Raw genomic sequence first — 56,272 nt, forward strand, 5'->3', positions numbered from 1 at the left:
AAGCCGGGGTCGGCCGAGGTGGGATACGACCGGGTCCCGACGCGGGCCGCGCACTCCCTGCGCGCCTTCCTGCGGCTGGTGGACACCGAGCTGCCGCAGGTGACGCAGCCGGTGCTGCTGCTGCACAGCCCGCAGGACCACGTCGTCCCGCCGGCCGACTCGGCGCGGATCCTGGCCCGGGTGTCCTCGACGGACGTCACCGAGACCCTGCTGGAACAGAGCTACCACGTCGCGACGTTGGACCATGACGCGGAGCGGATCTTCGCGGACAGCTATGCGTTCGTCGGACGGCTCGCACAGAGCGTCGGCAGGGAGGGGGCGGCCAGCGGTGGCTGAGCACGAGGAGCCGTCCGGGGGCGTACCCCCGCTGGACGAGGAGGCGGCGTGGGCCGCGATCGTCGCCGGGTACGGGCAGGAGCCGCCGGACCCGCCGGGGGCCAGACCGTTCCGGCCGATCGAGAACCTGATGCTGCCCGAGGAGGACGTGAAGCCGGAGCCGCCGGAGGCCCCCGAGGCCCCCGCGACACCGGCCGCGCCGGCGGCTCCGGCCGCGCCCGCCCTGGGCAGCTCGGTGGTGTTCGCCCCGGGCGTGGGCGCGGACGGGCCCGTGGCGGGCCCGCGCGACCACTCCCTGGCGGAGCCGAAGGACGACGACCTGACCGCGTCCGACGAGGGCCACTTCGTCCCGCCGGAGCCGGAGCTGCCGCCGGCCGACACGACGGCGAAGTTCGCGTGGCTCGCGGTGGTCGGCGGGCCGGTGCTGCTGTTGCTGGCGGTGCTGTTGCAGTGGGACATGACCTGGTGGCTGACCACCCTGGGCATCGGCGGCTTCCTGGGCGGCTTCGCCACCCTGGTGGCGCGCATGGACCACGGCGACGACGAGGACGACGACCCGGGCCGCGGCGCGGTCGTCTAGGTCGTCACTCCGGCCCGGCACGCGCCGGGCCGGGGCCCGGCCCCGCCGGTCGGGGCCCGGAGCTCGGGCCCGCCACCGGGCTGCGCCGTGTGCTCCGCCCGCGGGCCCGTCGGCGGGTTCCGCGGCGCGGCCCGTCCTCCCGCCCCGCCCGGGTCTACCGGGGCGCGGGCGCGCCGGCGGGCCGCGCCGGGGTGCGTCAGGCTGCGGGGAGGCGGAGGGTCGCCAGCACCGGGAGGTGGTCGGTGGCGGCGCGCAGGTCCGCCGGGTCGACGCCCGCGAGCCCCGCGGGGACACCGCAGGCCAGGACCTCCACCCCCGCCGAGGCGAAGACGGCGTCGATGCGCCGGTCCGGCGCCCGCGCCGGGAAGGTGTCCGCGCCGCCCCAGGGGGCGACCGTCCAGCAGTCCCGCAGGGTCGAGGAGAGCAGCCCGAACGCCGCTCCCCCGGGCGTCTCGTTCACATCGGCCGCAGCGACGGCGTACGGCACGTCCAGCGCGGCGATCCGCTCCAGCAGCAGCCCGGCGTGCGCGATCCGTTCCGCCCGGTCCAGCGACAGGTGGGCGCTGACCACCCCGACCCGCGCCGCCCCGAAGCGGACGACGGCCGTCGCGAAGCCGCGCCGGTGCAGCCCGGGCCGCAGCGGCAGCAGGACGTCCTCGGCGCGCTCCACGAAGGCCCGTAGCGAGCACAGCAGCAGCGGCCCGGCCGCCGTCGCTCCCCCGCCCAGCACCACCAGGTCCGTCTTGGCCGCCAGCCGGGCGGCGTGCTTGCGCCAGCGGAAGAAGCGCGGCGCCTCCTGGACGAGGACCAGGTCGGGGGCGCACGCGCGGATCACCCGGGCCAGCGCCTCCTCGTCGTCGCGCAGCGAGCGGATGTTGTAGCTGAGGACCCGGATCACGGCTGAACCGTCCGGCTCCGTGCGGGAGTTCGGCAGTATGCGCATGCCCCGCAACCTATGCGTCCGCCCGCCGCTCCCCCAGGGGGCGCGACGGGCGGACGCGGGCGAGGAGGGGGATCAGCCCTGGCGGGCCAGGTCGGCCGCGCCGACGAGCCCGGCCTCTCCGCCGAGCCGCGCCGCCAGCACCTGCGCGTGCGGGCGCCAGGCGCCGCCGATCAGCCAGCGCTTGAAGGACTTGCGGATCGGGTCCAGGACCAGGTCTCCCTCGTCGGAGACGCCGCCGCCGACGATGAACGCGGACGGGTCGAAGAGGGAGGCCAGGTCGGCGAGGCCGGCGCCGGCCCAGCGGGCCAGCTCGCGGAAGGAGTCGACGGCCACCGGGTCGCCGGCCCGCGCGGCCTGGCTGATGTGGCGGCCCTCGATGCCCTCGGGGGTGCCGTCGCCGAGGCCGAGGAGGACCGTCGCGTTCTCGGGGGTGGCGTTCGCGCGCTGCTTCGCGTAGCGGACGAGGGCGCGGCCGGAGGCGTACTGCTCCCAGCAGCCCTGGCTGCCGCAGCCGCACAGGAGGCCGTCGGGGACGACCCGGATGTGGCCGAACTCGGCGGCCACGCCGAAGCGGCCGCGGCGGAGCTTGTTGCCGATGATGATGCCGCCGCCGAGGCCGGTGCCGAGGGTGATGCAGATGACGTCCTCGTGGCCCTGGCCCGCGCCGAAGCGGTACTCGCCCCAGGCCGCGCAGTTCGCGTCGTTCTCGACGACGACGGGCAGGCCGATGCGCTGCTCGACCTTGTCCTTGAGCGGCTCGTGCCGCCAGTTGATGTTCGGTGCGAAGAGCACCGTCGCGCGCTTGTCGTCCACGTAGCCGGCGGCGCCGATGCCGACGGCGTCGATGGTGTGGTTGCTGCTGACCTCGGAGACGGCGGCGCAGATCGCCTCCGTCACGCCGTCCGCGGTCGGCGGGGTGGGCACCTTGTACGTCTCAAGGATGGTGCCCTCTTCGTCGACCACGCCGGCCGCGATCTTCGTGCCGCCGATGTCGACGCCGATGGTGAGTCCCATTAGTCCCTCGGTTTCCGGTCAAGCCCCGCCACGGCCCACCGTACCCGAGGCGGACGGAGGATCAGTCGAGATCGATCCGCTCGCCCGCGCCCGGTCCCTCGTCGTCCGGGCCGTCGCCGCGCCGGTCGGCGCCGGGCCCGGAGGCGCGGGGCGCGGGGGGTCGCTCCCGGGTCCAGCGGCGTTCGTGGCCCTCGACGGCGGAGCGGTAGGCGGCCAGCAACTCGGAGCCGGCGGCCGCGAGGTGGCCGAAGACCTCCGGGTTGCGCTCGACGACCGGCCGGGCGGCGTGCTTCGCCTGGTTGACGAACTGGCGCACCGTGTCCTGGGCCGTGGCTCCCAGGAGCGGGTTGTCCAGGGAGGAGACCTTGTCGGCGACGGCCTCGAAGAGCTTGAACAGCTCCTCGGCGGCGGTCCCCGTGCCGGCTCCCGTGTCCTGTCGTCCGGCCCGGCGGCGTGCCTTCTCGGCGTCGAGGTCCTCGGCGCAGGCCCGCGCCCAGGCGTCTTCGTCGGCCGCGGGGCCGGTGGGGCGGTCGGTGGCCTCGCTCATCGCGGATTCTCCTTGCGGGCGTTCGGTAAGGCCGTATTTCGACCTTACCCGAACGGCGGTACGGGCTTCAGCGGGCCTGGGGCCAGAGCCCGGGGTCGGGGGTGAAGCGTACGCGCAGCGCGTCGTCGGCGAGGGCGGCGCCGGAGACGGCGCAGCGGCGCAGCGCGGAGGGCAGGGAGACGGTCCTGCGGTACGGGCCGACCGTGAGCAGGAGCTCGTCGCCGCGTCGTACGAGGTCCAGCTCGCTCTTGCGGGCGCCGGGCAGCGGGATCGCCCAGACCAGGACCCCGTCCTCGGCGAGCCGGTCCTCGACCGCCCAGTGCGGGCGGGGCGCGGCCGTGCGCGGGAGGAGGTCGCCGGCCTCGGCGAGGGCGACGGCGTCCGCGTGGTCGCGGGGGGCGCGGCCCAGGTGCGGCAGCCGGGTCACGGGCAGGGCGTCGCCCGGGTGCTCGGCCCAGCGGGCGAGGGTGGCGTCCTGCTCGGCGGCGATGCCGGCCGCCCAGGGGTCGGTGGAGTCGGCGGGGGCGAGGCGGTTGGCGACGATCCCTTCGACGCCGAGCCCGTACAGGGCGAACCCGAGCCGGCCGAGGCGCAGGGACCGCTCGGCGGCCGGCCCCGGTTCGACGACGATCCGCACGCGGGTGGAGTCGGCCTCGACGACGGCCCGGACGGCGTCCAGCTCCTCGTCCCAGCGGGCGGCGGTCTCGTAGAGCCACTGCGCGGGCATCGGGACCCCGGCGAGTTGGGCGAGTACGGGTCTCAGGGCGCGGGCCGCCTGCCGCTCGGAGGGCAGCAGCCGGGCCAGGTGGCGGCGCAGCTGCGCGGGGAGGGCGAGGGTGGTCAGCGCCCGGTGCAGCGGGGGCGCGTCCACGACCACGAGGTCGGTGTCGGGGGCGGCGGCGGCCCGGCGCAGGGCGCGGAGCAGGGAGAACTCCTCGGCTCCGGGCAGTTCGGTCAGTTCCTCGGCGCCGAGGGGCTGTCCGCCGAGCAGGGCGAGGAGGGCGGATCCGCGTTCCTGGAGGGCGGCGAGTTCGGCGCGGAACTCCGCGCCGGAGTCGACGCGTGCCAGGCGCAGGCCCGGGGTGGGGGCGAGCTCCGGGAGCTCGTCGGCGGACAGCAGCAGCACCCGGCGCCCCGCGCGGGCCGCCGCGAGGGCGGTGGCGGCGGCGACGGTGGTCCGTCCCGCCCCTCCGGGGCCGGTGATCAGCAGGGTCTGCGGCATGCGGTGGCGCTTCCTCCTCGGCGCGGCCCCGCCGACCGCGTCCGCCGGCCGGGAGGGCTCGACGGAGGGCGCCCCGCGGGGTCGGCCGGGATCCGGCCGGACCCCATTCTGACCCGGGCCGACGCGCCGCCGGCCCGGGCGCGCGCGGACGGCACCGGATTCGCCCCGGAGACGACCGGACCCCGGACGCGACCGGATCGGGCGGGATCCGGGGAGGGCGGCCGGGGTCGGCGGAGGCGGTGGGGCTCAGGCGTTTTCGACGCGCTTCTTCAGGCCCGCCAGCGCGCGGTCGATGATGACCTTCTCGGCCTTGCGCTTGATCATGCCCAGCATCGGGATCTTGACGTCCACGGTCAGCTGGTAGGTGACCTCGGTGCGGCCGCCGTCCAGCGGGGCCAGCCGGTAGGAGCCGTCGAGCTGGCGCAGCATCTGGGACTTGTCCAGCGTCCAGCTGACCTCGTCCGTGCCCTTCCAGCTGTAGGCGAGGGTGTGGTCGTCCTTGATCGCGCCGGCGTCCAGGAGCAGGCGCACCTTCTCGGCGCGGCCCGCGGCGTCGGTGGAGAGCACCTCGGCCTCCTTCACCTCGCCGGTCCACTCGGGGTAGCGGGCGAAGTCGGCGATCACGGCCATGACCTCGGCCGGCGCGGCCTCGATCGTGATGCTCGAGCTGGTGTGTTCCGCCATCGCGGTCGCTCCTCCGGGGGGATTTCGACAAGGGTGCGGGCGGCCTCCGGCCGCCGCGTGAAGGCTACCGTGCGTGCGGCCTCGGCCACCGCCGCACCTCCCGCCGGGGCCGCGGGGGCTGCCGGCGGCGCCCCGGCGGGCGCCGCCCCGTTCACCACTCCAGCGCCCAGGGGCGTCCCGTCGAGGCGAAGTGGCCGACGTTCACGCACTCCGTGCCGCCGATCCTGACCCGTCGGGCGAGCGGCTGGTGGACGTGGCCGAACAGGGCGTAGCGCGGCCGGGTGCGGCGGATGGCCGCGAGCAGGGCCTCGCTGCCGCGCTCGAAGCGGCGCGCGACCGTGTCGTAGCAGAGTTCGGGGACCTCGGGCGGGATGTGGGAGCACAGGACGTCGACCTCGCCGAGGGCCTCCACCTTGGCGGCGTACTCCTCCTCGTCCACCTCGTAGGGGGTGCGCATGGGCGAGGGCAGGCCGCCGCCGACGAAGCCGAAGACCCGGCCGCCGATCTCCACGCGCTGCCCGTCGAGGACGGTGGTGCCCGGTGCGGCGTACTCCTGCCACAGGGCAGGCATGTCGACGTTGCCGTAGGTGGCGTACGTGGGAGTGGGGAAGGCCGCGAACATCTGCGCGTACTGGCGGCGTACGGCCTCCTCGATCAGCCGCTCCCTGTCCAGCCCGTCCCACAGGCGGCGGCCGAATTCGCGTGCTTCCCCGAAGCGCCGGGCGGTGCGCAGTTCGACGATCCGGTCGGCGTTCTCGACGCCGAAGAGGTCGGGGAAGATGCCGCGCGAGTGGTCGGCGTAGTCGAGGAAGAGCACCAGGTCACCGAGGCAGATCAGCGCGTCGGCGCCGTCCCCGGCGCGGGCGAGCGCCTCGGTGTTGCCGTGTACGTCGCTGACGACGTGGATCCTCGTACGCATCCTGCTGGCACCCATGTCCGCAACCCTAGGGGGGTACGGCCAGGACGGGTAGAGGACCGGTGGAGGGGTCGCGGGGCGAGCCGCGCGCACCGCTGAGAGGTGGCCGGACCTGCGGTTACTTCCGAGTCGCGCAGCGGGTCGACTACTGTCGGCACGTTCGTTCCGGGTTCCGGGGCAGCCTGACAATGTCTGACGATGTACAGAATGTGACGCACGGAACATCTGGCCGGTTCCCTCTATCCGGAACCCACTACCGGTGGGTAACGTCCGGTCGGTCCACACGGTGGCGATGGCGCCCAGAGGAGCTTCAGTCTTGCGCGAGTTCAGCCTTCCGGCCCTGTACGAGGTCCCTTCGGACGGGAACCTGACGGATCTCATCCGCCGCAACGCCGCCCAGCATCCCGACACCGCCGTCATCGCCCGCAAGGTCGACGGCCGGTGGCAGGACGTGACGGCGACGCAGTTCCTCGCCGAGGTGCGCGCCACCGCCAAGGGCCTGATCGCCTCCGGCGTCCGGCCGGGCGACCGGGTCGCCCTGATCTCCCGCACCCGCTACGAGTGGGTGCTGTTCGACTTCGCGATCTGGAGCGCGGGCGCGGTCACCGTCCCCGTCTACGAGACCAGCTCCCCCGAGCAGATCCAGTGGATCCTCGGCGACTCCGGCGCCGTCGCGGTCGTCGTGGAGAGCCCCGCGCACGCCGAGGCCGTGGCCTCCCTGCGCGACCGCCTGCCGGAGCTGCGCGAGGTCTGGGAGATCGACCGGGACGCGGTGGGCACCCTCCAGGCCGCCGGCCTCTCCGTCTCCGACGAGGAGGTGGACGCGCGCAGCGCCCTCGCGGGCGCCGACGACCCGGCCACCATCGTCTACACCTCGGGCACCACCGGCCGCCCCAAGGGCTGCGTGCTGACCCACCGCAACTTCTTCGCCGAGTGCGGCAACGTCGTGGAGCGCCTCAGCCCCCTGTTCCGCACCGGCGAGTGCTCCGTCCTGCTGTTCCTCCCGGCCGCGCACGTCTTCGGCCGTCTGGTGGAGGTGGCGGCGGTGCTGGCGCCGATCCGGCTGGGCTGCGTACCGGACATCAAGAACCTCACCGACGAGCTCCAGTCCTTCCGGCCCACGCTGATCCTCGGCGTGCCGCGCGTCTTCGAGAAGGTCTACAACTCGGCGCGCGCCAAGGCCCAGGCCGACGGCAAGGGCAGGATCTTCGACGCGGCGGCCGAGACGGCCATCGCGTACAGCCGGGCGCTCGACGCCCCCGGCGGCCCCTCCTTCGGTCTGCGACTGAAGCACAAGCTGTTCTCCAGGCTCGTCTACAAGAAGCTGCACGCGGTCCTCGGCGGACGCGGCGAGTACGCCATCTCCGGCGGCGCCCCGCTCGGCGAGCGGCTCGGCCACTTCTTCCGCGGCATCGGCTTCACGGTGCTGGAGGGCTACGGCCTCACCGAGTCCTGCGCGGCCACGGCCTTCAACCCGTGGGACAAGCAGAAGATCGGCACGGTCGGCCAGCCGCTGCCCGGCTCCGTGGTGCGCATCGCCGACGACGGCGAGGTGCTGCTGCACGGCGAGCACATCTTCAAGGAGTACTGGAAGAACGAGTCGGCCACGGCCGAGGCGCTGACCGACGGCTGGTTCCACACCGGTGACGTCGGCACCCTCGACGAGGACGGCTTCCTCGCGATCACCGGCCGCAAGAAGGAACTGATCGTCACGGCGGGCGGCAAGAACGTCGCCCCGGCGGTGATCGAGGACCGCATCCGCGCCCACGCGCTGGTCGGCGAGTGCATGGTGGTCGGCGACGGGCGCCCGTTCGTGGCGGCGCTGGTCACCATCGACGAGGAGTTCCTCGGCCGGTGGGCCGCGGACAACGGCAAGCCGGCCGGGGTGACGGCGGCGGAGCTGCGCGAGGACGCGGATCTGATCGCGGCCGTCCAGAAGGCCGTCGACGACGGCAACGCGGCGGTCTCGAAGGCGGAATCGGTGCGGAAGTTCCGCATTCTGGCCTCCCAGTTCACGGAGGAGTCCGGGCACATCACGCCCTCGCTGAAGCTCAAGCGGAACGTGGTGGCGAAGGACTTCGCGGACGAGATCGAGGCCCTGTACCGGGGCTAGGCCCTGTCGTCAAACTCCCGCCTGCCCCGCGACGCCTGGCACGCACTCTCGCCGCACCGGGCGGAAGACCGAGTACGTCCAGTACAAGGGCTTCCGCCCGGCACGCCGAGAGCACGCACCAGCCGCCGCGGGGCCGCCCTACGGGCGACGACGAGAGTTTGACGACAGGCCCTAGGCCGCACGTCGGGAGCCGTCCGGGCGGGAGCCGTCCGGGCGGGACGTCAGCGCGGGTCCTCGGCGAGGATCCGCGCCATGTTCCGTTCGGCGAGGGCCGTGATCGTCACGAACGGGTTCACGCCGAGCGAGCCGGGCACCAGGGAGCCGTCGACCACGTACAGCCCCGCGTAGCCCTTGGCCCGGCCGTAGAGGTCGGTGGCCTCTCCGAGGACGCAGCCGCCCAGCGGGTGGTAGGTGAAGTCGTCGGCGAAGGGCCGGTTGCCGCCGAACAGGTCGTAGCGGTAGATCGTGACGTTGCGCCGGTTGATCCGGTCGAAGAGGTTCCTGGCCGCCTGTACGGCCGGGGCGTTCTGGTCCCGGGTCCAGCGCAGGCGGGCGGAGTCGGTGGCGGCGTCGTAGGTGAAGTGGCCGCGCTCCGGGTTCCTGGTGATCGCCAGGTACAGCGAGATCCAGTGCTCGAAGCCCATCGGCAGCGGGGCGATCTCGGCGAACACCGGGTTGGCGGCGTTGTCCCAGTCGTCGATGCCGAGCGCCGGCATGGTGGCCTGGTGCGCGCCCACGGTGTCCCAGAGGTGGTTGGCACGGGCGGTCATGACGTTTCCGTTGGGGCCCCAGCCCCGGCCGACCTGCTCGCTCAGCTCCGGCAGGGTGCCGGTCTCGCGGGCGCGCAGCAGGATCTCCGAGGTGCCGAGGCTGCCCGCGCCCAGGAAGAGCTGCCGGCAGCCCAGTTCCCTGACCTGGGTGACCTTGCCGGTCAGGTCGCTCGTGCGGACCGTGACCACGTACCCGCCCGCCGGGTCGGGGCGTACGCCGACCACCCGCTGCATGGTCTCGATGGTGACGTTCCCGGTGCCGAGGGCGGCGGCGAGGTAGGTCTTGTCGAGGCTCCTCTTGCCGTGGTTGTTGCCGTAGATGACCTCGCCGGCGAGCGCGGACCGCGGGACGGAGCCGGCGGCCTCGCGCTTCATGTAGTCGAAGTCGTAGACGTTGGGCACGAAGGCGGTCCGCAGGCCGGTGTTGTGGGCGTGCCGGCGGGAGGTCCGGGCGAAGCGGTACCACTGCGTGGACTCGAACCAGGCCGGGTCGATGTCGTTGACGCCGAGCATGGCGCGGGCCCGCGGGAAGTAGGTGCCGTACATCTCCTCGGCGTCGACGCGGGGCAGCACCTCGGCGAAGTACGAGCGGCGCGGGGTCGGGGCCATGCCGCCGTTGACCAGGGAGCCGCCGCCGACACCCCGGCCCACGTACACGGACATGTCCCCGTGGTCGACCCGGTCCAGGACACCGGGGTAGGGGTCGATGTCGCGGTTGACCACGTCGAGCCAGAGGAACTGGGCGAGCGGGGCCTCGGTGCGGGTGCGGAACCACATGGAGCGCTGATCGGGCGCGGAGGTGGAGGGGAAGACCTTGCCGTCGCCCGCCGGCGTGTCCCACAGCCGGCCCATCTCCAGGACGACGGTGCGCACCCCCGCCTGCCCGAGGCGCAGCGCGGCCACGGCCGACCCGTAGCCGGAGCCGACGACGATCGCCGGGGCGTACCGGGCGGCGGGGGGTTCGGCGGCCTCGGCCGAGGACAACCCGATGCGGGTGAAACCGAGCGCCGCGGCCGTCTGGAGCGCGGTGACGCCAAGGAAGTGACGGCGTGTCAGTTTGGGTGTCATGGCGGCATGATGGGCGCCTTCGCGCCAACCGGCCAGAGACGGTGGCGCCATTCATCGCGGGCACAGTCGTGGGTGGCACACGGCCCGCGCACCGGGCGCCGCCGGCCCGGTGCGGCCCGCGGGCGCGCGGACTAGAGCAGCTCCCGCAGCCGCTCCGCCAGGAGGTCCCAGCGCCACTTCTCCTCGACCCAGGCGCGGCCCCGGGCTCCCATGCGGGCCCGCAGTTCCGGGTCCCGCAGCAGGGCGACGATCCGGTCGGCGGCCTCGTCCGGCTCACCGCCGCGGACCACCCAACCGGTCTCCCCGTCGAGCACCGCGTCCGGGGCGCCGCCGGAGTCCCCGGCGACCACCGGCAGGCCCGTCGCCGAGGCCTCCAGGTAGACGATCCCGAGCCCCTCGACGTCCAGGCCGCCGCGCCGGGTCCGGCAGGGCATGGCGAAGACGTCGCCGGCGCCGTAGTGGGCGGGCAGTTCCTCCCAGGGGACCGCCCCGGTGAAGACCACGTTCCGCGCGACCCCGGTGGATTCGGCGAGCGCCCTCAGGTCCTTCTCGTAGGGGCCCCCGCCCACGATCAGCAGGGTGGCGTCCGGTACGGCGGCCAGGATCCTCGGCATGGCCGCGATCAGGGTGTCCTGCCCCTTGCGCGGGACGAGGCGCGAGACGCACACGACCACGGGCCGGTCGGTGAGCCCGAGGCGGGCCCGGACCAGCGCCCCGCCGGAGTCGGGGTGGAAGGTCTTCTCGTCGACGCCCGGCGGCAGTTGCGTCATCCGGGCAGCGGCCTCGGAAGTGAGCGCCGAGGCGATCCGCGAGCGCGTGTACTCCCCGAGGTAGGTCAGGGTGTCGGTGCCCTCGCCGATCCTGCGCAGCAGCTGTCGCGCGGCCGGCAGCTGCGCCCAACCCGCCTCGTGGCCGTGGGTGGTGGCGACCAGCCGCCGGGCGCCGGCCCGGCGGAGCGCCGGGCCCATCAGGCCGAGCGGGGCCGCCGCGCCGAACCACACCGACTCGCAACCGTGTTCGCGCAGCAGGGACACCGCCCGGCGGGTCACGCGGGGGGTCGGCAGCAGCATCGTCGTGCGGTCGCGCACCACCGTGAAGGGCTGCTCGGCGTCGAAGGCGGCGGTGGCGGCGCGACCCTCGGCGCCGTGCTTCCAGGTGGAGGCGTAGACGACGACCCGCTCGGGGTCGAGCCGCAGCGCCATGTTGTGCAGGAAGGCCTGGATGCCGCCCGGGCGCGGCGGGAAGTCGTTCGTCACGATCAGCGTCTTGTGCATCCCCGCCAACGTACCGGACGACCTCAGCGCAGTTCCTCGCGCAGGGCCTCCCGCCAGGCCCGGTCCAACCCGTCCGGGTCGATGCCGAGGACCCGCTCCAAGGCCACGGGCAGCGCCTCGCGACCGGCTTCCGTGTAGAGGCGTACGAGCTTGTCCTCGCCCCACCGGTCGGCGATGAGCCGGCAGGCCAGCCAGGCGCCCTCGTAGGCGCGCGCCGTGGCCTGCGGGTCCCCGCCGAAGGCGAAGTCGGCGTCCGCCGGGAGCGTGGCGGGGATCCGGCCCTCGCGTACGGCGCGGGCCAGCGTGGGCGCGACGCGGTCCGGGGCGAGGGAGCCACCCCGGTACGCCGCCCAGTCCGCGAACCCCTCCGACAGCCACTGCGGGGTGCGGGCGGTGGTGGCGGCGCGGGTGGCGACGTGGGTGACCTCGTGGGTCAGCACCACCCGCCGCCCCTCCTCGCCGAGCTGCGCCCACCCCTCCGGGTTGATCACCACCCGGTCGGCGGGGGCGGGTCCCGCGCCCACCCGGCCGGTGGTGACGGCGCCCAGGCCCCGGTACTCGGCGGCCGGGCGGCCCAGCAGCGCGGCCATCGCGTCCAGCGAGGCGGGCGCCAGCACCACCACCCGCCGCGCCCACTCCCCCGGCCAGGCGGCCCCGACGGCGGGCACCGCCCGGTCCGCCCCCTCGGCCAGCGCGGCCGCCTCGCCCGGCGGCCGGCCCGAGGCCAGGACCAGGGTGTGCGCGCCCCGGACCACCTCCACCGGGCCCTGGTCCCACAGCTGGGGCGGCGCGCCGGGCGCAGGTCGGTCGCCGAGCACCCGGTAGGCGCCCCCGGCCTCGGTGCGCGCGACCTCGACCTCGCGGCGCGCCTCGACGGGCGCCGTGTCGTGGCCGGCCAGCCGGTAGCGCAGCAGGGCGGGGACGCGCAGTTGCGCGCCGGGGTGCGGGGGCACGGAGGTGACCTCGTAGGACCAGTCCTCCAGGGGGATCCCGGCCGGCTTCCCGGAGGGCTCGGCCGACCAGGCGGCGACGGCCTCGCGGACCGGTCGCGCGTCGGCACCGGCGTCCGGACCGGCCGGGGCCTGGCATCCGACGGCGGCGAGGAGCAGGCCCGCCAGGAACACCCGCGCCGGGAGCGCCCGCCGGGAGCGGACGCGCCTCCGGAGCGCGCGCCGCCGCCGGAGCGCGGGCTCGCGGGGTCGTACGGCGCGCGGGACCGGGATCATCAGCCGATCGTACGCATCCCCGCGCTCAGGGCCGGGTCACCGAGGACACCGGCATCATCCCGACGGGGTCGTAGCGGACCCGGGCCCCCGGGTAGGGGGCGTGCACCACCTGGCCGTTGCCCACGTACATGCCGACGTGGCTGGCGTCCGAGCGGTACGTGACCAGGTCCCCGGGCTGGGCCTGCGAGAGCGGCACCTGCCGCCCGGCGTGGCGCTGGGCCTGGGAGGTGCGCGGCAGCGAGACGCCCGCCTGGCGGTACGACCACACCATCAGCCCCGAGCAGTCGAAGCCGGAGGGGCCGGTCGAGCCCCACACGTACGGCCGGCCGACGGCCGCGCGGGCCGCCATCACGGCCGTCATGGCCCGCCCGGAGGCCCGGCCGCCGCCGTACGCCGGGGCCGGTTCCGGCAGGCCGTCGGCGCGGCCCGCCGACCGGGAGGCCCGCTCGAAGTCGGCGCGCTCCCCGGAGGGCATGGCGTCGAGGAGCCTGCGGGCGGCGGCGAGCTTCGCGGTGACGGACCGCTTGTGGCGGGCCACGTCGGAGCGCAGGACGTCGAGCGCAGCGAGCTTGCGGCCGGCCTCCTCGCGCTGCTGGCCGATCCGCCGCTGCTCCTCGCGGAGTTCGCCGAGCTGCTGGGCCCGGCGACCGCTGAGCCGGTTGAGCACGGCGGCCTTGTCGAGGTAGTCGCGGGGGTCGTCGGAGAGCATCAGCTCGACGGTGGGGTCGATGCCGCCGGAGCGGTACTGGGCTCCGGCGAAGGTGCCCAGGACCCCGCGCATGGTGTTGATGCGGTCCTGGCCGCGGGCCACCGCGTCCTGGGCCCGGCCGATCTCGGCCCGGAGCCGGTCGGCCTTCTCGCCCGCCTCGTTGAAGGCCTCGGTGGCCTTCTCGGCCTCCTCGAAGAGGCGGTCGACCTGGGCGCGGGAACCCTGGGGTTCTTGCGGGAGCGTGGGGGCCGCTCCGGCGGGTGCGCCCGCGAGGGCCACGGCGGCGCCCGCCGCGGCGGCGGTGAAGACGGTGACCTTGGTGTTCCGGTCGGGGCCGCTGAGCCCGGTCCGGCGATGGGACGCCACGTGGAACCGCTCCCTTCCGCTGCGCGGCCCCGGGTCCGCCCCCCGTGGACGGCCGTGGGCCGGGGTTCCGCGCTGGCAGACAGTAGCCGCGCGACCACGCGCCGACCAACGACCTCCGAAGGGCCCGTACGGGGGCGCCCCGCCGCGTTCGCAGGTCACCGGCGGGGCGCGCGGTCAGGTCGGCTCCCCGCAATTCGCCCGGATGGGCGGTGTGCGGCGCGTCCCTCCGGAGCGCCGGACGGGGGCGCCCGCCGGGACGCCGGACGGGGCGGGCCTCAGATGCGGACGCCGAACCGGAACGGCATGTTGTCCAGGGACTCGTACTTGACGCCGCCGCGCGGGTTGGAGGCGTGCAGGGTGGTGTTGTTCCCCGCGTACAGGCCGACGTGGTGCAGGTCGTCGTAGAAGAAGACCAGGTCGCCGGGGCGCAGTTGGTCGCGGCCGATGCGGGTGCCGTCGTTGGCCTGGGTGTAGGTGGTGCGGGAGATGGCGACGCCCGCCTGGCCGTACGCCCACTGCGTGAGTCCGGAGCAGTCGTAGGCGCCGGGGCCGGTGGCGCCCATGATGTAGGCGCTGCCCAGCTTGGTCTTCGCGGCGGCCAGCGCCGCCCCGGCGCGGCCCGAGGCGCCCACCGGCGCGGCGGGGGCGGCGCCGCGGCCCTCCTTCGCCTCGTCCTCCTTCAACTGGGCGCGTTCGCGCGCGGTCAGCGTGTTGAGGAGCGTCTGCGCCCGGTTCAGCCTGTCCTGGGCGGTCTTCTTCTTCGCGGCGAGTTCCTCGCGGGTCGCGTCGAGGTCGGCGAGCTTGCCGGCGGCCTCCTGGCGCTGCTGCGCGAGGGCGCGTTGTTTCGCCTGGATCCGCGCGACCGCCTCGACCTGCCTGCCGCTCAACCGCTGGAGGGTGGAGGCCCTGTCGAGGTAGCCGCCCGGGTCGGCGGACAGGAGCAGGGCCACGGCGGGGTCGAGCCCGCCGCCGCGGTACTGGGCGGTGGCCAGCGAACCGAGCGCGTTGCGCAGGTCGTTCAGCTCGCCCTGGTCGCGGGCGACCCGGTCCTGGAGCCGCTCGATCTCCTTTTCCAGCTTCTCCTGGCGCTCGCGGGCCCCGTTGGACTGTTCGCCGGCCCGTTCCGCTTCCTCGTAGAGGGCGTCGACCTGTGCCTTGACCTCGTCCTTGGTCGGTCGGTCGGGGGCGGCCACGGCCGACTGGGAGGAGAGGGCGACGGCCGCCGCCGCGGTGGCGGTGAGCACGCTCACGCGCGCGCGGGCGGGCGGCTTGGTTCGACGGTGGGACGCCACGGGGGCGGACTCCTTCACCCTCCGGCCGCCGGGCGCGGGGCGCGTCCGGCGGGCACACCCCCGCCCGACACCCCGAACGGGTGACCCATCGCACGAAGGTTTGGGCGCACCATAGTGACCAGTCCTTGATCACTTCAAAGGGTCGGACGCAAAATTCCGCTTGACCGCCCGGCTTCGTCAACCGCGGCGCACACCGCGTGCCGACGGGCTCACGGTGCGTCCCCGCGCCCGCCCCCGAAGGGGCCGATCCACCCGGAACGCCCACGACGGACACGACCCGCGCGGCGGACGCGGCCCGCGCCGCGTCCGGAGTCAGGACACCCGGGCGAGCCGCTTCAGCAGCAGCGCCGACGTCACGGGCCGGGCCCCCGCCTTCGCCACCCCGTCGGCGACCTCGCGGTCGGTGGAGACCACGACCACCGGCCGGCCCGGCGGCTCCGCGCGCACCAGCTGGCGGATCAACTCGTCCGCCGTCACACCGGCCTTGGAGAACAGCACCCGCACCCCGCGCGGCGGCGCGAGCAGCACCGGCGCCGCCAGCTCCGCCCCGTCGAAGACGCAGGTCATCTCGGCGCCCGTCTGCGCGGCCAGCATCGACAGCCCGCCGAGCAGCCGCAGTCGCTGCTTCTCCAGCGGCATCGTCGGATAGCCGGTCTTCGTCACGTTGTAGCCGTCGACCACCAGGTGCGCCTGCGGCAGCGCCAACAACTGGTCCAGCAGGGCCGGATCGGTCTCCGAAAGCGCCCGCGCCGCGATGTCCTTCGGCGTCATCCGACCCGGCTCCACCGCCTCGACGGTGTCCGCGGGGCGCGTCGAGACCGGCGGCAGCGCCAGCTCGCGCCGCAGCCCGGCCGCCGCGTCCAACACGGTGTCCAGCAGCAGCCGCAGCCGCATGTCCTCGATGCTGCGCCCCTCGCGGGTGGCCCGCCGCGAGGTCTCCAGCGCCGACTCCACCTCCGCCAGGCGGGACTTGAGCCGGCGGCTCTCGCTCTCGGCCGCCGCCACCTGGGCCGCCGCCTCCGAACGGATCCCGTCGATCTCGGCGCCCACCTTGCGCAGGGCCGCCTCGCCCCGCTTGACGTCGCTCAGGGCGCTGCGCAGCTTGCGCTGAAGCGATTCCGCTTCCTTGCGCGCGGCCTCCAGCTCGGCCCGTACCTGGTCCCCGCCGGCGCGGTGGCTCTCCCGTACGTGGGCCAGCTCCTCGCGCAGCCGTTCCAGCTCCCGCCGGGTCTCGTCCCCGACCCGCTCGGCGTCGGCGCGCTGCGCCTCCTCCCCCGCGGCGGCGACCAACTTGACCCAGCCCGCCGGGCGCAGCACGTACGCGGCGGCCGCCACGTCCAGCGGATCGGCGGCGGCGGGCGGCGCGCCCGCGTCCAGCGCCCCGGCCAGCTCCGGCTGCGCCTCGCGCACCTTCTCCGCGATCCGGCCGCGGAAGACGGCGTCGCTCTCCACGGCGGCGGCCATCGCGTTGCCCGCGAACTTGGCGCGCCGGCTCGGGGTGAAACGGGCGTACTGGCGCAGCTGCGCCGGGAGGTCCGCGACCGTCAGTCCGCCGAAGGCGTCCGAGACGAGCGCGACGACCCGGCGCCGCACGCCTTCCGGCAGCGGGCGGTCGAGGACCTCCGCGGCGTCGCCGGCCGCGTCGGCCGACCCGGCGCCGCTTGCTGGCTCCACAATCCGTCACCCCTACCGTGATCTACTGTGGGCCCCGCTCCGTCAGGAGTCGGCGCCCGGCCTGTCCACGAGCTCGATCTGGTCCACCGCGTTGCACCAGCGACAGCGCACCGACTCGATGGTCTCACTGACCACCTCGCGCTCCTCGACCTTGGGCTCCCCGGCGAGGTCCAGGTGGACGTACTCCACGACCTTCGACGATCGGGTGACGTCGAACCGCGTGAGGTTGCCGCACAGGGTGCAGCGCCACCGGGTGGTGTCGGTCGGCAGGGGAACCGTCATCAGGCCGCTCTCTCCTTCGTAGCTCATTCAATCAAAGCCTTCCGCGGCGGTCGGCGGACCGCAGCACGTAACCCTACGGCCTGGCACCGCCGTCAGGTGGGTCCACCTGCGTCATGCTCTGTCTCATGATCGTAAAGTGGCGGAGCGTAGCCGACGTCGCACGCGGCCCCGTGGTCACGTACGCGCTGATCGCCGGCTGCTGCGCGGCGTTCCTCTTCGGCCCGGCCTCGGGCCTGAATCCGACCTACGGCACGGGCGAGCGGCTGCTCGCGAACGGCACCGCGTACTTCCGGCACTGGGGCGTGGTCCCCGACGAGCTCTTCTCGGGTGCCGGACGACCGCTGCTGACCCCGCTCACGGCCCTCTTCGTCCACGGCAGTTGGCTCCACCTGCTGGGGAACATGCTGTTCCTCCACGTCTTCGGGGCGATGACGGAGCAACGGATGGGCCGGGTCCCCTTCCTCGTCTTCTACGTCACCACGGGCTACCTGGCCCTCGCCGCGTACGCGGCGGCCAACGCCTCCTCGGACCAGACGCTGGTCGGGGCCTCCGGCGCGATCTCGGCGGTCCTCGGCGCCTTCCTGTGCCTCTTCCCCAAGGCGCGGGTGACGAGCCTGTTCCCGTTCCTGCTGTTCCTGCCGCTGCGCTTCCCGGCGTGGATCGTGCTGTTGTTCTGGTTCGGGCTCCAGTGGCTGGCCGCGCACCGGGCGGAGAGCGGCCCCGGAGTGGCGTACCTCGCGCACGTCGTGGGCTTCTCGGTGGGCTTCCTGTACGCGTGGGTGCGTTATCGGCGTACGACTAGAGTGGGACGACCAGTGACCGCAGTCGAGGGAGACAGCCAGCCGTGATCACCGCGATCGTGCTCATCAAGACCAGCGTGGACCGCATCCCCGAGATCGCCGAGTCCATCGCCGCGCTGGACAGCGTCAGCGAGGTCTACTCCGTCACCGGTACGTACGACCTCATCGCCCTGGTCCGCGTGGCCCGCCACGAGAACCTGGCGGACATCATCCCGGGCCGCATCAGCAAGATCCCCGGCGTGGAGGCCACGGACACGCACGTCGCGTTCCGCACCTACTCGCAGCACGACCTCGAAGCGGCCTTCGCCATCGGCCTGGACGCCTGAGGGCCGGCGCCGCGCCCGGCCCGCGCCGCGCCCGGCAGGCACGGGAGCCGGTGGGCCCGGCCGGGTGGTCTCCCCCCGGCCGGGCCCACCGGCTCCCGGCGCCCCCGCCCGCGCCGCGCCTCAGACGGCCGGGACGCAGCGGCCCTCTTCCGTGCGGTAGCGCCACTTGGCGCCGTCCGCGACCAGCTCCTTGACGGCCCCGACGAAGCGCTCGACGTGCTCGTCGGGGGTGCCCGCCCCGAAGCTGACGCGGATCGCGTTCAGGGACCGCTCGCCGGGCGCCGCCTCGGGCGCCCCGCACTCGCCCGGCTCCTGCGGCTCGCTGCCGAGCAGGGTGCGCACCAGCGGGTGGGCGCAGAAGAGGCCGTCGCGGACGCCGATGCCGTACTCGGCGGACAGCGCGGCCGCGAAGTGGGAGCTGTTCCAGCCGTCCACGACGAACGAGATGACGCCGACGCGCGGCGCGTCGTCCCCGAACAGGGACAGGACGCGGACCGCCGGGACCTCGGCGAGGCCCTCGCGGACCTTCGCGATGAGGTGGCGCTCGCGGGCGACGAGGGAGTCGAACCCGGCCTCGGTCAGAGCCTTGCAGGCGGAGGCGATCGAGTAGACGCCGATCACGTTCGGGGAGCCGGCCTCGTGGCGGGCGGCCGTGGTGTGCCACTCGACGTCGACGCCGCCGTCCTCCCGACGGGCGACCTTGCGGGAGGCGCCGCCGCCGGCGAGGTAGGGCTGCGCCTCCCGGAGCCAGTCGGCGCGGCCGGCGAGGACGCCCGAGCCGAAGGGCGCGTAGAGCTTGTGCCCGGAGAAGGCGACCCAGTCCACGTCCAGCTCCCGCACCGAGACGGGGTGGTGGGGCGCCAGCTGGGCGGCGTCCAGCACGATCCGCGCGCCGTGCGCGTGCGCGGCCGCGGCCAGCTCCTTGACCGGCCACAGCTCGCCGGTGACGTTGGAGGCGCCGGTGACGCAGACCAGGGCCGGGCCGTAGGGCTCGCGGTCGGCCAGCGCCCGCTCCAGGGTGGCGACGGCCTCGCCCGGGGTGCGCGGCGCGTTGAGGTAGGTGACCTGGGCCTTCGTCCACGGCAGGAGCGAGGCGTGGTGCTCGGTCTCGAAGACGAAGACCTGGCAGTCGGCCGGGAGCACGGCGGCGAGCAGGTTCAGGGAGTCGGTGGTGGACCGGGTGAAGACCACCTGGTCGGTGGGGCGGCAGTCGAGGAACTCGGCGACCGTGACCCGGCTCTGCTCGAAGAGGTCGGTGGACAGCTGCGAGAGGTAGCCGGCGCCGCGGTGGACGCTGCCGTAGTACGGGGCGTACGCGGCGACGTCGTCCCAGACCCGCTGGAGGGCGGGGGCGCTGGCCGCGTAGTCCAGGGCCGCGTAGGTGACCTCGCCGCCGGTCACGAGGGGGACGGTGACGTCGCGGCCGAGGACCGGGAGCGGCCCGTCACAGGCGGGCTCCGCGGAAGCGGCGCACGCGGCGGCGGACGTGGCGGCGACGGTGGCGGTGGCGGAGGAAGCGGCGGCGTTCAGGGATGCGGACATGGCGGTATCTCCCGGCAGGCAGGGCTGAATGGCTTCGGTGTGCCCGTACGCGGATACGGCGGCGCGGCCGTCGGGGGTACGGGAAAGGCCTCGGAGGAGGAAGGCGGGTGCGCGGAGGCGACCCTGGTCCGAGGGGTGAAGAAGGGGCGGATTCGCCCTATCGCATTCGCTTGCTCACGGAAAAGCTCCTCGAGAGACCAGGACCCCTGGTGTCGAGGGATCCGCGCTTGCCGCAGGCCTTGCTGCCTACGACCTGGTCATCACCCGGGGCACCCCGCCACGGAAGGAGGGTTGCCGGACAGCAAGCCGGGGCCTAAACGCTGTCACTCGTGACCTGTGAGCATCTTGCCACAAGATCCTCCGAAGACAAGACCCCGGTCCGCCATGCGGACCGGGGTCTGTTCCTCCACGCCTCTTTCACGCCGTTCTCACCGCGGGCCGTCCGCGCGGCGGACGGCCCGCGCCCCGCGTGGTCAGGCGTTGCTGGCCGCCACCCAGCGCTCCAGGGCCGCACGGGCCGCGCCCGAGTCGATGGCCTCGGCCGCTCGGGCGATGCCCGCCGCGATCTGCTCCTCCAGCGAGCCCGTACCGGGGTCCAGGGCCACGAGCGCCGCCGCCGCGTTCAGGAGGACGGCGTCCCGTACGGGGCCGGTCTCGCCGGCGAACACCCGGCGCGCCACGTCCGCGTTGTAGGAGGCGTCCTCGCCGCGCAGCCGCGAGACGTCGACGAGCTCGATGCCGACGTCGCGCGGGTCGAAGGGCAGCTCGGTGACCGTGCCCTCGCGGACCCACCACACCCGGGAGGTGGCGGTCGTGGTCAGCTCGTCAAGGCCGTCGTCACCGCGGAAGACGAGCGCCGAGGAGCCGCGTTCGGCGAGGACGCCCGCCACGATGGGGGCCATCCGGGCGTCGGCGACGCCGGTGGCCTGGGCCCGCACCTTCGCCGGGTTGGTCAGCGGGCCGAGGAAGTTGAACGTGGTCCGGATGCCCAGCTCCTTGCGGGCGGCGGCCACGTGCCGCAGCGAGGGGTGGAACCGCACCGCGAAGCAGAAGGTGATGCCCGCCCGCTCGGCCACCCGGACCACCCCTTCCGGGGTCAGGTCCAGGTTGACGCCGAGCTTCTCCAGGACGTCGGAGGAGCCGGACGCCGAGGACGCGGCCCGGTTGCCGTGCTTGACGACCTTGGCGCCGGTTCCGGCCACGACGACCGCGGACATCGTCGAGATGTTGACGGTCTTCGCTCCGTCGCCGCCGGTGCCGACGATGTCCACCGTCCGGCCCGGGACCTCGATCAGGTTGGCGTGGTCGTACATCGCCCGGACGAGACCGTTGATCTCCGCCACGGTCTCGCCCTTGGCGCGCAGGGCGACCGCGAAACCGGCGATCTGCGCGTCGGTGGCCTCACCGCGCATGATCCGGTCCATGGCCCAGGCGCTGTCGTCGGCGGTGAGGTCCTGGCCGGTCAGCAGCGCGTCGAGGACGCCCGGCCAGCCACGGGCCGCCACGCTGTCGCCGCCTGCCGGGGTCGCAACGTTCATGGTCAGCTCCTGCTGTTGGTCGGCCACCCGATGTCGGGGTCCACGTCGAAATGGGAACGATCTCAGCCTATCCAGCGCCGGAGGAAGGCGAAGAGCCCCGTCCAGACACTGGACGGGGCTCTCGCCGTGGCGACACCAGGATTGACCTGAATCAATCCCTCAAGCTGTCATGCCGGAGATCAGTGGTGGCCGTGGCCGCTCTGGATCTCCTTGTACTCCTCGACGGTGGGCTTCGGGATCTGGTTGCCCTCCGCGAACATGCCCTTGCTGAGCTTCACGCGCAGCTTCTCCGTGGCCGTCACCTTGCGCTCGACACCGTTCTCGTCGACCGTCGGGCCGATCTCGAGCGGCTCGTACTGATCGTGCGAGGTGAGCGTGTGCAGCTTCGCCTGCGAGAGCGGCTCGTGGACCTCGACGAACTCACCGTGCGGCAGACGCTTGATGATGCCGGTCTCGCGACCGTGCAGCACCTTGTCGTGGTCCCGGCGCTGGAGGCCGAGGCAGATCCGCTTGGTGGCGATGAAGGCCAGGACCGGGACGACGAAGAAGCCGATCCGGACGAACCAGGTGATCGAGTTGATCGACAGGTGGAAGTACTGGGCGAACATGTCGTTGCCGCCGCCGATGAGGAGCACGATGTACTCCGAGATCCAGGCGACACCGAAGGCCGTACGGGTCGGGGCGTTGCGCGGGCGGTCCAGGATGTGGTGCTCGCGCTTGTCCCCGGTGACCCAGGACTCGATGAACGGCCAGACGGCGATGGCGCCCAGGACCAGCGGGAAGAGCACCAGCGGGATGAACACGCCCAGGACGAGCGTGTGGCCCCACAGGTTGATCTCCCAGCCCGGCATGGCTCGGATGAGGCCTTCCGGCATACCCATGTACCAGTCGGGCTGCGCGCCGGTGGACACGTGGTCCGGACGGTACGGGCCGAGCGCCCAGATCGGGTTGATCGAGGCGATCGCCGCGATGGCCGCGATGACACCGAAGACCAGGAAGAAGAAGCCTCCGGCCTTGGCCATGTAGACCGGCAGCAGCGGCATGCCGACGACGTTCTTCTCGGTCTTGCCGGGGCCGGCGTACTGGGTGTGCTTGTGGAACACGACCAGGATCAGGTGCGCGACCAGCAGACCCATCATGATGCCGGGCAGCAGCAGGATGTGGACCGAGTAGAAGCGTGCGACGAAGTCGCCGCCCGGGAACTCGCCGCCGAACAGGAACATCGACAGGTAGGTGCCGACGATCGGGACGGAGAGGATGGCGCCCTGCATGAAGCGGACACCGGTACCCGAGAGCAGGTCGTCCGGCAGGGAGTAACCGGTGAAGCCGGTGAACATGCCGAGGACCAGCAGCAGGAAGCCGAAGATCCAGTTGACCTCGCGCGGCTTGCGGAACGCGCCCGTGAAGAACACGCGCATCATGTGCACGACCATGGCCGCGACGAAGATGAGCGCCGCCCAGTGGTGGATCTGTCGGATGAGCAGACCACCGCGGACGTCGAAGCTGATGTCCAGGGTCGAGGCGAAGGCCTCGGACATCATGACGCCCTGCATCGGCACGTACGAGCCGTGGTACTCCACCTCGTTCATGCTCGGGTGGAAGAACAGCGTCAGGTACACACCCGTGAGGATGATGATGATGAAGGCGTAGAGGCAGATCTCACCCAGCATGAAGGACCAGTGGTCCGGGAAGATCTTGCGCATGTTCGCCTTGGCGAGGGTGTAGATGCCCAGGCGGCCGTCCGCCCAGTCCGCTACGCGCTCGCCGGCCGGCGCTTTGCGCGCCGTCTTGGACTCGGTGGCAGTGCTCATCCGCGCTCCCAGAATGCAGGACCGACGGGCTCGTCGAAGTCGCCGTGCGCCTCGAGGAAGCCTTCGTCATTCACGCCGATCCGCAGCTGCGGAAGGGCGTGACCGGCCGGGCCGAAGATGACACGGGCGCCGTCGGAGAGGTCGAAGGTGGACTGGTGGCACGGGCAGAGCACGTGGTGCGTCTGCTGCTCGTACAGGCTGATCGGGCAGCCGACGTGGGTGCAGATCTTGGAGAAGGCCACGATGCCGTCGTGGGACCACTCCAGTTCCTTCTTGTCCTTGATGTCCTCCGGCTGGATACGGACGATCATCAGGGCGGCCTTGGCGATCTGCACCTGGAAGTCGTGCTGGTCCTCCTCCAGGCCTTCCGGCATGGCGAAGGTCAGCGAACCGACCAGGACGTCCTCGGGACGCAGCGGCTCCATCGTGTTCTGGTTGATGAGCAGCTTGCCCTTGGACCACAGGGTCTTGCGGAGCTTGTCCTCGGGCAGCGGGCCGAGGTCGCGCATGATCACGAGGGCCGACAGCGGCAGCATGGACAGCGCGCCGATCATCGTGTTCTTGATCAGGGGGCGGCGGGCGATGCCGGACTCGTTCGCACCATCGGCGAAGTCCTGCATGACCTGCGCCTTGACCTCCGGCGAAGCGGCGATCTCGTGACGGTCGTCGGCGACCTCCACGTCGGACATCAGGGTGCGGGCCCAGTGGACCGCGCCCGCGCCGATGCAGAACAGAGCCACGCCCAGGGTCAGGCCCAGGGCGAAGTTCAGGGCGCTCACCTTCCCGATGGGCAAGATGTAGACGATCTTGTCGACCGGCAGGGCCACGTACGACGCGATGAAGCCGACCGTGGCCAGCATCGACAGCGTGAACAGCATCGCGACCGTGCGCTCGGACCGCTTGGCGGCCCGCTCGTCGATGTCCTGGATGCGCGGCTTGTGGACCGGGAGGCCGGGGTCGGCGAACGGGTCGTCCGCGACCGCCACGCCGGCGTGGTGCGCGTCGCCCTGCTCGCTCGGCAGGTGCTTCTCTTCGGGAATGTCTTGGCTACTCATGACTTCTTGGCCTTAGCGGTGTGGGCCGCGACCCAGACGGCGACAGCGATCAACGCACCCAGACCGAAGATCCAGCCGAACAGACCCTCGGAGACGGGGCCGAGGCCACCGAGCTTGAGGCCACCGGGGTTCGTCGACTTCTCGCCGTTGACGTTCTGGAGGTACGCGATGATGTCCTTCTTCTGCTTCTCCGGCATGGTGCTGTCCGGGAAGGAGGGCATGTTCTGCGGGCCGGTGAGCATGGCCTCGTAGATGTGCTTCGGCGAAACGTCCTCGAGGTTCGGGGCGTACTTGCCGTTCGTCAGCGCGCCGCCCTCGCCGGTGAAGTTGTGGCACTGCGCGCAGTTGTTGCGGAAGAGCTCACCACCGTTGGCGATGTCGGCACCAGCCGGGTCGTACTGCTTCTCGTGGGGCGTGATCGGACCGGCGCCGAGCGACGCGATGTACGCCGCGAGCTGGTCGATCTGGGCCTGGGAGTAGATGTTCGGCTTCTTCGGCACCTGCGCGCCGGGCTGCTGGGCCGGCATGCGGCCCGTGCTCACCTGGAAGTCGACGGCCGCGGAGCCGACGCCGACCAGGCTGGGGCCGTCGGACGAACCCTGACCGCCGGTCCCGTGGCAGCTTGCGCAACCCACGGCGTAGAGCTTCTTGCCCTCCTCGATGGCGAGGGACTGGGCGGTTTCATCGGCCTGCGCCTTGCTCGCGGGCGCGAAGGCGGCGTACAGCCCCCCAGTGACCGCCAGCGCGAAGAGTAGAACGACGACCGCCGCCAGCGGATGGCGTCGTCGTGCGGAGAGCTTTTTCACGGATTACCCCGGTGTCAGGATCTTCTGCGTCGGTGTTTCTGGATGGAGTGCCGGGCGCGGGCCCGGCGACGTGTTCGCTACTTGATCAGGTAGATCGTGGCGAAGAGGCCGATCCAGACGACATCGACGAAGTGCCAGTAGTAGGACACGACGATGGCCGACGTGGCCTGTTCGTGGGTGAACCTCTTGGCCGCGTACGTCCGGCCGAGGACCAGCAGGAAGGCGATGAGACCGCCCGTCACGTGCAGACCGTGGAAGCCGGTGGTCAGGTAGAAGACCGAGCCGTACGGGCCTGACGAGAGAGACATGCCCTCGTGCTTGACCAGCTCGGTGTACTCGAACACCTGGCCGCCAATGAAGATCGCACCCATGACGAACGTGATGATGAACCACGTCCGGAGCTTCTTCACGTCACCGCGCTCGGCGGCGAATACGCCGAGCTGGCAGGTGAGCGAGGAGAGCACCAGGATCGTGGTGTTCGTCGCCGAGAAGGGCAGGTTCAGGCTCGATGCCTGCTCTGTCCAGTACTCGGCGCCCGTCACGGATCGCAGGGTGAAGTACATCGCGAAGAGGGCCGCGAAGAACATCAGCTCGGAACTCAACCAGATGATGGTTCCGACGCTGACGAGGTTCGGCCGGTTGACCGTCGGGTGCGCGTGCCCGGTATCTACTGTCGTTGCTGTCGCCACGACCGACATTATGTCGGTCGCTTATCCCGCCCTCACCCCGGGGGGTGCCGTTCGGAGTGTCAGGGGCGTGCGCTAGGCCCGAACGGCCCATCAGACGAGTGATCGGGAGGCTGTCCGAACCGATGTTGACAGCCGGTCGGACGGAGTAGCATCCCGCGCATCATCAGCGTGATTCACGGACACGTGGAGGAACGAAATGCGGGCGACTGCGCGGGTTCTGGTCTACAGCGACGACGCGGGCACCCGGGAGCAGGTGCGGCTGGCGGCCGGGCGCAGGCCGGCGGCGGACCTGCCGCCGGTGGAGTTCCTGGAGTGCGCCACGCTTCCGGCGGTTCTCAAGGAACTGGACGCGGGCGGCGTCGACGTGTGCGTGTTGGACGGCGAGGCGGTCCCGGCCGGGGGCATGGGCGTGTGCCGGCAGATCAAGGACGAGATCTTCCGGTGCCCCCCGGTGCTGCTGCTGATGGGGCGCCCGCAGGACGCCTGGTTGGCCACCTGGAGCCGCGCGGACGCCGCCGTCACCCTTCCGGTGGATCCGGTGGACTTCCCCGAGGTCCTGGCGGGCCTCCTGCGCTCCCGGCTGTCCCTGGACGCCTGAGCGGCGCGCGAGGGGCCCCCGAGGGCCTCTCCGGGGCCACGCGGTCCCTGCGGCCCCCGCGGCGCCCCACAACGCCCCACGGGCGCCCGTACGGACGCCCGTGGGGTCTGGTCCCGCCCGATCCCGCCCGGCGCCGCGTCGGCCCGGCCGTCGGATCGGGCGCGCGGCTACACGGTGGGGCGCAGGCGGGCCTGGTCGAGGGGGCTGCGGCCTTCCTGGGTGCCCTTCAGGAGGGCGCTGCCCTCGCGCCATTCCTTCCAGTCCATGTTCCAGTCGCCGTAGCCGTTCCCGAAGGTGTCCATGTCGTCGCCGATGCTGTTGATCACCTTGACGATGTCGCCCTCGGTGATGTTCTCGTAGAACCAGGCGGCGTTGCCGGTGCTCATGCCGGTGCAGCCGTGGCTGACGTTCTCGTAGCCGTGGGAGCCGATGGACCACGGCGCGGCGTGCACGTATTCACCGCTCCACGTCACCCGCGTGGCGTAGTAGACGGGCAAGTTGTAGTACTCGCTGCCGCCGATGCCGACGGTGTCGCCGCGCATCTGGACGAAGTACTGCTTCCCGAGCACCACCTTGACCCCGTTGCGGGTGGAGAAGCCCGGCTTCCCGGTGGTCACCGGAATGGTGTTGATCACTTCTCCGTTGCGCTCGAACGTGAGGTAGTGCGAGGAGGCGTCGGTGGTGACCTCCACGCGGTCGCCGATCTCCAGCTTCACCGGCTTGGACGCGGTTCCGTGGAGCTCGTCGCCGATCTTGACGCCCTCCAGGTTGCTCCGTACGGAGACCTCGGTGTTCGCGGGCCAGTAGTCCTTCGGGCGGTAGTGCAGGTTCTTGTCGTCGACCCAGTGCCAGGCGCCCTCGACTCCGCTGGGCGCGTCGACGACCAGGCCGCGTTCGACGAGGGCCCGTTGGGCCTTGTCCTTGACGGGCTCGCTGAGTTCGGCGGTGAAGGGCTGTCCGACGCCGTACGTCCCCCCGTCCGGGCCGAACTCGACCTGGAGGACCTTCTTGGCCGGGGTGGTGTCGAAGGCCAGCGTGCGGCGCCCCGAGGCGCCGCGTTCGTCCTCGGTGCCCACGGTGACGGTGTAGTGGACGCCCGCGGCCATCGGGGCGGTGCTGTGCCAGCGGTCGCCCTTCGCCGAGAGTTCACCCGCCAGACGCCGCCCGTGGGTGTCCACGACGGTCACGTCGGTCAACCGGGTCCGGGGGGCCTTGACGGTGACCTCCAGGGGCTTGTCGGGATCGACGGCCCGACCACCGGCGGTCCGGTTGAAGGCGACCTGGTCCGCCGCGTCGTACGGGCGGACGGACAGCGGGTTGTCCTCTTCCGACCCGCACGCGGTGGCGCCGGCACCGAGGGACGCGACCAGCAGGGAGCAGCCGATGACCGTCCAGAGACGCGGTGAGTGCTTCATGGAGCCAACGCTATGAAGATATGACATTTACGGCGCGCGGGGTGACTGCAAACGAGGGGCCCGGACTCCTCCGAAAAGGTGTCCGGGCCCCTCAAGGCGTCACGGCGTCGCCGTGCCGTACTGCTCGTTACTGGTTCTGGTTCTCACCGCGGTAGTACTCGTACACCCAGCCCCACAGGCCGATCAGGATGATCGGGGCCGAGAAGTACATGAGCCACCAGCCGAAGACGACGCCCATGAAGGCGAGCGCGCCACCGATCGCCAGCGAGAGCGGCTGCCAGCTGTGCGGGGCGAAGAACCCCAGCTCGCCCGCCTCGTCGGCGACGTCGGCCTCCAGGTTGTCCTGGGCCATCTCGTCCACGCGCTTGGCCGTGAAGGCCAGGTAGTAGCCGATCATGGCGCTCAGGCCGAAGGCCAGCGCGAGAGCGGTGGTGCCGACCGGCTCCTTCGACCACACGCCGTACACGACGGTCATGATCAGGATGAAGACGGCGAGCCAGAGGAACATCTTGCCCTGGATCTTCACTTGCCGGCCTCCTTGCCACCGGTGACGGCCTTGGTGCCGGCGCTGTGGTCCTCGAGGTGGTCGAGGGCAGCGATCTCCGGGTGGTGCAGGTCGAACGCCGGCGATTCACTGCGGATGCGCGGCAGGGTGAGGAAGTTGTGCCGCGGCGGCGGGCAGGAGGTCGCCCACTCCAGCGAACGGCCGTAGCCCCACGGGTCGTCGACCTCGATCTTCTTGCCGTACTTGGCGGTCTTCCAGACGTTGTACATGAACGGAAGCATCGACAGGCCGAGCAGGAACGAGCTGATCGTGGAGATCGTGTTCAGCGCGGTGAAGCCGTCGGCGGCGAGGTAGTCCGCGTAACGACGCGGCATGCCCTCGGCACCGAGCCAGTGCTGCACCAGGAAGGTGCCGTGGAAGCCGATGAACAGCGTCCAGAAGGTGATCTTGCCCAGGCGCTCGTCCAGCATCTTGCCCGTGAACTTCGGCCACCAGAAGTGGAAGCCGGAGAACATCGCGAAGACCACGGTGCCGAAGATGACGTAGTGGAAGTGCGCGACGACGAAGTACGAGTCGGAGACGTGGAAGTCCATCGGGGGCGAGGCCAGGATGACGCCGGTCAGACCACCGAAGGTGAAGGTGATCAGGAAGCCGACGGCCCAGAGCATCGGGGTCTCGAAGGACAACGAGCCCTTCCACATGGTGCCGATCCAGTTGAAGAACTTCACACCGGTCGGTACCGCGATCAGGAAGGTCATGAAGGAGAAGAACGGCAGCAGCACACCACCGGTGACGTACATGTGGTGGGCCCACACCGTCACGGACAGACCGGCGATCGCGATCGTCGCGGCGATCAGACCGATGTAACCGAACATCGGCTTGCGCGAGAAGACCGGGATGACCTCGGAGATGATGCCGAAGAACGGCAGCGCGATGATGTACACCTCTGGGTGTCCGAAGAACCAGAAGAGGTGCTGCCACAGGAGTGCGCCACCGTTGGCCGCGTCGAAGACGTGCGCACCGAACTTCCGGTCGGCCTCCAGCGCGAAGAGCGCGGCGGCGAGGACCGGGAAGGCGAGCAGGACCAGGACACCGGTCAGCAGGACGTTCCAGGTGAAGATCGGCATGCGGAACATCGTCATGCCGGGAGCGCGCATGCAGATGATCGTGGTGATGAAGTTGACCGAACCGAGGATCGTGCCGAAGCCGGAGAAGGCCAGACCCATGATCCACATGTCGGCGCCGATGCCCGGCGAGCGGACGGCGTCCGACAGCGGGGAGTAGGCGAACCAACCGAAGTCGGCGGCACCCGAGGGGGTGACGAAGCCGGCCACCGCGATGGTCGAGCCGAAGAGGTACAGCCAGTACGCGAACATGTTCAGCCGCGGGAACGCCACGTCGGGCGCGCCGATCTGCAGCGGCATGATCCAGTTGGCGAAGCCCGCGAAGAGCGGGGTGGCGAACATCAGCAGCATGATCGTGCCATGCATGGTGAACGCCTGGTTGAACTGCTCGTTCGACATGATCTGCGTGCCCGGACGGGCCAGCTCGGCGCGCATGAACAGCGCCATGACGCCGCCGATGATGAAGAACACGAACGACGTGACCAGGTACATCGTGCCGATGGTCTTGTGGTCGGTCGTGGTAAGCCACTTCACGACCACGTTACCCGGCTGCTTGCGCCTGACCGGCAGCTCGTTCTCGTACGAGTCGGCGGCGGCACCCTGGGATTCGTTGAGGATGCTCACAGTTTGTTCGTCTCCGCATTCCGGGCCGGGTCAGTCTGCTTGATGCCGGCCGGCAGGAAGCCGGTCTGACCCTTCTCCGCCAGCTCCTTGAGGTGCGCCTTGTACTCCGCCGGAGAGACGACCTTCACGTTGAAGAGCATGCGGGAGTGGTCGACACCACACAGCTCGGCACACTTGCCCATGAAGGTGCCTTCCTGGGTCGGGGTGACCTCGAAGACATTGGTGTGGCCGGGGATCACGTCCTGCTTGAACAGGAAGGGCACCACCCAGAAGGAGTGGATGACGTCGTTCGACGACAGGATGAAGCGGACCTTCTCGCCCTTGGGCAGGTAGAGGGTCGGCCCCGGGTTGTTGGTGTCCGGGTTCCGGTCGCCGGGAACGCCCTTCTCGTAGACGCCTTCGGCGCCCGCGGGGAAGGCCTTGGTGTAGCGGTCCGGCAGGGTGGCGAGTTCCTTCGGAACCACGCCCGCCTTCGGCGTCGCGGCGTCACCGTCGACGTTCTCGACGTAGTTGAAGCCCCAGCTCCACTGGAAGCCGATCACGTTGATCGTGTGCGCCGGCTTGGCGGAGAGGGAGAGCAGCTTCGACTCGTCACGCGCGGTGAAGTAGAAGAGCACCGAGACGATGATGAGCGGGACCACGGTGTACAGCGCCTCGATCGGCATGTTGTACCGGGTCTGCGCGGGGACCTCGATCTTCGTCCGGCTACGCCGGTGGAAGATGACGCTCCACATGATCAGGCCCCACACCAGGATGCCCGTGATGAGAGCGGCCGCCCAGGATCCCTGCCACAGGGAGAGGATGCGAGGCGCCTCCTCCGTGACCGGGGTGGGCATTCCGAGGCGGGGGAAGTCTTTCCAGGTGTACGAGCAACCAGTGGCGGTCGCCAGGACCACGCCCGCAGTCAGCGCCTGCAGCAGCTTCCGCCGCATCGGGCGCCGCGGCGAGCGGTCGGAGCCGTAGGGACTCACGTAGCGCCTTCCCGAGAGTCTCGGCCCGCGCGGCCGGCCGCGGCCGTGTTCGGGTCGGTCGCCGGCCCTGACGCAGGCAGGGGTTTGGATGTTTATGCGGACCAAACCCTACTGGACGCTATTTGGGGTCGCGCGGGGAGGGTGCCCAACGCGCCGCTACTGCCCCCGAAGGGATGGATCCGCCGTACGGGGGACGGTCCATACGGCCCTGAACCGCGGGCTCGGCGGGACATCTGACGGACCCTGACCCGGACCCGCCGAACGCCCGGGTTAGCGTGGCCCGATGCCCTACTTCGACACCGCGTCCGCCGCCCCGCTGCACCCCGTCGCCCGGCAGGCGTTGCAGGCCGCACTGGACGAGGGCTGGGCGGATCCGGCCAGGCTCTACCGCGAGGGGCGCCGGGCACGACTGTTGTTGGACGCGGCCCGGGAGGCGGCGGCCGAGGCGGTGGGCTGTCGCGCCGACGAGCTCGTGTTCACTCCTTCGGGGACGCACGCGGTTCACACGGGGGTGGCGGGGGTCCTCGCCGGGCGCCGGCGTGTCGGCGACCGACTGGTCGTGTCCGCGGTCGAACACAGTTCTGTACTCCACGCGGCGGAGCTGCACGCGGCGGACGGCGGGACGGTGACGGAGGTCGCGGTGGACCGCTTCGGCGCGGTGACGCCCGACGGGTACGCCGCCGCGCTCGGCGAGGGCACGGCGCTGGCCTGCCTCCAGTCGGCCAACCACGAGGTGGGCACGGTCCAGCCGGTCGCGGAGGTCGCCGAGCTGTGCGCCGGGGCCGGGGTCCCCCTTCTGGTGGACGCGGCGCAGTCGCTGGCCTGGGGACGGGTGCAGGCCGACTGGTCGGTGCTGACGGGCAGTGCGCACAAGTGGGGCGGGCCGCCCGGGGTGGGGCTCCTCGCGGTCCGCAAGGGGGTCCGCTTCTCCCCCCAAGGGCCCGCCGACGAAAGGGAGTCGGGCCGCTCCCCCGGTTTCGCCAACCTGCCGGCGATCGTCGCCGCGGCGGCCTCGCTGCGGGCGGTGCGGGCGGAGGCCGACACGGAGGCGGCGCGGCTGCGGGTGCTGGTGGACCGGATCCGGCGGCGGGTCGCCCGGCTGGTGCCGGACGTGGAGGTCGTCGGCGACCCGGACCGGCGGCTGCCGCACCTGGTCACCTTCTCCTGCCTGTACGTCGACGGCGAGAGCCTGCTGCACGAACTGGACCGGGCGGGCTACTCCGTCTCCTCCGGGTCCTCCTGCACCAGCTCGACGCTGACCCCCAGTCACGTGCTGCGGGCGATGGGGGTGCTGTCGGAGGGGAACGTACGGGTGTCCCTGCCGGTCGGGACCTCCGCCGACGAGGTCAACGGCTTACTGGAGGTGTTGCCGGGCGCGGTGGCCGGCGTCCGGGAGAAGCTGGGGGTCGGGGAGCCGGTGACGGTCGCGCCGGTGGCGGAGTCCCTGGAGCTGGACGCCCTCGGGCTGCGCTGCCCGCAGCCGGTGATCGAGCTGGCCCGGGCGATCGGGCGGGTGCCGGTCGGGGGCACCGTGACCGTCCTGTCGGACGACGAGGTCGCGCGGCTGGACATCCCGGCGTGGTGCGCGATCCGCGGCCAGGCGTACCTCGGCGAGGCCGACGCCCCCGCCGGAGTGGCGTACACGGTCCGCCGCCTGGTCTGACGCCCCGGCCGGCCGCCGCGCCGGCCGCGTCCTCCCCCGGGGCCGGCCCCGCTCCCGAACGCCGACGCCCGCGCCGCGGCCGGGGGCCGAGCGGCGCGGGCGAGGCGTCGAGGGAGGGGTCGGATCAGACCGTCAGGTGCGCCCGCACCTCGGCGGCGGCGTCGTCCCCGTAGGCCTTCGTGAAGCGCTCCATGAAGTGGGCGCGCGCCAGGGTGTACTCCTGCGTGCCCAGGGTCTCGATCACGAGCGTCGCCAGCATGCAGCCCACCTGCGCGGCCCGCTCCAGGCCGACGCCCCAGCCAAGGCCGGTCAGGAAGCCCGCGCGGAACGCGTCGCCGACGCCGGTCGGGTCGACCTTCGCGGTCTCCTCGGGGCATCCGACCAGGATGGGCTCGTGCCCGACGCGCTCGATGCGCACGCCCTGCGATCCCAGGGTGGTGACCCGGGTGCCGACCTTCGCGAGGATCTCCTCGTCGGTCCAGCCGGACTTCGACTCGATGAGCCCCTTCTCGTACTCGTTCGAGAAGAGGTAGGTCGCGCCCTCCATCAGGGTGCGGATGTTCTCGCCGTCCATGCGCGCGATCTGCTGCGAGAAGTCCGCGGCGAAGGGGATGCCGCGCGTACGGCACTCCTCCGTGTGGCGGAGCATCGCCTCGGGGTCGTCGGCGCCGATGAGGACGAGGTCCAGCCCGCCCACGCGGTCGGCGACGGCCTTCAGCTCGATCTGTCGGGCCTCGCTCATCGCGCCCGTGTAGAAGGAGCCGATCTGGTTGTGGTCGGCGTCCGTCGTGCAGACGAAGCGCGCGGTGTGCAGGACCTCGGAGATCCGCACGGATTCGGTGTCGACGCCGTGCCGGTCGAGCCAGGCGCGGTACTCGTCGAAGTCCGAGCCGGCGGCGCCGACGAGGATCGGGCGGCTGCCGAGCTGCCCCATGCCGAAGCAGATGTTCGGGCCGACCCCGCCCCGCCGCACGTCGAGGTTGTCGACGAGGAAGGAGAGGGAGACCGTGTGGAGCTGATCGGCGACGAACTGGTCGGCGAAGCGGCCCGGGAAGGTCATGAGGTGGTCGGTGGCGATGGAGCCGGTGACTGCGATGCGCACGGCGTGGATGCTCCTGCGGAGGACGGCGAGGGGACAGTCAAAGCTACCCGGTCACGGACCCCCGGCCGACCGTACGAAACTACCCCGTAGTAGGACTTCCTTCGCTCGCGGTGGCGTGCCTAACGTGCCCCCATGACCTATACCGATGGCTTCGGGTACGCCGAGTACACCGCCGACGCCCGTCCCGGCTTCGCGCGACTGCTCGGCGACTGCGCACGGATGGCACCACACTGGCCGGTCCCGCACGAGCCGCGACCGGCCCGGGTCGACCCCTCCCGGATCCACGGCGTGCGCGTCCCGCCGGCCTCCGCGCGTCTGATCGCCTCCACCGCGGCGTACGGCGACTGACCCGACCGGACCCGGGGAACCGGTTCGGCGTCCGCCGCGTCACACCCGCATCACGTACGGCGGGACACGCGAAGGAGCGAATCGGTGACCAGCGAACAACCCGACACAGCACGCCCCACACGACGGCGGCCGTCCTGGGCCATCGGCTCGGTCGCGGCCGCCGTCCTCCTGGCCGGCGGCGGTACGGCCTACTGGGCGACGACGGCCCACGGCGACGCCTCGACCGGCGGCGGCCGTACGGGTGACAGCGCGGCCTCGGCGCCCCGCGCGGCCGGCACCCCCTCCGGCCCCGGCATCGCGCCCGGCGAGCCGGACCCCTCCGGCGGCGCGGTGGTCTACCGGGCCGAGACGAAGCTGCCCGAGGGACCGGGCACCGCGCCCTCCTTCGCCGCGTCCGGTGAGGTCACCTCCGACGAGGTGGCCCGGCTCGCGAAGTCCCTCGGCATCGCGGGCATCCCCCGGCTGAGCGGCGACACCTGGACGGCCGGCGAGGTCGCCGACGGCTCCGGCCCCCGACTCACCGTGACCCGCAAGGCCCCCGGCACCTGGAGCTTCACCCGCTTCCAGGCGGCCGGCGCCGGCGACGACTGCGTACGGGGCAAGGACACCTGCGGCCCGGCCACCCTCCCGCAGGCCGCCGACGGCGCGGCCGGCGGGCCGGTGTCCGAGCAGGCGGCCAAGGCCGCCGCCGCGCCGGTGCTGGCCGCCGCCGGACAGGCCGACGCCAAGGTGGACGCCCACCTCACCCAGGGCGCGGTGCGGGTGGTGAGCGCCGACCCGGTGGTGGGCGGGCTGCCGACCCAGGGCTGGTCGAGCAAGGTGAGCGTGGGCGCCGACGGTCAGGTCGTGACGGGCAGCGGTGAGCTGAAGGCCCCGGTCCGGGCGGCCGAGCAGGCGGTGGTCGGGGCCGTCGAGGCGCTGGCCCGGCTCAACGAGGCCGGCAAGGGCGGCGACGGTACGGGCCCGGGCCCCAGCGGCTGCGCCACGTCCGTCCCGCTGACCCCGGACACCCCGACGGGGGCCACGGACACGCTGCCCTGCAACCCGGAGCCGCGCCCGATGAAGCCGCCGCGGACCGAGACGGTCCGCAGCGCCGTGCTGGGGCTGGCGCCGGGAACGGTCGACGGCGGCCGGGGGCTCGTACCGGCCTGGCTGTTCGAGGTGGCGGGCAAGGCGGGGGCCCCGGGCCGCACGGTGGTCCAGCCGGCCGGCGCCGACGAGGGCGCCAAGACCGCCCCGGTCCCGCCGGCGGGACGGACGGTGCCCGGGTTCTCGTACGCCGCAGCCGACCGGAAGCTGACCGTGAACTTCTGGGGCGGGGCGTGCAGCACCTACGCCCTGGAGGTGCGGGAGGAGGCCGCCTCGGTGATGGTGAAGATCACGGACACGCCCACCAACCCCGGTCAGGCCTGCATCCTGATCGCGCAGGACATGTCCCTGACGGCGGACCTGAAGCAGCCGCTCGGCGACCGCAAGGTGGTCGACGCGACGACGGGCAAGCCGCTGACCCGCCAGTGAGCGGGAGCGGCTGAACGGGAACGGCCGAACGGACGAAGGCCTCGGTGCCGGTCGGGATCGACCGGCACCGAGGCCTTCGTCGTACGGGTCCGGCCGCGAGGGCCGGACCCGCCGCTGCCTAGCTGAACGAGTCGCCGCAGGCGCAGGAGCCGGTGGCGTTCGGGTTGTCGATGGTGAAGCCCTGCTTCTCGATGGTGTCGACGAAGTCGATCGAGGCGCCGTGCAGGTACGGGGAGCTCATCCGGTCCGTGACGACCTTCACGCCGTCGAAGTCCTTGACGACGTCGCCGTCGAGGGAGCGCTCGTCGAAGAAGAGCTGGTAGCGCAGGCCGGAGCAACCGCCGGGCTGGACGGCGACGCGCAGCGCGAGGTCATCGCGGCCTTCCTGCTCCAGCAGGGTCCTGACCTTCTCGGCGGCGGCGTCGGACAGGAGGATGCCGTCGCTCACAGTGGTCTTGTCGTCCTGTACGGACATCTGCATTCACTCCCGAAGTGGGCGGCTCCCCGCCGGAGGCTGGGGAAACGTCGGACTCTTGCCGTCGGTGGCAACCAGCCGGTCCACGGATTCATTCCGGATCCGGCTCCTTGTTTCAGACATTCATGCTCGCACACCCACGCGGAGCGGTGGACCCCTCGACGAGGGACGGTGGAGAGAGCCCTCCGGGACGGGCGAATGCGTCACATCGACACGAGCGGCCATCGTCAAAGTGACGTGAACCGGTTATGATAGATAGCGTCATATAGACGAGAAGTCGTGAGTGAAGTCGAAGCGAAGGCTTCGGGATTTCCCTTGTCGCGGAACAGAAAGGGTGCGTGTCGTGACCACCGCCCAGCCTTTGGACGTCCAGCCGACGCCCCTTGCCCTGCTGCTGCTCGGCCGTGAGGCCGACCCCAAGAGCGAGCGCGGGGTGGAGTGCCCCGGCGACCTGCCCTCGCCGTCCGACCCGAACCTGGTGGCCCGCGCCCGCGCGGCCAAGGAGAAGCTCGGGGACAAGGTGTTCATCCTCGGACACCACTACCAGCGTGACGAGGTCATCGAGTTCGCCGACGTCACCGGTGACTCCTTCAAGCTGGCCAAGGACGCGGCCGCCAAGCCGGAGGCCGAGTACATCGTCTTCTGCGGCGTGCACTTCATGGCCGAGTCCGCGGACATCCTCACGTCCGACGACCAGAAGGTCGTCCTGCCCGACCTGGCCGCCGGCTGCTCGATGGCCGACATGGCCACCGCCGAGCAGGTCGCGGAGTGCTGGGACGCGCTGACGGACGCCGGCATCGCCGACGTCACGGTGCCCGTCTCGTACATGAACTCCTCCGCCGACATCAAGGCCTTCACCGGCAAGCACGGCGGCACGATCTGCACCTCGTCCAACGCGAAGAAGGCCCTGGACTGGGCCTTCGAGCAGGGCGAGAAGGTGCTCTTCCTGCCGGACCAGCACCTGGGCCGCAACACCGCCGTCCGCGACATGGGCATGTCCCTGGACGACTGCGTGGTCTACAACCCGCACAAGCCGAACGGCGGCCTGACCGTCGAGCAGCTGCGCGGCGCCAAGATGATCCTGTGGCGCGGGCACTGCTCGGTGCACGGCCGGTTCTCGGTCGACTCGGTCAACGACGTGCGCGAGCGCATCCCGGGCGTGAACGTCCTCGTCCACCCGGAGTGCAAGCACGAGGTCGTGGCCGCCGCCGACTACGTCGGCTCGACGGAGTACATCATCAAGGCCCTGGAGGCGGCCCCGGCCGGCTCGAAGTGGGCCATCGGCACGGAGCTGAACCTGGTCCGCCGCCTGGCGAATCGTTTCGCGGCGGAGGACAAGGAGGTCGTCTTCCTCGACAAGACGGTCTGCTTCTGCTCGACGATGAACCGCATCGACCTGCCGCACCTGGTGTGGACCCTGGAGTCCCTGGCCGAGGGCAACCTCGTCAACCGCATCCAGGTCGACAAGGAGACCGAGAGCTTCGCGAAGCTCGCGCTGGAGCGGATGCTCTCGCTCCCGTAGCGGAGCCCGCACACGCCCCGAAGGGCGCCCGGCCCAGGGCCGGGCGCCCTTCGGCGTTTTCCGCGGGTCAGACCTTGGCCGGGGTCTCCTCGGCGGCCGTGGGCGACGGGACCACCGAGAGACGGGCCGTCTTCTTCGCGCGGCGGCGTTCCTTGCGCAGTTCGACCATCGTGTAGAGGGTCGGCACCAGGAGCAGCGTCAGCAGGGTGGAGCTGACCAGGCCGCCGATGACCACGACGGCGAGCGGCTGCGAGATGAACCCGCCCTCGCCGGTGACGCCGAGCGCCATCGGCAGCAGGGCGAAGATCGTCGCCAGGGCCGTCATCAGGATCGGACGGAGCCGGTGCCGGCCGCCCTCGACGACCGCCTCGATCACGCCCAGGCCCTGGGCGCGGTACTGGTTGACGAGGTCGATCAGGACGATCGCGTTGGTCACGACGATGCCGATGAGCATCAGCATGCCGATCATCGCCGGGACGCCCAGCGGGGTGCCGGTGACGATGAGCAGGCCCAGCGCGCCGGTGGCGGCGAAGGGGATGGAGACCAGCAGGATCAGCGGCTGGATCAGCGAGCGGAACGTCGCGACCAGCAGCATGAACACGATCGCGATGGCCGCGAGCATGGCCAGGCCCAGCGAGCCGAAGGCCTCGTCCTGGTCTTCGGAGACCCCGCCGATGGAGGCGGTGGCTCCCTCGGGCAGGTCCAGCGCCTTGAGCCTGGTCTGGAGCGCGGAGCTGATGGCACCGGTGTTCTCACCGACCGGCTTGGCCGTGATGGTGGCGGCGCGGGCGCCGTCGATCCGGGTCATGGCGACCGGGCCGGGAACCACCTTGACCTCGGCGATGTCGCCGAGCCGGACGGGGCCGACGGGCAGGGCCTGGAGTTCGGCGAGGGTGGAGGCCGGGTGGGCGGAGCGTACGACGATGTCCCGCTCGGTGTTCTCCAGTACGGCCTTGCCCACCGGGTTGCCGCGTACGGCCTGGGCGACGACCGCGCCGAGCGCCATCTGGTTCAGGCCCGCCTCGGCGGCCTTGGGGGTGGCGGTGACGGAGATGCGGGGCACGGACTGGGCCAGGTCGCTCTGGACGTCGGTGACGTCGTCGAGGGTGGCGACCTCGGCGCGGACCTGCTCGGCGGCCCGGGCGAGCACGCCGGCGTCCCCGGCCTTGACGACCACGCTCAGGTTCTGGCCGCCGAAGCCGCCGCCCGCCGAGAGGGAGGTGTCGCCGATGCCGTCGAGGCCGGCCAGGGCGTCCTGGATGCGCCGCTTGACGGCGTCGGACTCGCCGGCGTCCTCCAGGGTGACCTGGAAGGAGGCCTGGTTGGTGCCCGTACCGCCGCCGAAGGCCGCGAGGAAGCCGGAGGAGCCGACGGTGACCTGGTGGTCCTTGACCCCGTCGACGGAGTCGAGGGCCTTCTCCACCTTGCGGGCGGCCTCGTCGGAGGCGGCCAGGGAGGTGCCGACGGGCAGCTGCTGCTTGACCGTCAGGACGTCCTGGTCGCCCTGGTCGAAGAAGTTGGTCTTCAGCAGCGGGGTCATCCCGAAGGTGACGACCAGCACCACGATCGCGATGGCCACGCTGGTCAGCCGGCGGCGGGTGGCGAAGCCCAGGACCCGTACGTAGAGCTTCTGGAGGCGGCTGCGCGCCTCCTTCTCCTCGGCCTCGCGGCGGGCCCGCTCCGGGTCCTCGGAGGTGCCCTTGGGGGCGCGCAGGAACCAGAACGACAGCACCGGCACCACGGTGAGGGAGACCAGCAGCGAGGCCAGCAGGGCGGCGGTGACGGTGAGCGAGAAGGAACCGAACAGTTCGCCGATCATGCCGCCGACCAGGCCGATCGGCAGGAAGACGGCGACGGTCGTCAGGGTGGAGGAGGTGACCGCGCCGGCGACCTCCTTGACCGCGGTGACGATCGCGGCCTCGCGCTCCTCGCCGTAGCCGAGGTGGCGCTTGATGTTCTCCAGGACCACGATCGAGTCGTCCACGACACGGCCGATGGCGATGGTGAGCGCGCCCAGCGTCAGCATGTTGAGGGACAGGTCCCGGGTCCACAGCACGATCAGGGCGAGGACCACGGACAGCGGAATGGAGACCGCGGTCACCAGGGTCGAACGGATCGAGGTCAGGAACACCAGGATCACGATGACCGCGAAGACCAGGCCGAGGAGGCCCTCGGTGGTGAGGCCCGAGATGGAGCGGGCGACGGCGGGACCCTGGTCGCTGACGACGGTCAGCTCGGCGCCGGAACCGAGGGTGGAGCGCAGTTCGGGGAGCTTGTCCTTGACGGCGTCGGAGATCGCGACGGCGCTGCCGTCCTTGTCCATGGTCAGGACGAGGGCGAGGCTGGGCTTGCCGTTGGTGCGGGTGAGGGAGTCGGCCTTGGCGGGTTCCTGCCTGACGGTGGCCACGTCGCCGAGGCGGACGGCGCCCTTGCCGGGGCCGGCGGTCAGGCGCAGGTCCTCCAGCTGCGCGAGGGATCCGTAGCCGGAACCGACGCGGACGGTGCGGTTCTTGCCCTCCTCGTCGAAGGAGCCGGCGGGGACGGCCGCGCCGCCCGCCTTGAGGCCCTCGGAGAGCTTCGCGGCGTCGAGTCCGGCGGCGGCGAGCTTCGCGTCGTCGGGGGTGACCGTGACCTGGATGTCGCGCACGCCGTCCACGCTGACCTGGCCGACGCCGTCGACGTCCTCCAAGGCGGGGACCACGGAGCGGTTCAGCTGGTCGGCGAGGGCCTGCTGGTCCTTGTCGGAGGTGACGGCCAGGACGACGGTGGGGATGTCGTCGGTGGAGCCGGCCACGACCTGCGGGTCGACCTCGGCGGGCAGCCTGACGCGGGCCCGGTTGACGGCCTGCTGGACGTCGGCGACGAGCTGCTTGGTGCCGCTGTCGCCGTAGTCGAAGGTGGCCCGGATGAGGGCGTTGCCCTCACTGGCGGTCGAGGTGATGCCCGTGATGCCGTCGACGCCCTTGAGGGTGGCCTCGATCGGCTCGACGACCTGCTTCTCCACCACGTCGGGCGAGGCGCCCTGGTAGGGCGCGAGCACGGAGACCATCGGCAGTTCGATGGACGGCAGCAGCTGCTGCTTGAGCTGGGGAATGGCTATGGCGCCGAAGAGGAGCGCCACGATCGACACGAGGCCGACCAGCGCTCTTTGGGCGAGGCTGAAGCGGGACAGCCAGGACATGGGTGGGATCTCTCTGCAGGGGCGGACACGAGGTGGTGCCGTCGGGCACGCGCGAGGCTCCTCAGCCTCGCGCACGCGATGACGCCCCTGCGTCGTTCCCGGGGAGTGTCCTTATGTGCGGCATACCGCGTCCGCAGTACTCCGCCGTACTGCGCCCCGCCGGTCGGCGGGGCGGCGGCTCACTCGGAGCGGGGCCGGACCAGTCCCGACTCGTACGCGACGACCACCAGTTGCGCCCGGTCGCGGGCGCCGAGCTTGGCCATGGCCCGGTTGACGTGCGTCTTGACGGTCAGGGGGCTGACCTCCAGGCGGGTGGCGATGCCGTCGTTGGAGAGTCCGGCGGCGACGTGGACGAGGACCTCGCGCTCGCGTCCGGTCAGCGTGGCGAGGCGTTCGGCGTGCGCGGACCCCCCGGCGGGTGCTTCGGCGGGGCCGCCCTGGGCGAGGAAGCTGGCGATGAGCCCCTTGGTCGCGGCCGGGGACAGGAGGGCCTCGCCGGCGGCGGCGACGCGGATGGCGTTGAGCAGTTCGTCGGGCTCGGCGCCCTTGCCGAGGAAGCCGGAGGCGCCGGCGCGCAGGGCCTGGACCACGTACTCGTCGACCTCGAAGGTCGTCAGCATGACGACGCGGACGGCGCACAGCGCCGGGTCGGCGGTGATCATGCGGGTGGCGGCGAGTCCGTCGGTGCCGGGCATCCGGATGTCCATGAGGACCACGTCGGCCCGCCGGTCGCGGGCCAGGGCGTAGGCCTCGGCCCCGTCGGAGGCCTCGCCGACGACCTCCATGTCGGGCTCCGAGTCGACCAGCACCTTGAACGCGCTGCGCAGCAGGGCCTGGTCGTCGGCGAGGAGCACCCGGATGGGGTTCCCGTCGTGCGTCTGGTCCACGGTGTCGTCCACCCCCCGAGGGTACGTGTCCGGCGCCGGGCCTCAGCCCAGGGCGAGGACCACGAGGGCGGTGGTGACGGCGCTCTCGCAGAGCGCGCCGAAGACGTCGCCGGTGACTCCGTCGAAGCGGCGGACGCAGCGGCGCAGCAGCAGTTCGGCGACGAGCAGGGCGAGCAGGACGGCGGCGACCTGGCGGACGGCGGCGAGCGGTCCGGCCGCCAGGCCCGCCAGGCCGGCCAGGACGAGGACCAGGGCGGTGACGGCGGCGGCCGTGCGGCGGGGCACGACGCCGGCGACGGCCGCGCCCAGTCCTTCGGGCCGGGCGGCGGGCACGCCGTCGCGGGAGGCCAGGGTCATGGCGAGGCGGCCGACGACGGCGGCGGTGACGACGGCGAGGGCGCCGCGGGTCCAGTCGTCGGCGTAGGCGTGGGCGAGGGCGGCGACCTGGACGAGCAGGGCGAGGACCAGGGTGACGACGCCGAAGGGGCCGATGTCGGACTGCTTCATGATCCGCAGGGCGGACTCGGCGGGCTTGGCGCTGCCCAGCCCGTCGGCGGTGTCGGCCAGGCCGTCGAGGTGCAGGGCGCGGGTGAGGGCGGCCGGGACGGCGACGGTGAGCGAGGCCGCGAGGAGGGCGCCGCCGCCGAGGGCGAGCAGCAGCGTGCCGGCCAGGGCGGCGAGCAGGCCGAGGACGAGGCCGGCGAGGGGGGCGCAGGCCATGCCGGTGCGGGCGGCGGGGCGGTCCCAGCGGGTGATCCGGGCGGGCAGCACGGTGAGCGTGCCGAAGGCGAAGCGGATCCCGTCGGGGAGGGAGGCCCGCTCGCCGGGGGGCGCCGGCTCCGGATCGTCGATCGAATCTGTCATCGGCGCGAACGCTACCCGCTTACGGTGGGCGTTAAATTACGCATTAGATGTCAAATCGGGAGCTGGTGTCGTGGGTCACTGGTGGTATCGCAACATCATCGAGCCGGGGAAGCTCCCGTTGCTGCTGGCGTTGCTGGCCTTCGTGACCTCGTTCCTGGTCACGCGCGTGATCACGCGGCTCATCCGGGCCGGGAAGGGTCCGTTCAAGAACATCACGCCGGGCGGGCTGCACGTCCACCACGTGGTGCCGGGCGTGGTGCTGGTGATCGTGGGCGGGTTCGGGGCGATCGGCAGCTCCCGGCACAGCTTCGGGGCGGGGCTGTCGGCCGTGCTGTTCGGGCTGGGCGCCGGGCTGGTGCTGGACGAGTTCGCGTTGATCCTGCACCTGGACGACGTCTACTGGAGCGAGCAGGGCCGCAAGAGCGTGGAGATCGTCGTGCTGACGGCCGCCGTGGTCGCCCTGGTCCTGGGCGGCTTCCTGCCCTTCGGCGTCAACGAGCTCACCGTGGACGAGCGGCACAGCCGGGGCCTGGTGGTCATGAACACCGCGACGAACTTCTTCCTGGCCCTGGTCGCCCTGTGGAAGGGGAAACCGCGCACCGCGGTGTTCGGGACGGTCATCCCCTTCGTCGCGCTGATCGGCGCCGTCCGCCTGGCCCGACCCGATTCGCCCTACGCGCGGAAGTTCTACGCGAACCGGCCGCGGGCCCGCGCCAAGGCGGGGCTGCGGGCCTTCCACCACGACCGGCGCTGGGCGCGACCGCGCCGCCGGTTCGAGAACTTCATCGGCGGGACCCCGGACCCGGACCACCGCTCCGCGAAGCCCGACGCGCACGCCGCCCCGGACCGACCCGAACCGGACCGCTCCGAGCGCGAACGGCCGTGACGGGACGGCCGTGACGTCCCCGGGCCGGGAACGGCGAAGGGCCCGCCTTCCCGGGTGTTCCGGGCGCGGGCCCCGCGCGGGTCGGTGTCAGGTGTCAGGTGTCAGCCCGGGATCAGGCCGTCGTCACGGAGCATCCGCCTGACCTCCTCCAGCGTGGCGTCCGGGGCGGGGAGGATCAGCTCCGACGGCTCCAGCGCCTCGTCCGGGAGCGGCGTGCCCAGGCTCCGCACGGCGCCGAGGAGCGCGCCCAGCGTGCGCCGGAAGCCCGCCTCGTCGCCGCTCTCCATCTCCGCGAGGAGTTCGTCGTCCAGCCTGTTGAGCTCGGCGAGGTGGCCGTCGGCCAGCTCCACCTGCCCCTCCCCCATGATGCGGACAATCATGACGGACCCCGTCCTACTGCTTGTCGAACCGGTGCCGGTTCTCGGACTGCGGCCGGGCGTCGCCCTGGGCGCCGCCCTCGATGGCCTGCTGCTGCGCGGACGGACCGCCCGCCAGCTCGGCCTTCATGCGCTGGAGCTCCAGCTCCACGTCAGTGCCGCCGGAGAGCCGGTCGAGCTCGGCCTGGATGTCGTCCTTGGAGCCGAGGCCGCTCTGGTCGTCCAGGGCGCCCGAGGCGAGCAGCTCGTCGATCGCGCCGGCGCGCGCCTGGAGCTGGGCCGTCTTGTCCTCGGCCCGCTGGATGGCCAGACCGACGTCGCTCATCTCCTCCGAGATGCCGGAGAAGGACTCGGCGATGCGGGTCTGCGCCTGCGCGGCCGTGTAGGTGGCCTTGATGGTCTCCTTCTTCGTACGGAAGGCGTCCACCTTGGCCTGGAGGCGCTGGGCGGCGAGCGTCAGCTTCTCCTCCTCGCCCTGGAGGGTCTGGTGCTGCACCTCCAGGTCGCTGACCTGCTGCTGGAGCGCGGCGCGACGGGAGAGGGCCTCGCGGGCGAGGTCCTCTCGCCCCAGGGCGAGCGCCTTGCGGCCCTGGTCCTCCAGCTTGGAGGACTGCCCCTGGAGCTGGTTGAGCTGGAGTTCGAGGCGCTTGCGGGAGGTCGCCACGTCGGCGACGCCCCGGCGGACCTTCTGGAGCAGCTCCAGCTGCTTCTGGTAGGAGTAGTCGAGGGTCTCGCGCGGGTCCTCGGCCCGGTCCAGGGCCTTGTTCGCCTTCGCGCGGAAGATCATCCCCATACGCTTCATGACACCGCTCATGGGCTTCGCGCGCCCCCTTCTGACGGACTTCGCTCCAGGTCACCAACAAGACCCACACTACGGGCCCTGTCTCTATTACCGCACCGATCGAGTGCGGATGCGCTCCTCCTCCAGGACGACTACGCCGGCCCCGTGTCAGGCGTAAGGAGTAGGTGATCCCCGAGGTGGAGCCCGGATCCCCGGCGGGACCCGCGTACCCGTAAGACGCCCGCCGTTGCCGGATCGTTCCCCGCCGAGGTGGGGCCCGTGCCCTCGACCACGTAGGCTTGCTCGTGTGTTTGGTAGCCGCTCCTCCAAGGAAGAGAAGGCCGCCGCCACCGACAAGGTGAGCGCCGACCTCTCGCAGCCCCGTGACCCGCAGGCCCCGAAGGGCCGCCCGACGCCGAAGCGTGCTGTGGCCCAGTCGCAGCGCAAGGCCGTCGTGGCCTCGACCGGCAACCGCAAGGAGGACGCGCGGCGAGCCCGCGAGCGTCGCCGCGAGGAGATGGCCAAGCAGCGCGAGGCCCTGGCCAGCGGTGACGAGCGCTATCTGCCCGCCCGCGACAAGGGACCGGTCCGCCGGTACGTCCGCGACTTCGTGGACTCCCGCTTCTCCGTCGCCGAGATGTTCCTGCCGCTGGCCGTGGTCATCCTGATCCTCAGCATGGTCCGGGTCCCCTCGATCCAGAACATCGCGCTGATGCTGTGGCTCGGCGTGATCGTCCTGATCGTCATCGACTCCATCGGCCTGGTGTTCCGCCTGCGCAAGGCGCTCACCGCCCGCTTCCCGAACGAGCCCCGCCGCGGCGCCGTCGCGTACGGCCTCATGCGCACCCTCCAGATGCGCCGACTGCGTCTTCCCAAGCCGCAGGTCAAGCGCGGGGAACGACCCTGAGCCGAGCGACGCCCGGTACGGACGGGGCGTCGCCGGAGGGCTTCTCGGGGGGAGCCCGGCTCTGGCTGGAGGGTCTGGGGGGACTGCGCAACGCCGTCCGCCAGGAACTCGTGGGCCGGCAGGTCGAGGAACAGATCACGCACCGCTTCCCGGTCGGGCAGCGGCTGCGGGTCCTCGACGTCGGCATGGGCCAGGGCACCCAGGCGTTGCGCCTCGCCCGTGCCGGGCACAAGGTCACCGGGCTGGAACAGGACCCGGCCATGCTGGCGGTGGCGCACGCCGCGCTGGCCGCCGAGCCCGCCGGGATCCGCGACCGCGTCCGCCTGCTGGAGGGCGACGGCCGCGAGACCGGCGCGCACTTCGGCCCGGGCGGCTTCGACGTGGTGCTCTGCCACGGCGTCCTGATGTACGTCTCCGAGGCCGACGCGATGCTCGCCGGGCTGGCCCGGATGCTCGCGCCTGGCGGACTGCTGTCCCTGCTGGTGCGCAACGGGGACGCGCTCGCGCTGCGCCCCGGCCTGTCCGGGGACTGGGCCGGCGCCCTGGCCGCCTTCGACACCGTCGACTACACCAACCGGCTCGGCCTGGAGGTACGGGCGGACCGGCTGGCGGACCTGACGGCCACCCTGTCGGGGATCGGCGCCCCGCTGCACGCCTGGTACGGCGTACGGGTCTTCACCGACGGCACCGAGGCCGGGGAGGCCCTGCCGCCGGAGGAGGAGCTGGAGCGGCTGCTCGCCGCCGAGGAACGCGCCGGCCGCAGCGACCCCTACCGGTCGGTGGCGGCGCTGCTGCACCTGTGCGGCGTACGGGGCTGAGGACAGGTCCGTCGAGACCCGGAGCGGGCCTCGACGGACGTGGTCCCGCCCGGAGCCGGCTCAGGCCTCCGCGGCCGCGCGCAGGCTCATCACGTAGATCTGCGTGTCGTCCTCGAAGAGGGTGACCTGCTCGGCGCCGCCGTCCAGCAGCTCCTTCCAGACCTCACCGATCCACGACTCGGCGTCGCCCTGGGTCGTGAACTCCTCCGGCTCCACCGCCGGGCTCGTCTCGGTGCCGTCGGCCTTCTCGAACCGCCACGTCCACGCCATGTCCGCCTCCGATGCTCGTCCGCTTCTCACCTTGAGTGTGCCCGCAGAGTAACCGGGCGCGCACCACTCCCGGGGACGCGGGAAGATCTCCGTGTGGAACTCACCCTGCTCGGCACCGGCACACCCGAAGGACTGCCCCGCCCCGGCTGTCCCTGCGCCGCCTGCGCCGTCTCCGTGGGCCCCCGGGCCCGGGCCGCGACCTCCGTCCTCGTCGACGGGGCGCTGCTGCTCGACCTGACCCCCGGCGCGGTGCTGGCCGGGGCTCGTGCGGGGCATTCCCTGGCCGGCGTACGGCAGGTGCTGCTGACGCACCCGCACGACGGTCCGCCGGTGGAGCTGCCGCCCGGCCTGCCGGCCGCGGGGCGGGTGCCGGACGGGCGGGAGCTCGCGGTGATCAGCGGGCACCGGGTGCGGGCCGTGCCGATGGACGCGCCGGGCACGGGCTACGAGGTCACGGGCCCGGACGGGACCCGGCTGCTGTACCTGCCGCCGGGCGGGGCGCCCGCGGGGACCGACGGCACGGTGGCCCGCCGCCCCTACGACGTGGTCCTCGCGGACGTGCTGGGTCGCCCCGAGGCCCTGGCCCGACTGCGGGCGAGCCGGGCCGTCGGCCCCGCCACCGACGTGATCGCCGTGCACCTGGACCACGACACCCCGCCGGGGCGGGAACTGGAGCGGCGGTGCGCCGCCGCCGGGGCGCGCTCGGTCCCGGACGGCACGACCGTGCCGGCGGGCGCGTACCGCGCGCTGCCGGACGTGCCGCGCCGCACGCTGGTGCTGGGCGGGGCCCGTTCGGGCAAGTCCGTCGAGGCGGAACGGCGGCTCTCGGGGTTCCCGGAGGTGGTCTACGTCGCCACGAGCGGCACCCGTGACGGGGACGCGGAGTGGGCGCAGCGCGTCGGCCTGCACCGGGAGCGGCGTCCGGCGGGCTGGCGGACGGTGGAGACCTGCGAGCTGGTGCCGCTGCTGGAGGGCGACGGGCCGCCCCTGCTCATCGACTGCCTGGCGCTGTGGCTGACCGACGCCATGGACCGGGCCGGGGCCTGGGACGACGCCGTGTGGGCGGCCGAGGGGCAGAAGGAGCTGCGGGAGCGGGTCGCCGACCTGGTGGCGGCCGTCCGCGCGACCCGGCGGGCGGTGGTGCTGGTGAGCAACGAGGTCGGCTCCGGGGTGGTGCCCGCGACGGCGTCGGGGCGGCGCTTCCGCGACGAGCTGGGCCGGCTCAACAACGCGGTGGCCGGCGAGTGCGAACACGTCCTGCTCGTGGTGGCGGGGCAGGCGCTCGTCCTCAAGGAACCGCCGGGCTGACCCCGCGTCACACCGGAGCCGGGCCGCGGGTCCTGACAGGAAGCGGGCGGGGCACGGGCGGGGGCGCGGGCGGGGGCGGACACCCCCTGAGGGAGAGCCTCACCGGCTGTACTCTCTGGCAGATGACCACGCTGAATCTCGACGAGTTCTCCGATCTGATCGAACGCCCCGACGGGGGCGTCCGGCGTGACGCCGAGGATCGCCGTGAGCGGCTGGCCGTGCCGCCCGGCGCGCTCGGCCGGCTCGACGAGCTGGCCGAATGGCTGGCCGCCGCCCAGGGCCGGGTTCCGGTGAAGCCGATCGAGCGGCCCCGCGTCGTGCTGTTCGCCGCCGACCACGGGATCGCCGCCGAGGGCGTCTCCGCCCGGGAGGCCGGCAGCGCCCACACCCTGGTACGGGCCGTGCTCGACGGCACCAGCCCCGTCTCCATCCTGGCCGGCCGGCTCGGCGCGAGCGTACGGGTGGTGGACGCCGGCCTGGACTGCGATCCGCAGCTGCTTCCCGAGGACGTGGTCCGCCACCGCGTGCGGCGCGGCAGCGGACGCATCGACGTCGAGGACGCCCTGAGCGCGCGGGAGGCCGAGGAGGCGCTGCGGCTCGGCATCCGGATCGCCGACGAGGAGGCCGATTCCGGCACCGACCTGGTGGTCCTCGGCGACCTGAGCGTCGGCGGCACCACGGTGGCGGCCACCCTCGTGGCGGCGCTGTGCGGCACGGACGCCTCCGTGGTCACCGGCCGGGGCGGGGTCCCCATCGACGACCTGGCCTGGATGCGCAAGTGCGCGGCGATCCGCGACTCGCTGCGCCGGGCCCGCCCCGTGCTCGGCGACCAGGTGGCGCTGCTGGCGGCGGTCGGCGGCGCGGACGTCGCCGCGATCACCGGGTTCCTGCTCCAGTGCGCGGTGCGCCGTACGCCGGTCATCCTCGACGGGGTCGTCTCCGCGGCCTGCGGACTCGTCGCGCAGCGGGCGGCGTTCCGCGCTCCGGACTGGTGGCTGGCGGGCCAGACCAGCGGCGAGCCGGGCCAGGCGAAGGCCCTGGACCGGATGGCACTCAACCCCGTGCTCGACCACGGCGTCACAGTGGGAGAGGGAACCGGGGCCCTGCTGGCGCTCCCCCTGGTCCAGGCGGCCGCCGCGCTCGCGGCGGAACTCCCGGAGCGGGCCGTGGAACAACCGAACGACTGACACACCGGGCACTACGGGCTGCCTGACCGGTCCGCAGTGCTCGCACTGCCTGCGGACGGCCGGACGCCCCATATCATCGCTTTTCATGGGAGAGGTCCGCTTGACCAGCGCAGACACCGACCGGAGCCTCGATCAGGCCTCCGGCAAGGCATCCAACGGCAGGAAGGAAGCCGGCGGGGACACCGCCGGAAAGCCGACCCGCAGGGGCAGTACCCGATCACGGCGCAGTGCCGCGTTCGCCGTCTGGTACCTGCGGGCGGTCACCTTCGTCAACTTCCTCAGCGCGGTGTGGCTGTCCCTGGGACAGGACCTGCGCCGGCACAACACCGCGGACTTCTACACCCCGTACCTGCTGACGGCCGGTTTCGCCTCGGGCCTGTTCTCGCTGCTGCTGGCCGTCACGATGGGCCGCCGCAAGCGCGCCGCCTGGATCCTCAACCTGGTGGTCAGCGGCCTGCTGCTGCTGGCGTTCGCGGTGGCCGCCTTCGCGCCCTGCGTCGGCGGCGAGCTGAACGTCTGCTACCCGGAGTTCCGCGACCACGCCCAGAACTGGGTCTCCCTGGCCCTGACCGCGGCCTTCGTCGGCGCCCTGTTGCTGGGCCGCCACGAGTTCTACGCCAAGGGCGACCGCTCCAACCCCAAGCTGGCCACGGCCGTCGCCGCCGTCGGCCTGCTCGTCACCTCCCTGGTGGCCGCGCTGCTGGTCGGCGCGACCAACACCGACGCCGACCGGGCGGACGCCACCTTCCTGGCCCGCTGGCGGTACGGCGTGATGCGGCTGATCACCCTGGCGCCCGACGACAAGGCGTACAACGCGATCAGCACGCCCGCCTGGGTGGACGTGTTCATCAACGTCATGTCGATGCTGCTGCTGCTCGCCGTGCTGTTCGCCGCGTTCCGCTCGCGCCGCGCCGTCGACCCCCTCACCCCCGAGGACGAGGAGCGGCTGCGGGCGCTGCTCGCCCGGCAGGGCGACCGCGACTCCCTCGGCTACTTCGCGCTGCGCCGCGAGAAGTCCGTCATCTGGTCCCCGACCGGCAAGGCCGCCGTCACCTACCGCGTCGTCGGCGGGGTGTCCCTGGCCTCCGGCGACCCGATCGGCGACCCCGAGGCCTGGCCGGGCGCCATCGAGCCCTGGCTGGCCGAGGCCCGCGAACACGGCTGGGTGCCCGCGGTGATGGGCGCGAGCGAGGAGGCCGGACAGATCTACGCGCGCCACGGCCTGGACGCGCTGGAACTGGGCGACGAGGCCATCGTGGAGACCGACGAGTTCACGCTGGAGGGCCGCGCCATGCGCACCGTCCGCCAGGCCTACAACCGCGTCAAGCGGGCCGGCTACACGGTCCGCATCCGCCGCCACGCGGACATCCCGGCCGAGGAGATGGACGTCCTGCTGCGCCGGGCCGACGACTGGCGCGACGGGGCGACCGAGCGCGGGTTCTCCATGGCCCTGGGCCGACTGGGTGATCCGGCCGACGGCCAGTGCGTGATGTTGGAGTGCACCGACGGCAACGGCGACCTGCGCGCCGTGCTGTCGTTCGTGCCCTGGGGCCCCAAGGGCCTGTCGCTGGACCTGATGCGCCGTGACCGCGACTCGGAGAACGGCCTGATGGAGTTCATGGTCATCGAACTCCTGGAGCGTTCAAAGGAGATCGGCGTCACACAGGTCTCGCTGAACTTCGCGATGTTCCGTTCCGTCTTCGAGCGGGGGTCCAAGCTCGGCGCCGGCCCGGTGCTGCGCCTGTGGCGGTCGCTGCTGAGCTTCTTCTCCCGCTGGTGGCAGATCGAGTCCCTCTACCGGGCCAACGCCAAATACCGGCCGATCTGGGAACCGCGGTTCATGCTCTTCGAGAAGAGTTCCGACCTGTTGCGGATCGGTGTCGCGGCGGGCCGGGCCGAGGGCTTCCTGGAGGCGCCCGGCCTGCCGAAGTGGCTGCACCGCAGACATCTGGAGACGATTCGTTGACGGCAAGGACGTCGGCCCCACTGCGGCGGTTCGCCCGCCGCGAGTGGGGCCCCCTGCTGCGGACCCTGAGGAACTCCCTCGTCCGTGACCGGTGGCGGGCGGTGCCGATGACCCTCGGCGCCGTGGCCCTGACGTCCGTCTTCCAGCTCGTGCAGAACACGTCCTGGGGCTTCCAGCCCGTCCAGGACCTCGGCTCCGTCAAGGCCGTCGACCCCCTGTGGCTGGCGCTGCTGCGCACCCCGCTGTCCCTCTTCGTCCCCGCCCTGGACCTGCCCGTGTGGGGGGCCCTCGCGCAGATCCTGCTGGTCTTCGGCATCGCCGAGATCTGCATCGGCTGGTGGCGGACGCTGGTCATCGGCTACCTCGCCACCCTCGCCGGCACCACCTACGCCCGCATCGGTCTCGCCCTGGGCCCCGACCACCCCTTCGGCCTGCCGGACTCCGACCGGATCGTCAACGACACCGGGCCGTCGGCGGCCGTGGTGGGCCTGGCCGTCTACGTGTGCTGGCGGTACCGGGCCTACCTCACCGGGGCCCTGGTGGTGCTGGCGATGATCGGCGAGATCCTGGTCAAGGACAACCTGGCCGGCAAGGAACACCTCGCGGCGATCGCCGCCGTCCTGCTGCTGTGCGTCGCGCAGGCGAAGTGGGAGGCCTCCCGCCCGGCCCGCACGGGCGGCCGCGGGGAGCCCGTACCGTATCGGGGTGACGACTGACCTCGGGCCCTTCGCCCCCACCCGGCAGTGGATGCGGGCCCACCCGCTCGCCACCGACGCCGTGCTGGCCCTCGGGGCGCTCGTCTCCATGGTCGTCGGGTCCTTCGCCGATCCCCACGGACCGCACGGGCCCACCTTCGGGACCCGCACCCCCGACCCCTTCTCGCTGCTGCTGATGCTCCTCGGCGCCGCCGCGCTCGTCCTGCGACGCCGCCGGCCGCGCGCCGTCCTCGCCGTCACCTGCGCGCTGTCCCTGCTGGAACTGACCACCGGCGAACCGCGGGCCCCCGTCGCGATGTGCACGGTGATCGCCCTGTACACGGTGGCCGCGCGCACCGACCGCCCCACCACCTGGCGCGTCGGCCTGCTCACGATGACCGGGCTGACCGGGGTGGCCATGCTCGCCGGGCCGCTGCCCTGGTACGCGCAGGAGAACATCGGGATCTTCGCCTGGACCGGCATGGCCGCCGCCGCGGGCGACGCGGTGCGCAGCCGCCGGGCCTTCGTCGACGCCATACGGGAACGGGCCGAACGCGCCGAACGGACCCGCGAGGAGGAGGCCCGACGGCGCGTCGCGGAGGAACGGCTGCGCATCGCCCGGGACCTGCACGACGTGGTGGCCCACCACATCGCCCTGGTCAACGTGCAGGCGGGGGTGGCCGCGCACGTCATGGACAAGCGGCCCGACCAGGCCAAGGAGGCCCTGGCCCACGTACGGGACGCCAGCCGGTCCGCGCTGAACGAACTGCGGGCGACGGTGGGCCTGCTGCGCCAGTCCGGCGACCCGGAGGCCCCCACGGAGCCCGCGCCGGGACTGGACGTCCTCGACGGGCTGCTCGACACCTTCCGGCACTCGGGGCTGCCGGTGGAGGCGGTCGTACAGCTCGGGCCGGAGCGGACGGCCGAGCCGCTGCCGGCGGCCGTGGACCTGGCGGCGTACCGGGTGATCCAGGAGGCGCTGACGAACGTGAGCAAGCACGCCGGTCCGGGCGCGCGGGCCGAGGTCAGCGTGGTGCGGGTGGGTTCCTGCGTGGAGGTGACCGTCCTGGACGACGGGGGCACCTCCGCCGACTCCTCGCCGGGGACCTCGGATCCGGGCGGCGGCCACGGGCTGCTGGGGATGCGCGAGCGCACGGGCGCGCTCGGCGGCTCCTGCTTCGCCGGGCCCCGCTACGGGGGCGGATTCAGGGTGCACGCGATCCTCCCCCTGTAGCGGCGCCGGCCGCGGGTCCGCGGCGACCCCTCAGCAGGCCTTGCGCCAGGGGCCCAGCTCCAGCTTCTTCTCCAGGGAGCTGAGCCTCAGCTCGCGCGAGCGGGCGCAGAAGCGGGACGTCGGCAGTTCGTACTCCACGTGGAAGACGGCCTTGCCGGCCTCGATGAAGGGGGTCAGCCGGTCGCATTCGTCGTACTGGGCGCACTGCTCGTTGACGGCGAAGTCGAAGTCGCCGACGAGCTGCGGGATCTGGTCCAGGTCGTTCTTGAGTCCGACGGCCATCCCCCGGTCGTGGGCGAGGCGGGCGATCATCCGGTTGAACCGGAGCTGGTCGTCGGCGGTGACGGGGAAGCCGGACGTGTTGAGGTAGGCGTCCATGTTGTCCGGTTCCACCGCGTCGAAGCCCTTGTCCCGACACATGTCGAACCGTTCGGCCATGATCGGCTCCAGCTCGGCGACGCCCCGGATGTCGAGCCAGCGCTCGCCCTTCCAGCCGTTGCCCTCGCCGAGCAGCGACTTCGGGAACCGGTCGGCGTCGGAGCGGAAGTCCTCCCAGGCTCCGGCGGAGATGTAGCAGATGGTCCGGCGGCCGTCCTTCCTGAGCCGGGCGACCTCCTCCTTGGTGGTGTTGAAGCCGTCCACGTCGTAGACCGGCACGTCCACGGAGGGGTCCAGCCGGCCGGTGAGCTGCCACTGCCAGGCGGTGCCGGGTCGGGGCTGCCAGCGCTCGCCGGGCGCCTGGTCGGGCCAGGGGCCGGGGCCCTCGTCCTCGTCCGGCTCGGCGCCGCAGGCGGCGGTCAGCAACAGCAGCGCCGCTACCAGGACGGCGGTGAAACGCTTCATCGGGACGTCTCCAGGGCGTACGGGAGGGTCCCCCAGGGATGCGCGCCGGTGCCGGGCACCGCGCAGTGCACCCCCGCCCGCCGCTCGGCGGCGAGTTCGGCGGCGGGTGCCCCCGGCGGCACGGCGTACACGAGGTGGCAGAACGTCCCGGCGGGGTGGTCGGCGGTCCAGGCGGGCGGCGCGGCGGCCGCCTCCCGGTAGGCGTCCCAGGGGCCCTCGAAGGTGACGAGGAGGTCGGCGAGCGGTACGTACCCGGGGTGCGGGTGCACGCCGTGGTTCAGGACGAGGGTACGGGCCCCCGCCGCCCGGGCGGCGACGGCGAGGCGCCCGTAGTGCGGCAGCAGTTCCGGATCGGCGGCGGCCTGGTCGAGGAAGGCGCCGTCGGTGGCGTACCAGTCGCGGTGGCGCACCAGGTCCCGGACCACGGCCGCGTGCGGACGCCGCCCGTAGTCGGTGTCGACGTAGCCGAGGACGGGCACTCCGGCCTCCGCCAGCCGGGCGGCGACGGCCGCGAACCGTTCGTCGGGGGCCTCGCCCGGCCCGCTGTCGGGGTTGAGGACCACCGAGTGCACGAGGCCGGTGCCCGCGCGCTCGATGAGCCGTTCCCACTCCTCGGGACGGTCGGCGGGATGCTCGTAGAGCGGTACCAGGAGCACGGGGTCCTTCTCCTCACGGGAACGGGGGTGTGGCGCGGGGGCGGTCAGCGGTGTGCGGTGGCGCGGCCCAGGAGCAGGCAGACGAGCACGGCCAGGGCGCAGGCCGCGCCGGCCGCCACCGTCACCTGGACCGCGCCCGGCCGGCCGACGCCGACCAGCAGGGCCAGGCTCTGGACGACGGCCGCCGAGGCGCAGACCACGGCCGCCGGACGGACCGCGCCGAAGGACTGCAGGAGCAGCCCGGTCCACATGACGGCGCCGAGCAGCAGCAGGGTGGCCACGCGCAGGCCCGTCAGCCCGGGGGCGTCGGGCCACAGCAGGGTCCCGGCGACGCCGAGGACCAGCAGCACCGCCAGGTAGAGCGCGAGGCAGCGGGCCAGGGTGACGAGCATCCGCCGCCGGAAGGCCCGGGGCGACCGGGCTCCGCGCAGCCCCGCGAGGCTGCCGCTGCGGAAGCGGTGGAGCAGCCATTCGGCGGGGCCCATGCTGAGGGTGAGGGCCACGGCGGAGGGTGCCGCGACCGCCTCGGCGGGGCCTCCGGCGAGGACCTCCCCCAGGGCGGCGTACAGCACGAGCAGGCCGGTGCCCAGGCCGAAGACCCCGTAGGGCACCGAGTCGCCGATGCGGGGGCCGCGGCGGGCGCGGTCCTCCTCGGCGCCGCGCAGCATCCGCCAGCGCACCGGCCCGCCCTCGCCGGGGCGGCGCCGCAGCCGCTCGCGCAGCCGGCGCCGGGCGGCCCGCAGCCCCCGGGCGAGGGGCAGTTCCCGTACGGCCAGGACGCAGGCGGCCAGCAGGGACACCAGCAGGAGCCCGATCCGCACCGGCACGGGCGGGTCCGCGACGAGCGCGAGCAGCGCCCCGGCGGCCATCGGGCCGAGCGCGGCGAGCAGCACCCGTTCCCGGCCCAGGACGAGCAGGACGGTCGCCGCGCCGACGTACAGGGCCTGGCCCGCGGCGAAGGCGTACGAGAACGGCGGCCCGCCCGGCACCGCGCACGCGGCGGCGGTCCCGAGCAGGGCCCCGACGGGGGCGCCGACGAGCAGGGTGCGGCCGGCGGCGGCCCGGTCGCCGAGGCCGAGCCAGGAGTAGGCGCGGTGGGACAGGGTCTGGTCCCACACCCAGCCGATGAGCGCGCCGGCGAGCAGGGTCAGGGTTCCGGCGGGGAGCCCGAGCCGGTCCGGGGGCCCTTCGAGGAGGGGGGCTCCGAGGACGTAGGCGAGCCCCGGCAGGGCGAAGATCACCCCGCGCAGCAGGCAGGCGGTGAGGGAGACCCTCCAGGGGTCGGGGACGCGGTCGGGCTCCGGGAAGGAGCGCGGCACGCGGGCGTAGAGCTCCTCGGCGAGGGCGAAGGAGTCCCGGCGGCCGTAGGTGAGGCGGATGTACTCGTCGTTCATGCCGTCGGATTCCAGGACGGCGGCGATCTCGTCGGGGTGGACGGCGGCGGAGACGAACGCGTCGAGGCGTTCGGCGAGTTCGTCCATCGGGTCGGCGGCCGTGCCCGCGGGGCGCGGCCGGGGCGGCGCCGTGAGGGTGTCGGTACGGTGGTCGGCCGCGCCGCCGGCGCCGTGGGACGCGCGGTGGCCGAGGCGGACCCAGCCGCCTTCGGGGCCGGGGGGCTTGAGCCAGAGGGATCCGCTCACCACAGGCTCCCGTCGGCCGCGAGTTCCCGGTACCAGGGGTCGGCGAGGCGCTGCGTCCAGTCGTCGCCCGCGTGGACGGGCAGGACGGGCTGGCCGGCGAGTTCGCGGTAGATGTGCCGGAAGCCGTCGACGGACTGGTGGAGGGTGAACTTCTCCACCACCCTCTTGCGGGACATCCGGCCCAGCTCGGCGCGGCGTTCGTCGTCGCGGAGCAGGGCGAGGGTGGCGCGGGCCATGGTCTCGGGCTCGCGGGGCGGTACGACGAGCCCGGTGTCCCCGACGGCCTCGCGGACCCCGCCGACGTCGGTGGAGACGGTGGTGCGG

At 72.7% G+C, this 56,272-nt stretch carries 53 protein-coding genes and 1 riboswitch (2 of these 54 running past the window's edge); of the genes, 18 read left to right on the forward strand and 35 right to left on the reverse strand.

The annotated features are described in order from the left end of the window. Window positions 1–336 carry the end of an alpha/beta fold hydrolase gene (locus AB0D01_RS19665; RefSeq protein WP_363056854.1) on the forward strand. The gene continues 444 nt to the left of window position 1, outside the view, so 336 of the gene's 780 nt are visible here — the last part of the coding sequence; its start codon lies beyond the left edge, outside the window; its stop codon occupies window positions 334–336. Next, the gene (locus AB0D01_RS19670) at window positions 329–916 is read left to right on the forward strand and encodes a hypothetical protein (protein ID WP_363056856.1); all 588 of its coding nucleotides are present in this window, start codon (window positions 329–331) and stop codon (window positions 914–916) included. Before AB0D01_RS19665 ends, AB0D01_RS19670 begins: the two co-directional genes overlap by 8 nt. 196 nt (window positions 917–1,112) lie before the next feature. On the opposite strand, the gene AB0D01_RS19675 is transcribed toward AB0D01_RS19670, so the two are convergent. From AB0D01_RS19675 to AB0D01_RS19700, 6 genes are all read right to left on the reverse strand, one after another. After that, window positions 1,113–1,859: an endonuclease/exonuclease/phosphatase family protein gene (locus AB0D01_RS19675; RefSeq protein ID WP_363056858.1), complete on the reverse strand. Its 747-nt coding sequence runs from the start codon at window positions 1,857–1,859 to the stop codon at window positions 1,113–1,115. 72 nt (window positions 1,860–1,931) lie between these two features. Continuing rightward, on the reverse strand, window positions 1,932–2,873 hold the full coding sequence (locus AB0D01_RS19680; RefSeq protein WP_363056860.1) for an ROK family glucokinase: 942 nt from the start codon (window positions 2,871–2,873) through the stop codon (window positions 1,932–1,934). Between the two features lie 61 nt (window positions 2,874–2,934). Next, the gene (locus AB0D01_RS19685; protein WP_363056862.1) at window positions 2,935–3,420 is read right to left on the reverse strand and encodes a DUF5304 domain-containing protein; all 486 of its coding nucleotides are present in this window, start codon (window positions 3,418–3,420) and stop codon (window positions 2,935–2,937) included. Window positions 3,421–3,487: 67 nt separating this feature from the next. Further along, window positions 3,488–4,642 (reverse strand): ArsA-related P-loop ATPase, encoded by a 1,155-nt coding sequence (locus AB0D01_RS19690; RefSeq protein WP_363056864.1) that lies wholly within the window; start codon window positions 4,640–4,642, stop codon window positions 3,488–3,490. Window positions 4,643–4,888: 246 nt separating this feature from the next. Further along, window positions 4,889–5,326: an SRPBCC family protein gene (locus AB0D01_RS19695; protein ID WP_363056866.1), complete on the reverse strand. Its 438-nt coding sequence runs from the start codon at window positions 5,324–5,326 to the stop codon at window positions 4,889–4,891. A gap of 151 nt (window positions 5,327–5,477) precedes the next feature. After that, entirely contained in the window at window positions 5,478–6,260 is a 783-nt protein-coding gene (locus AB0D01_RS19700; RefSeq protein ID WP_363056868.1) for a metallophosphoesterase, read from the reverse strand. A 298-nt stretch (window positions 6,261–6,558) separates the two neighbouring features. Here AB0D01_RS19700 and AB0D01_RS19705 point away from each other — a divergent pair, with 298 nt between their 5' ends. Beyond that, window positions 6,559–8,355 (forward strand): AMP-dependent synthetase/ligase, encoded by a 1,797-nt coding sequence (locus AB0D01_RS19705; protein ID WP_363056870.1) that lies wholly within the window; start codon window positions 6,559–6,561, stop codon window positions 8,353–8,355. 221 nt (window positions 8,356–8,576) lie between these two features. Here the strand turns inward: AB0D01_RS19705 and AB0D01_RS19710 are convergent, their stop codons facing one another. From AB0D01_RS19710 to AB0D01_RS19740, 7 genes are all read right to left on the reverse strand, one after another. Then, window positions 8,577–10,193 (reverse strand): GMC oxidoreductase, encoded by a 1,617-nt coding sequence (locus AB0D01_RS19710; RefSeq protein WP_363056872.1) that lies wholly within the window; start codon window positions 10,191–10,193, stop codon window positions 8,577–8,579. A 131-nt stretch (window positions 10,194–10,324) separates the two neighbouring features. Beyond that, entirely contained in the window at window positions 10,325–11,467 is a 1,143-nt protein-coding gene (locus AB0D01_RS19715) for a glycosyltransferase family 4 protein (RefSeq protein ID WP_363056874.1), read from the reverse strand. 23 nt (window positions 11,468–11,490) lie between these two features. Continuing rightward, window positions 11,491–12,693: a hypothetical protein gene (locus AB0D01_RS19720; RefSeq protein ID WP_363056875.1), complete on the reverse strand. Its 1,203-nt coding sequence runs from the start codon at window positions 12,691–12,693 to the stop codon at window positions 11,491–11,493. Window positions 12,694–12,718: 25 nt separating this feature from the next. Then, entirely contained in the window at window positions 12,719–13,768 is a 1,050-nt protein-coding gene (locus AB0D01_RS19725) for an NlpC/P60 family protein (protein ID WP_363056877.1), read from the reverse strand. A 275-nt stretch (window positions 13,769–14,043) separates the two neighbouring features. Next, window positions 14,044–15,060 carry an NlpC/P60 family protein gene (locus tag AB0D01_RS19730; RefSeq protein WP_363056879.1) on the reverse strand — a complete coding sequence of 339 codons (1,017 nt, stop codon included), beginning with the start codon at window positions 15,058–15,060 and terminating at the stop codon, window positions 14,044–14,046. Between the two features lie 312 nt (window positions 15,061–15,372). Next, window positions 15,373–16,737, reverse strand: a complete 1,365-nt coding sequence (locus AB0D01_RS19735) for an NYN domain-containing protein (RefSeq protein ID WP_363057044.1) — start codon at window positions 16,735–16,737, stop codon at window positions 15,373–15,375. 39 nt (window positions 16,738–16,776) lie between these two features. Continuing rightward, window positions 16,777–17,016: a hypothetical protein gene (locus tag AB0D01_RS19740; protein WP_249771655.1), complete on the reverse strand. Its 240-nt coding sequence runs from the start codon at window positions 17,014–17,016 to the stop codon at window positions 16,777–16,779. A gap of 125 nt (window positions 17,017–17,141) precedes the next feature. Between AB0D01_RS19740 and AB0D01_RS19745 the strand changes: the two genes are divergently transcribed. Both AB0D01_RS19745 and AB0D01_RS19750 read left to right on the forward strand, forming a co-directional pair. After that, the gene (locus AB0D01_RS19745) at window positions 17,142–17,864 is read left to right on the forward strand and encodes a rhomboid family intramembrane serine protease (RefSeq protein WP_363056881.1); all 723 of its coding nucleotides are present in this window, start codon (window positions 17,142–17,144) and stop codon (window positions 17,862–17,864) included. Continuing rightward, window positions 17,861–18,142, forward strand: coding sequence for an Lrp/AsnC ligand binding domain-containing protein (locus AB0D01_RS19750; protein WP_008738815.1), 282 nt, complete (start codon window positions 17,861–17,863; stop codon window positions 18,140–18,142). The genes AB0D01_RS19745 and AB0D01_RS19750 overlap by 4 nt, the downstream gene beginning before the upstream one ends. Before the next feature lie 120 nt (window positions 18,143–18,262). Here AB0D01_RS19750 and AB0D01_RS19755 read toward each other — a convergent pair whose 3' ends face one another. From AB0D01_RS19755 to AB0D01_RS19780, 6 genes are all read right to left on the reverse strand, one after another. Then, window positions 18,263–19,684 carry an aminotransferase class V-fold PLP-dependent enzyme gene (locus AB0D01_RS19755; protein ID WP_363056883.1) on the reverse strand — a complete coding sequence of 474 codons (1,422 nt, stop codon included), beginning with the start codon at window positions 19,682–19,684 and terminating at the stop codon, window positions 18,263–18,265. Window positions 19,685–19,902: 218 nt separating this feature from the next. After that, window positions 19,903–20,019, reverse strand: a riboswitch (SAM riboswitch). Between the two features lie 138 nt (window positions 20,020–20,157). Next, window positions 20,158–21,222, reverse strand: coding sequence for an anthranilate phosphoribosyltransferase (gene trpD, locus AB0D01_RS19760; RefSeq protein WP_363056885.1), 1,065 nt, complete (start codon window positions 21,220–21,222; stop codon window positions 20,158–20,160). A 179-nt stretch (window positions 21,223–21,401) separates the two neighbouring features. Next, window positions 21,402–23,033, reverse strand: coding sequence for a cytochrome bc complex cytochrome b subunit (locus AB0D01_RS19765; RefSeq protein WP_363056887.1), 1,632 nt, complete (start codon window positions 23,031–23,033; stop codon window positions 21,402–21,404). Then, the gene (locus AB0D01_RS19770; RefSeq protein WP_363056889.1) at window positions 23,030–24,088 is read right to left on the reverse strand and encodes a Rieske 2Fe-2S domain-containing protein; all 1,059 of its coding nucleotides are present in this window, start codon (window positions 24,086–24,088) and stop codon (window positions 23,030–23,032) included. Before AB0D01_RS19770 ends, AB0D01_RS19765 begins: the two co-directional genes overlap by 4 nt. Continuing rightward, entirely contained in the window at window positions 24,085–24,894 is an 810-nt protein-coding gene (locus AB0D01_RS19775) for a c-type cytochrome (RefSeq protein WP_363056891.1), read from the reverse strand. Before AB0D01_RS19775 ends, AB0D01_RS19770 begins: the two co-directional genes overlap by 4 nt. 77 nt (window positions 24,895–24,971) lie before the next feature. Next, window positions 24,972–25,592, reverse strand: coding sequence for a heme-copper oxidase subunit III (locus AB0D01_RS19780; RefSeq protein WP_069919977.1), 621 nt, complete (start codon window positions 25,590–25,592; stop codon window positions 24,972–24,974). A 187-nt stretch (window positions 25,593–25,779) separates the two neighbouring features. On the opposite strand from AB0D01_RS19780, the gene AB0D01_RS19785 reads away from it, so the two are divergent. Next, window positions 25,780–26,181, forward strand: a complete 402-nt coding sequence (locus AB0D01_RS19785) for a hypothetical protein (RefSeq protein WP_363056893.1) — start codon at window positions 25,780–25,782, stop codon at window positions 26,179–26,181. A gap of 167 nt (window positions 26,182–26,348) precedes the next feature. Here AB0D01_RS19785 and AB0D01_RS19790 read toward each other — a convergent pair whose 3' ends face one another. The 4 genes from AB0D01_RS19790 to coxB form a co-directional block, all read right to left on the reverse strand. Then, on the reverse strand, window positions 26,349–27,596 hold the full coding sequence (locus tag AB0D01_RS19790) for an Ig-like domain-containing protein (protein ID WP_363056895.1): 1,248 nt from the start codon (window positions 27,594–27,596) through the stop codon (window positions 26,349–26,351). A gap of 127 nt (window positions 27,597–27,723) precedes the next feature. Continuing rightward, window positions 27,724–28,122, reverse strand: a complete 399-nt coding sequence (locus tag AB0D01_RS19795) for a cytochrome c oxidase subunit 4 (protein WP_363056897.1) — start codon at window positions 28,120–28,122, stop codon at window positions 27,724–27,726. Continuing rightward, entirely contained in the window at window positions 28,119–29,849 is a 1,731-nt protein-coding gene (ctaD, locus tag AB0D01_RS19800) for a cytochrome c oxidase subunit I (protein ID WP_363056899.1), read from the reverse strand. Before ctaD ends, AB0D01_RS19795 begins: the two co-directional genes overlap by 4 nt. Continuing rightward, window positions 29,846–30,820, reverse strand: a complete 975-nt coding sequence (coxB, locus tag AB0D01_RS19805) for a cytochrome c oxidase subunit II (RefSeq protein ID WP_363056901.1) — start codon at window positions 30,818–30,820, stop codon at window positions 29,846–29,848. The genes ctaD and coxB overlap by 4 nt, the downstream gene beginning before the upstream one ends. A 283-nt stretch (window positions 30,821–31,103) precedes the next feature. Here coxB and AB0D01_RS19810 point away from each other — a divergent pair, with 283 nt between their 5' ends. Next, window positions 31,104–32,483, forward strand: a complete 1,380-nt coding sequence (locus AB0D01_RS19810) for an aminotransferase class V-fold PLP-dependent enzyme (protein WP_363056903.1) — start codon at window positions 31,104–31,106, stop codon at window positions 32,481–32,483. A 124-nt stretch (window positions 32,484–32,607) separates the two neighbouring features. On the opposite strand, the gene AB0D01_RS19815 is transcribed toward AB0D01_RS19810, so the two are convergent. After that, complete coding sequence (locus AB0D01_RS19815; protein WP_363056905.1) at window positions 32,608–33,585, reverse strand: carbohydrate kinase family protein; 978 nt, start codon at window positions 33,583–33,585, stop codon at window positions 32,608–32,610. A 132-nt stretch (window positions 33,586–33,717) separates the two neighbouring features. Here AB0D01_RS19815 and AB0D01_RS19820 point away from each other — a divergent pair, with 132 nt between their 5' ends. Together AB0D01_RS19820 and AB0D01_RS19825 are read left to right on the forward strand one after the other, a co-directional pair. After that, window positions 33,718–33,933 (forward strand): hypothetical protein, encoded by a 216-nt coding sequence (locus tag AB0D01_RS19820; protein ID WP_363056907.1) that lies wholly within the window; start codon window positions 33,718–33,720, stop codon window positions 33,931–33,933. Window positions 33,934–34,017: 84 nt separating this feature from the next. Continuing rightward, window positions 34,018–35,451 carry a hypothetical protein gene (locus tag AB0D01_RS19825; protein ID WP_363056909.1) on the forward strand — a complete coding sequence of 478 codons (1,434 nt, stop codon included), beginning with the start codon at window positions 34,018–34,020 and terminating at the stop codon, window positions 35,449–35,451. A 118-nt stretch (window positions 35,452–35,569) separates the two neighbouring features. Here the strand turns inward: AB0D01_RS19825 and erpA are convergent, their stop codons facing one another. Continuing rightward, window positions 35,570–35,926, reverse strand: coding sequence for an iron-sulfur cluster insertion protein ErpA (gene erpA, locus AB0D01_RS19830; protein ID WP_030010511.1), 357 nt, complete (start codon window positions 35,924–35,926; stop codon window positions 35,570–35,572). A gap of 334 nt (window positions 35,927–36,260) precedes the next feature. Between erpA and nadA the strand changes: the two genes are divergently transcribed. Next, on the forward strand, window positions 36,261–37,448 hold the full coding sequence (gene nadA, locus AB0D01_RS19835; RefSeq protein ID WP_363056911.1) for a quinolinate synthase NadA: 1,188 nt from the start codon (window positions 36,261–36,263) through the stop codon (window positions 37,446–37,448). Between the two features lie 67 nt (window positions 37,449–37,515). Here nadA and AB0D01_RS19840 read toward each other — a convergent pair whose 3' ends face one another. The 3 genes from AB0D01_RS19840 to AB0D01_RS19850 form a co-directional block, all read right to left on the reverse strand. Next, window positions 37,516–40,629: an efflux RND transporter permease subunit gene (locus tag AB0D01_RS19840; RefSeq protein WP_363056913.1), complete on the reverse strand. Its 3,114-nt coding sequence runs from the start codon at window positions 40,627–40,629 to the stop codon at window positions 37,516–37,518. A 179-nt stretch (window positions 40,630–40,808) separates the two neighbouring features. Then, window positions 40,809–41,528, reverse strand: coding sequence for a response regulator transcription factor (locus tag AB0D01_RS19845; protein ID WP_363056915.1), 720 nt, complete (start codon window positions 41,526–41,528; stop codon window positions 40,809–40,811). Window positions 41,529–41,558: 30 nt separating this feature from the next. Beyond that, window positions 41,559–42,380 carry an adenosylcobinamide-GDP ribazoletransferase gene (locus AB0D01_RS19850; protein WP_363056917.1) on the reverse strand — a complete coding sequence of 274 codons (822 nt, stop codon included), beginning with the start codon at window positions 42,378–42,380 and terminating at the stop codon, window positions 41,559–41,561. A 70-nt stretch (window positions 42,381–42,450) separates the two neighbouring features. On the opposite strand from AB0D01_RS19850, the gene AB0D01_RS19855 reads away from it, so the two are divergent. Continuing rightward, window positions 42,451–43,266: a hypothetical protein gene (locus AB0D01_RS19855; RefSeq protein ID WP_363056919.1), complete on the forward strand. Its 816-nt coding sequence runs from the start codon at window positions 42,451–42,453 to the stop codon at window positions 43,264–43,266. A gap of 101 nt (window positions 43,267–43,367) precedes the next feature. Here the strand turns inward: AB0D01_RS19855 and AB0D01_RS19860 are convergent, their stop codons facing one another. Further along, window positions 43,368–43,646: a hypothetical protein gene (locus AB0D01_RS19860; RefSeq protein WP_363056921.1), complete on the reverse strand. Its 279-nt coding sequence runs from the start codon at window positions 43,644–43,646 to the stop codon at window positions 43,368–43,370. 13 nt (window positions 43,647–43,659) lie between these two features. Next, a complete protein-coding gene (locus tag AB0D01_RS19865) occupies window positions 43,660–44,457 on the reverse strand; it encodes a PspA/IM30 family protein (protein WP_363056923.1) in 798 nt (265 codons plus the stop codon). A 274-nt stretch (window positions 44,458–44,731) separates the two neighbouring features. Between AB0D01_RS19865 and AB0D01_RS19870 the strand changes: the two genes are divergently transcribed. Then, window positions 44,732–45,331 (forward strand): DUF3043 domain-containing protein, encoded by a 600-nt coding sequence (locus AB0D01_RS19870; protein ID WP_363056925.1) that lies wholly within the window; start codon window positions 44,732–44,734, stop codon window positions 45,329–45,331. A gap of 110 nt (window positions 45,332–45,441) precedes the next feature. Then, entirely contained in the window at window positions 45,442–46,149 is a 708-nt protein-coding gene (locus AB0D01_RS19875; RefSeq protein WP_363056927.1) for a class I SAM-dependent methyltransferase, read from the forward strand. Window positions 46,150–46,209: 60 nt separating this feature from the next. Here the strand turns inward: AB0D01_RS19875 and AB0D01_RS19880 are convergent, their stop codons facing one another. After that, a complete protein-coding gene (locus AB0D01_RS19880) occupies window positions 46,210–46,419 on the reverse strand; it encodes a hypothetical protein (protein WP_363056929.1) in 210 nt (69 codons plus the stop codon). 93 nt (window positions 46,420–46,512) lie between these two features. Here AB0D01_RS19880 and AB0D01_RS19885 point away from each other — a divergent pair, with 93 nt between their 5' ends. The 5 genes from AB0D01_RS19885 to AB0D01_RS19905 all read left to right on the forward strand — a co-directional run bounded on the left by AB0D01_RS19885 (window position 46,513) and on the right by AB0D01_RS19905 (window position 52,809). Continuing rightward, a complete protein-coding gene (locus AB0D01_RS19885) occupies window positions 46,513–47,727 on the forward strand; it encodes a bifunctional adenosylcobinamide kinase/adenosylcobinamide-phosphate guanylyltransferase (RefSeq protein ID WP_363056931.1) in 1,215 nt (404 codons plus the stop codon). A 122-nt stretch (window positions 47,728–47,849) separates the two neighbouring features. Then, window positions 47,850–48,914: a nicotinate-nucleotide--dimethylbenzimidazole phosphoribosyltransferase gene (gene cobT, locus AB0D01_RS19890; RefSeq protein WP_363056933.1), complete on the forward strand. Its 1,065-nt coding sequence runs from the start codon at window positions 47,850–47,852 to the stop codon at window positions 48,912–48,914. Between the two features lie 85 nt (window positions 48,915–48,999). Then, window positions 49,000–50,880: a phosphatidylglycerol lysyltransferase domain-containing protein gene (locus tag AB0D01_RS19895; protein ID WP_363056935.1), complete on the forward strand. Its 1,881-nt coding sequence runs from the start codon at window positions 49,000–49,002 to the stop codon at window positions 50,878–50,880. Continuing rightward, window positions 50,877–51,596, forward strand: a complete 720-nt coding sequence (locus AB0D01_RS19900) for a hypothetical protein (RefSeq protein ID WP_363056937.1) — start codon at window positions 50,877–50,879, stop codon at window positions 51,594–51,596. Before AB0D01_RS19895 ends, AB0D01_RS19900 begins: the two co-directional genes overlap by 4 nt. Before the next feature lie 31 nt (window positions 51,597–51,627). Beyond that, entirely contained in the window at window positions 51,628–52,809 is a 1,182-nt protein-coding gene (locus tag AB0D01_RS19905; protein ID WP_363057046.1) for a histidine kinase, read from the forward strand. A 30-nt stretch (window positions 52,810–52,839) separates the two neighbouring features. Here AB0D01_RS19905 and AB0D01_RS19910 read toward each other — a convergent pair whose 3' ends face one another. The 4 genes in view from AB0D01_RS19910 to pelF are tightly spaced (at most 44 nt apart) and all read right to left on the reverse strand, a layout consistent with a single transcriptional unit that may run on beyond the window. Further along, window positions 52,840–53,652 (reverse strand): endo alpha-1,4 polygalactosaminidase, encoded by an 813-nt coding sequence (locus AB0D01_RS19910; protein WP_363056939.1) that lies wholly within the window; start codon window positions 53,650–53,652, stop codon window positions 52,840–52,842. After that, a complete protein-coding gene (locus AB0D01_RS19915) occupies window positions 53,649–54,308 on the reverse strand; it encodes a spherulation-specific family 4 protein (protein WP_363056941.1) in 660 nt (219 codons plus the stop codon). Before AB0D01_RS19915 ends, AB0D01_RS19910 begins: the two co-directional genes overlap by 4 nt. 44 nt (window positions 54,309–54,352) lie before the next feature. After that, on the reverse strand, window positions 54,353–55,948 hold the full coding sequence (locus tag AB0D01_RS19920; protein WP_363056943.1) for a hypothetical protein: 1,596 nt from the start codon (window positions 55,946–55,948) through the stop codon (window positions 54,353–54,355). Then, on the reverse strand, window positions 55,945–56,272 hold the 3' end of the coding sequence (gene pelF / locus AB0D01_RS19925; RefSeq protein WP_363056945.1) for a GT4 family glycosyltransferase PelF. The gene runs 1,187 nt beyond the window's last position; the window shows 328 of its 1,515 coding nt (coding positions 1,188–1,515); its start codon lies beyond the right edge, outside the window; it ends in the stop codon at window positions 55,945–55,947. Before pelF ends, AB0D01_RS19920 begins: the two co-directional genes overlap by 4 nt.

This window comes from Streptomyces sp. NPDC048606, assembly GCF_040650855.1.
GTDB lineage: Bacteria > Actinomycetota > Actinomycetes > Streptomycetales > Streptomycetaceae > Streptomyces.

Excerpts from the sequence above, each read along its gene's own strand:
- AB0D01_RS19675 (WP_363056858.1), bottom strand. The coding sequence starts at position 1,859 with ATGCGCATACTGCCGAACTCCCGCACGGAGCCGGACGGTTCAGCCGTG.
- AB0D01_RS19680 (WP_363056860.1), bottom strand. The coding sequence starts at position 2,873 with ATGGGACTCACCATCGGCGTCGACATCGGCGGCACGAAGATCGCGGCC.
- AB0D01_RS19685 (WP_363056862.1), bottom strand. The coding sequence starts at position 3,420 with ATGAGCGAGGCCACCGACCGCCCCACCGGCCCCGCGGCCGACGAAGAC.
- AB0D01_RS19690 (WP_363056864.1), bottom strand. The coding sequence starts at position 4,642 with ATGCCGCAGACCCTGCTGATCACCGGCCCCGGAGGGGCGGGACGGACC.
- AB0D01_RS19695 (WP_363056866.1), bottom strand. The coding sequence starts at position 5,326 with ATGGCGGAACACACCAGCTCGAGCATCACGATCGAGGCCGCGCCGGCC.
- AB0D01_RS19700 (WP_363056868.1), bottom strand. The coding sequence starts at position 6,260 with ATGGGTGCCAGCAGGATGCGTACGAGGATCCACGTCGTCAGCGACGTA.
- AB0D01_RS19710 (WP_363056872.1), bottom strand. The coding sequence starts at position 10,193 with ATGACACCCAAACTGACACGCCGTCACTTCCTTGGCGTCACCGCGCTC.
- AB0D01_RS19715 (WP_363056874.1), bottom strand. The coding sequence starts at position 11,467 with ATGCACAAGACGCTGATCGTGACGAACGACTTCCCGCCGCGCCCGGGC.
- AB0D01_RS19720 (WP_363056875.1), bottom strand. The coding sequence starts at position 12,693 with ATGATCCCGGTCCCGCGCGCCGTACGACCCCGCGAGCCCGCGCTCCGG.
- AB0D01_RS19740 (WP_249771655.1), bottom strand. The coding sequence starts at position 17,016 with ATGACGGTTCCCCTGCCGACCGACACCACCCGGTGGCGCTGCACCCTG.
- AB0D01_RS19745 (WP_363056881.1), top strand. The coding sequence starts at position 17,142 with ATGATCGTAAAGTGGCGGAGCGTAGCCGACGTCGCACGCGGCCCCGTG.
- AB0D01_RS19755 (WP_363056883.1), bottom strand. The coding sequence starts at position 19,684 with ATGTCCGCATCCCTGAACGCCGCCGCTTCCTCCGCCACCGCCACCGTC.
- trpD (WP_363056885.1), bottom strand. The coding sequence starts at position 21,222 with ATGAACGTTGCGACCCCGGCAGGCGGCGACAGCGTGGCGGCCCGTGGC.
- AB0D01_RS19765 (WP_363056887.1), bottom strand. The coding sequence starts at position 23,033 with ATGAGCACTGCCACCGAGTCCAAGACGGCGCGCAAAGCGCCGGCCGGC.
- AB0D01_RS19770 (WP_363056889.1), bottom strand. The coding sequence starts at position 24,088 with ATGAGTAGCCAAGACATTCCCGAAGAGAAGCACCTGCCGAGCGAGCAG.
- AB0D01_RS19780 (WP_069919977.1), bottom strand. The coding sequence starts at position 25,592 with ATGTCGGTCGTGGCGACAGCAACGACAGTAGATACCGGGCACGCGCAC.
- AB0D01_RS19785 (WP_363056893.1), top strand. The coding sequence starts at position 25,780 with ATGCGGGCGACTGCGCGGGTTCTGGTCTACAGCGACGACGCGGGCACC.
- AB0D01_RS19790 (WP_363056895.1), bottom strand. The coding sequence starts at position 27,596 with ATGAAGCACTCACCGCGTCTCTGGACGGTCATCGGCTGCTCCCTGCTG.
- AB0D01_RS19810 (WP_363056903.1), top strand. The coding sequence starts at position 31,104 with ATGCCCTACTTCGACACCGCGTCCGCCGCCCCGCTGCACCCCGTCGCC.
- AB0D01_RS19820 (WP_363056907.1), top strand. The coding sequence starts at position 33,718 with ATGACCTATACCGATGGCTTCGGGTACGCCGAGTACACCGCCGACGCC.
- erpA (WP_030010511.1), bottom strand. The coding sequence starts at position 35,926 with ATGTCCGTACAGGACGACAAGACCACTGTGAGCGACGGCATCCTCCTG.
- AB0D01_RS19840 (WP_363056913.1), bottom strand. The coding sequence starts at position 40,629 with ATGTCCTGGCTGTCCCGCTTCAGCCTCGCCCAAAGAGCGCTGGTCGGC.
- AB0D01_RS19850 (WP_363056917.1), bottom strand. The coding sequence starts at position 42,380 with ATGACAGATTCGATCGACGATCCGGAGCCGGCGCCCCCCGGCGAGCGG.
- AB0D01_RS19860 (WP_363056921.1), bottom strand. The coding sequence starts at position 43,646 with ATGATTGTCCGCATCATGGGGGAGGGGCAGGTGGAGCTGGCCGACGGC.
- AB0D01_RS19865 (WP_363056923.1), bottom strand. The coding sequence starts at position 44,457 with ATGAGCGGTGTCATGAAGCGTATGGGGATGATCTTCCGCGCGAAGGCG.
- AB0D01_RS19880 (WP_363056929.1), bottom strand. The coding sequence starts at position 46,419 with ATGGCGTGGACGTGGCGGTTCGAGAAGGCCGACGGCACCGAGACGAGC.
- cobT (WP_363056933.1), top strand. The coding sequence starts at position 47,850 with ATGACCACGCTGAATCTCGACGAGTTCTCCGATCTGATCGAACGCCCC.
- AB0D01_RS19895 (WP_363056935.1), top strand. The coding sequence starts at position 49,000 with ATGGGAGAGGTCCGCTTGACCAGCGCAGACACCGACCGGAGCCTCGAT.
- AB0D01_RS19905 (WP_363057046.1), top strand. The coding sequence starts at position 51,628 with ATGCGGGCCCACCCGCTCGCCACCGACGCCGTGCTGGCCCTCGGGGCG.
- AB0D01_RS19910 (WP_363056939.1), bottom strand. The coding sequence starts at position 53,652 with ATGAAGCGTTTCACCGCCGTCCTGGTAGCGGCGCTGCTGTTGCTGACC.